Origin of the sequence: Methanoculleus chikugoensis (assembly GCF_900095385.1) — an archaeon.
GTDB lineage: Archaea > Halobacteriota > Methanomicrobia > Methanomicrobiales > Methanoculleaceae > Methanoculleus > Methanoculleus chikugoensis_A.
This window is the reverse complement of sequence record NZ_FMID01000046.1, coordinates 1-57671: the sequence shown is the minus strand read 5'-3', so window position 1 is coordinate 57671 and position 57671 is coordinate 1. Positions and strand designations below refer to the sequence as shown.

Annotated in this window: 48 protein-coding genes (1 of these 48 running past the window's edge); 29 read left to right on the top strand and 19 right to left on the bottom strand. The window is 63.4% G+C overall.

What is annotated here, in order from left to right:
• A protein-coding gene (locus tag L21_RS09670; RefSeq protein ID WP_074370275.1) for a 6-phosphofructokinase crosses the window boundary here: on the top strand, nt 1-644 show its 3' portion. It extends 391 nt beyond the left edge of the window; the window shows 644 of its 1035 coding nt (coding positions 392-1035); its start codon lies off the left edge, out of view; its stop codon occupies nt 642-644.
• A 20-nt stretch (nt 645-664) separates the two neighbouring features.
• Here the strand turns inward: L21_RS09670 and L21_RS09665 are convergent, their stop codons facing one another.
• Complete coding sequence (locus tag L21_RS09665; RefSeq protein ID WP_083608930.1) at nt 665-1714, bottom strand: DMT family transporter; 1050 nt, start codon at nt 1712-1714, stop codon at nt 665-667.
• A gap of 138 nt (nt 1715-1852) precedes the next feature.
• Nucleotides 1853-2629 carry an ABC transporter substrate-binding protein gene (locus tag L21_RS09660; RefSeq protein ID WP_074370273.1) on the bottom strand — a complete coding sequence of 259 codons (777 nt, stop codon included), beginning with the start codon at nt 2627-2629 and terminating at the stop codon, nt 1853-1855.
• A gap of 312 nt (nt 2630-2941) precedes the next feature.
• Between L21_RS09660 and L21_RS09655 the strand changes: the two genes are divergently transcribed.
• A complete protein-coding gene (locus L21_RS09655; RefSeq protein ID WP_256712947.1) occupies nt 2942-3187 on the top strand; it encodes a DUF2795 domain-containing protein in 246 nt (81 codons plus the stop codon).
• Between the two features lie 166 nt (nt 3188-3353).
• Nucleotides 3354-4058 carry a glycerophosphodiester phosphodiesterase gene (locus L21_RS09650; protein ID WP_074370271.1) on the top strand — a complete coding sequence of 235 codons (705 nt, stop codon included), beginning with the start codon at nt 3354-3356 and terminating at the stop codon, nt 4056-4058.
• Here the strand turns inward: L21_RS09650 and L21_RS09645 are convergent.
• Nucleotides 4030-4728: an alpha/beta hydrolase family protein gene (locus tag L21_RS09645; RefSeq protein ID WP_074370270.1), complete on the bottom strand. Its 699-nt coding sequence runs from the start codon at nt 4726-4728 to the stop codon at nt 4030-4032. The genes L21_RS09650 and L21_RS09645 overlap by 29 nt on opposite strands.
• Nucleotides 4729-4877: 149 nt before the next feature.
• Here L21_RS09645 and L21_RS09640 point away from each other — a divergent pair, with 149 nt between their 5' ends.
• On the top strand, nt 4878-5933 hold the full coding sequence (locus L21_RS09640) for a S1C family serine protease (protein WP_074370269.1): 1056 nt from the start codon (nt 4878-4880) through the stop codon (nt 5931-5933).
• Nucleotides 5934-5944: 11 nt separating this feature from the next.
• Here the strand turns inward: L21_RS09640 and L21_RS09635 are convergent, their stop codons facing one another.
• Nucleotides 5945-6532, bottom strand: a complete 588-nt coding sequence (locus L21_RS09635) for a nitroreductase family protein (protein ID WP_256712944.1) — start codon at nt 6530-6532, stop codon at nt 5945-5947.
• A gap of 210 nt (nt 6533-6742) precedes the next feature.
• Here L21_RS09635 and L21_RS09630 point away from each other — a divergent pair, with 210 nt between their 5' ends.
• On the top strand, nt 6743-8491 hold the full coding sequence (locus tag L21_RS09630) for a PAS domain-containing protein (protein ID WP_074370268.1): 1749 nt from the start codon (nt 6743-6745) through the stop codon (nt 8489-8491).
• A 590-nt stretch (nt 8492-9081) separates the two neighbouring features.
• Here L21_RS09630 and L21_RS09625 read toward each other — a convergent pair.
• From L21_RS09625 to L21_RS09615, 3 genes are all read right to left on the bottom strand, one after another.
• A complete protein-coding gene (locus tag L21_RS09625) occupies nt 9082-9441 on the bottom strand; it encodes a type II toxin-antitoxin system PemK/MazF family toxin (protein ID WP_074370267.1) in 360 nt (119 codons plus the stop codon).
• 95 nt (nt 9442-9536) lie between these two features.
• Complete coding sequence (locus tag L21_RS09620) at nt 9537-10379, bottom strand: PKD domain-containing protein (RefSeq protein ID WP_074370266.1); 843 nt, start codon at nt 10377-10379, stop codon at nt 9537-9539.
• A gap of 100 nt (nt 10380-10479) precedes the next feature.
• Nucleotides 10480-12558, bottom strand: coding sequence for a copper-translocating P-type ATPase (locus L21_RS09615; protein WP_256712941.1), 2079 nt, complete (start codon nt 12556-12558; stop codon nt 10480-10482).
• Nucleotides 12559-12884: 326 nt separating this feature from the next.
• Between L21_RS09615 and L21_RS09610 the strand changes: the two genes are divergently transcribed.
• Together L21_RS09610 and L21_RS09605 are read left to right on the top strand one after the other, a co-directional pair.
• Entirely contained in the window at nt 12885-15299 is a 2415-nt protein-coding gene (locus tag L21_RS09610) for a PAS domain S-box protein (RefSeq protein WP_074370264.1), read from the top strand.
• A gap of 62 nt (nt 15300-15361) precedes the next feature.
• On the top strand, nt 15362-16228 hold the full coding sequence (locus L21_RS09605) for a cupin domain-containing protein (protein ID WP_074370263.1): 867 nt from the start codon (nt 15362-15364) through the stop codon (nt 16226-16228).
• Nucleotides 16229-16267: 39 nt separating this feature from the next.
• Here L21_RS09605 and L21_RS09600 read toward each other — a convergent pair whose 3' ends face one another.
• On the bottom strand, nt 16268-18241 hold the full coding sequence (locus L21_RS09600; RefSeq protein WP_256712939.1) for a heavy metal translocating P-type ATPase: 1974 nt from the start codon (nt 18239-18241) through the stop codon (nt 16268-16270).
• A 215-nt stretch (nt 18242-18456) separates the two neighbouring features.
• On the opposite strand from L21_RS09600, the gene L21_RS09595 reads away from it, so the two are divergent.
• The 4 genes from L21_RS09595 (at nt 18457) to L21_RS09580 (ending at nt 24815) form a co-directional block, all read left to right on the top strand.
• Complete coding sequence (locus L21_RS09595) at nt 18457-21306, top strand: PAS domain S-box protein (RefSeq protein ID WP_074370261.1); 2850 nt, start codon at nt 18457-18459, stop codon at nt 21304-21306.
• A gap of 250 nt (nt 21307-21556) precedes the next feature.
• Nucleotides 21557-23473: an MASE3 domain-containing protein gene (locus tag L21_RS09590; protein ID WP_074370260.1), complete on the top strand. Its 1917-nt coding sequence runs from the start codon at nt 21557-21559 to the stop codon at nt 23471-23473.
• Nucleotides 23474-23581: 108 nt separating this feature from the next.
• Nucleotides 23582-24037 (top strand): hypothetical protein, encoded by a 456-nt coding sequence (locus L21_RS09585; protein ID WP_074370259.1) that lies wholly within the window; start codon nt 23582-23584, stop codon nt 24035-24037.
• 46 nt (nt 24038-24083) lie between these two features.
• Nucleotides 24084-24815, top strand: a complete 732-nt coding sequence (locus L21_RS09580; protein ID WP_074370258.1) for a hypothetical protein — start codon at nt 24084-24086, stop codon at nt 24813-24815.
• A gap of 7 nt (nt 24816-24822) precedes the next feature.
• Here the strand turns inward: L21_RS09580 and L21_RS09575 are convergent, their stop codons facing one another.
• Together L21_RS09575 and L21_RS09570 are read right to left on the bottom strand one after the other, a co-directional pair.
• Nucleotides 24823-25071, bottom strand: coding sequence for a DUF5671 domain-containing protein (locus tag L21_RS09575; RefSeq protein WP_074370257.1), 249 nt, complete (start codon nt 25069-25071; stop codon nt 24823-24825).
• Nucleotide 25072: 1 nt separating this feature from the next.
• Complete coding sequence (locus tag L21_RS09570) at nt 25073-26080, bottom strand: DUF7490 domain-containing protein (protein ID WP_074370256.1); 1008 nt, start codon at nt 26078-26080, stop codon at nt 25073-25075.
• A 484-nt stretch (nt 26081-26564) separates the two neighbouring features.
• Between L21_RS09570 and L21_RS09565 the strand changes: the two genes are divergently transcribed.
• From L21_RS09565 to L21_RS09555, 3 genes are read left to right on the top strand one after another with little or no spacing between them, the layout of a single operon-like run.
• A complete protein-coding gene (locus tag L21_RS09565) occupies nt 26565-27470 on the top strand; it encodes an ABC transporter ATP-binding protein (RefSeq protein WP_074370255.1) in 906 nt (301 codons plus the stop codon).
• Between the two features lie 4 nt (nt 27471-27474).
• Nucleotides 27475-28569 (top strand): ABC transporter permease, encoded by a 1095-nt coding sequence (locus tag L21_RS09560; protein ID WP_074370254.1) that lies wholly within the window; start codon nt 27475-27477, stop codon nt 28567-28569.
• 4 nt (nt 28570-28573) lie between these two features.
• Nucleotides 28574-30004 carry an NEW3 domain-containing protein gene (locus L21_RS09555; RefSeq protein ID WP_074370253.1) on the top strand — a complete coding sequence of 477 codons (1431 nt, stop codon included), beginning with the start codon at nt 28574-28576 and terminating at the stop codon, nt 30002-30004.
• Nucleotides 30005-30043: 39 nt separating this feature from the next.
• Here the strand turns inward: L21_RS09555 and L21_RS09550 are convergent, their stop codons facing one another.
• The gene (locus L21_RS09550) at nt 30044-32839 is read right to left on the bottom strand and encodes a PAS domain S-box protein (RefSeq protein WP_074370252.1); all 2796 of its coding nucleotides are present in this window, start codon (nt 32837-32839) and stop codon (nt 30044-30046) included.
• A gap of 196 nt (nt 32840-33035) precedes the next feature.
• Between L21_RS09550 and L21_RS09545 the strand changes: the two genes are divergently transcribed.
• Complete coding sequence (locus L21_RS09545; protein ID WP_074370251.1) at nt 33036-33728, top strand: PIN domain-containing protein; 693 nt, start codon at nt 33036-33038, stop codon at nt 33726-33728.
• A 12-nt stretch (nt 33729-33740) separates the two neighbouring features.
• Here the strand turns inward: L21_RS09545 and L21_RS09540 are convergent, their stop codons facing one another.
• Nucleotides 33741-34769, bottom strand: coding sequence for a GNAT family N-acetyltransferase (locus L21_RS09540; RefSeq protein ID WP_074370250.1), 1029 nt, complete (start codon nt 34767-34769; stop codon nt 33741-33743).
• Between the two features lie 248 nt (nt 34770-35017).
• Between L21_RS09540 and L21_RS09535 the strand changes: the two genes are divergently transcribed.
• Genes L21_RS09535 through L21_RS09515 form a run of 5 tightly spaced genes read left to right on the top strand, consistent with a single transcriptional unit; the run spans nt 35018 to nt 38300 of the window.
• A complete protein-coding gene (locus L21_RS09535) occupies nt 35018-35752 on the top strand; it encodes a HesA/MoeB/ThiF family protein (protein WP_074370249.1) in 735 nt (244 codons plus the stop codon).
• 14 nt (nt 35753-35766) lie between these two features.
• Nucleotides 35767-36045 carry a ubiquitin-like small modifier protein 1 gene (locus L21_RS09530; protein WP_074370248.1) on the top strand — a complete coding sequence of 93 codons (279 nt, stop codon included), beginning with the start codon at nt 35767-35769 and terminating at the stop codon, nt 36043-36045.
• 14 nt (nt 36046-36059) lie between these two features.
• Nucleotides 36060-36476: a molybdenum cofactor biosynthesis protein MoaE gene (locus L21_RS09525; RefSeq protein ID WP_074370327.1), complete on the top strand. Its 417-nt coding sequence runs from the start codon at nt 36060-36062 to the stop codon at nt 36474-36476.
• Nucleotides 36473-37687, top strand: a complete 1215-nt coding sequence (locus L21_RS09520; protein WP_074370247.1) for a YcaO-related McrA-glycine thioamidation protein — start codon at nt 36473-36475, stop codon at nt 37685-37687. Before L21_RS09525 ends, L21_RS09520 begins: the two co-directional genes overlap by 4 nt.
• Nucleotides 37650-38300 (top strand): TfuA-related McrA-glycine thioamidation protein, encoded by a 651-nt coding sequence (locus L21_RS09515; RefSeq protein ID WP_074370246.1) that lies wholly within the window; start codon nt 37650-37652, stop codon nt 38298-38300. Before L21_RS09520 ends, L21_RS09515 begins: the two co-directional genes overlap by 38 nt.
• A gap of 333 nt (nt 38301-38633) precedes the next feature.
• Here the strand turns inward: L21_RS09515 and L21_RS14160 are convergent, their stop codons facing one another.
• Complete coding sequence (locus tag L21_RS14160) at nt 38634-38774, bottom strand: hypothetical protein (protein ID WP_178377713.1); 141 nt, start codon at nt 38772-38774, stop codon at nt 38634-38636.
• Nucleotides 38775-38822: 48 nt separating this feature from the next.
• On the opposite strand from L21_RS14160, the gene L21_RS09510 reads away from it, so the two are divergent.
• Together L21_RS09510 and L21_RS09505 are read left to right on the top strand one after the other, a co-directional pair.
• Complete coding sequence (locus L21_RS09510) at nt 38823-39146, top strand: ArsR/SmtB family transcription factor (RefSeq protein ID WP_074370245.1); 324 nt, start codon at nt 38823-38825, stop codon at nt 39144-39146.
• Nucleotides 39133-39465, top strand: a complete 333-nt coding sequence (locus tag L21_RS09505) for a hypothetical protein (protein ID WP_074370244.1) — start codon at nt 39133-39135, stop codon at nt 39463-39465. Before L21_RS09510 ends, L21_RS09505 begins: the two co-directional genes overlap by 14 nt.
• 190 nt (nt 39466-39655) lie before the next feature.
• On the opposite strand, the gene L21_RS09500 is transcribed toward L21_RS09505, so the two are convergent.
• Entirely contained in the window at nt 39656-40507 is an 852-nt protein-coding gene (locus L21_RS09500; protein ID WP_074370243.1) for an alpha/beta hydrolase, read from the bottom strand.
• A gap of 139 nt (nt 40508-40646) precedes the next feature.
• On the opposite strand from L21_RS09500, the gene rbcL reads away from it, so the two are divergent.
• Nucleotides 40647-41939: a type III ribulose-bisphosphate carboxylase gene (rbcL, locus tag L21_RS09495; RefSeq protein WP_074370242.1), complete on the top strand. Its 1293-nt coding sequence runs from the start codon at nt 40647-40649 to the stop codon at nt 41937-41939.
• A gap of 744 nt (nt 41940-42683) precedes the next feature.
• Here the strand turns inward: rbcL and L21_RS09490 are convergent.
• Complete coding sequence (locus tag L21_RS09490) at nt 42684-43409, bottom strand: DUF5591 domain-containing protein (RefSeq protein ID WP_074370241.1); 726 nt, start codon at nt 43407-43409, stop codon at nt 42684-42686.
• Between the two features lie 328 nt (nt 43410-43737).
• Between L21_RS09490 and L21_RS09485 the strand changes: the two genes are divergently transcribed.
• From L21_RS09485 to uvrB, 4 genes are all read left to right on the top strand, one after another.
• Entirely contained in the window at nt 43738-44193 is a 456-nt protein-coding gene (locus tag L21_RS09485) for a ferritin-like domain-containing protein (RefSeq protein WP_074370240.1), read from the top strand.
• Between the two features lie 191 nt (nt 44194-44384).
• Nucleotides 44385-47189: an excinuclease ABC subunit UvrA gene (gene uvrA, locus L21_RS09480; protein ID WP_074370239.1), complete on the top strand. Its 2805-nt coding sequence runs from the start codon at nt 44385-44387 to the stop codon at nt 47187-47189.
• Nucleotides 47186-48736, top strand: a complete 1551-nt coding sequence (gene uvrC, locus L21_RS09475; protein ID WP_074370238.1) for an excinuclease ABC subunit UvrC — start codon at nt 47186-47188, stop codon at nt 48734-48736. The genes uvrA and uvrC overlap by 4 nt, the downstream gene beginning before the upstream one ends.
• Nucleotides 48733-50664 (top strand): excinuclease ABC subunit UvrB, encoded by a 1932-nt coding sequence (gene uvrB / locus L21_RS09470; RefSeq protein ID WP_074370237.1) that lies wholly within the window; start codon nt 48733-48735, stop codon nt 50662-50664. The genes uvrC and uvrB overlap by 4 nt, the downstream gene beginning before the upstream one ends.
• 464 nt (nt 50665-51128) lie before the next feature.
• Here uvrB and L21_RS09465 read toward each other — a convergent pair whose 3' ends face one another.
• The 3 genes from L21_RS09465 to L21_RS09455 form a co-directional block, all read right to left on the bottom strand.
• Nucleotides 51129-51350 (bottom strand): PspC domain-containing protein, encoded by a 222-nt coding sequence (locus tag L21_RS09465; RefSeq protein WP_074370236.1) that lies wholly within the window; start codon nt 51348-51350, stop codon nt 51129-51131.
• An 82-nt stretch (nt 51351-51432) separates the two neighbouring features.
• Nucleotides 51433-52692, bottom strand: a complete 1260-nt coding sequence (locus tag L21_RS09460; RefSeq protein ID WP_074370235.1) for a RecQ family ATP-dependent DNA helicase — start codon at nt 52690-52692, stop codon at nt 51433-51435.
• A 494-nt stretch (nt 52693-53186) separates the two neighbouring features.
• A complete protein-coding gene (locus tag L21_RS09455; RefSeq protein ID WP_256712923.1) occupies nt 53187-53978 on the bottom strand; it encodes an N-formylglutamate amidohydrolase in 792 nt (263 codons plus the stop codon).
• Between the two features lie 175 nt (nt 53979-54153).
• Between L21_RS09455 and L21_RS09450 the strand changes: the two genes are divergently transcribed.
• Entirely contained in the window at nt 54154-55449 is a 1296-nt protein-coding gene (locus L21_RS09450; RefSeq protein ID WP_074370234.1) for a sodium-dependent transporter, read from the top strand.
• A 12-nt stretch (nt 55450-55461) separates the two neighbouring features.
• Here the strand turns inward: L21_RS09450 and L21_RS09445 are convergent, their stop codons facing one another.
• Nucleotides 55462-55959, bottom strand: a complete 498-nt coding sequence (locus L21_RS09445) for a redoxin domain-containing protein (RefSeq protein ID WP_074370233.1) — start codon at nt 55957-55959, stop codon at nt 55462-55464.
• A 112-nt stretch (nt 55960-56071) separates the two neighbouring features.
• Here L21_RS09445 and L21_RS09440 point away from each other — a divergent pair, with 112 nt between their 5' ends.
• The gene (locus L21_RS09440) at nt 56072-57391 is read left to right on the top strand and encodes a hemolysin family protein (protein ID WP_074370232.1); all 1320 of its coding nucleotides are present in this window, start codon (nt 56072-56074) and stop codon (nt 57389-57391) included.
• Nucleotides 57392-57671 lie beyond the last annotated feature (280 nt).

Here is a 57671-nt window from a genome sequence, read left to right as displayed (position 1 = left end):
GCGGGACCGACTACACATTCGGGTTCGACACCGCGGTTTCCATCGTCACCGAGGCGATCGACCGCCTTCACACGACGGCGGAGTCGCACCACCGGATCATGGTGGTGGAGGTGATGGGGCGGCACGCCGGGTGGATCGCGACCGTGGCCGGAATCGCGGGCGGAGCCGACGAGATCCTCATCCCGGAGATCCCGTTCGACCTTGACGAGGTCACCCACCATCTCCGGGTGCGCTACGAGCGGGGGAAGAAGTTCAGCATCGTCGTGGTCGCCGAGGGCGCCCAGCCGAAGGGAATGGCGGAGGCGATCGCGCAGTCCGCCCGGAAGGACGAGTTCGGCCACGTGACGCTTGGCGGTGTCGGGAACTACCTGCGCGACGAACTCGAAAAACGGCTCGATATGGAGGTGCGGGTGACGGTGCTCGGGCACATCCAGCGCGGCGGGTCGCCGACGGCGCACGATCGGGTGCTCGCGACCCGGTTCGGGGTGGCGGCGGCGGATCTCATCAGGGATCAGGACTTCGGGAAGATGGTCGCGCTCCGGGGGAATGATATCGTCGCGGTTCCGCTCGAGGAGGCGGTGGCGAACCTCAAGACGGTGGATATGGATCTCTACAAGATCGCGAGCATCTTTTACGGGGGATAAACGGCCGCCCTCGGGAGACTCTAACGCCGGTGGAGGTGCCGGTGGTGGATGTCGGGCTGGTGCGGGTGCTCGTGGGCGAGTTCGGTATGGGCGTGCACGTGGGAGTGCTCCCCGGCCGCCGAGAGCGGCGGGTCGCCGGCCTCGTGGTCGTGATCGTGGTGGAGGTCGTCGTGGCGGTGGCGGTGCTCGTGGACGGTTGCCGGGTGCCGGTGGGGATGGGAGTGCTCCTCGGAGACCATCAGCCAGGCCCCGATGGCCATGACGGGCAGCGCGACGTAGAAGGCGCCCGCTGGAAGTTCGGCGAAGAGGAGGAGCGAGAAGAAGACGCCGAAAAACGGGGAGACGGCAAGGAGCGAACCTGCCCGGGCTGCGCCGATGCCCCGGAGGGCGAGGAGGAAGAGGATGCTCGTCAGCCCACCGTAGCAGAGGAATCCGACCGCCATCGCGGCGGCGGCCGGAGCCGCGGCCGGGAGGTGTTCTCCGGCGGCGGCCGCGACGAGGAGCGTGACGGTGCCGGCCCCGATCCCCTTTACGGAGATGACGAGGAGGGGGTCCTTTGCCGAGAGCCGCTGCCCCAGGTTGTTGTCGACCGCCCAGAAGAGGCAGGTGAGCAGGATGCCGAGCGCCGGGAGGGAGAGGCCGAGTCCGCCTGCCGGGTTCCCGGTGAGGAGGAGGCACGATGCGGTGATGCACCCGAGCGCAACCCAGACGCGGCGGCCCACCCACTCACCAAAGATCGTCGCGGCGATCAGCGTCGTCGCAACGGCCTCGAAGTTCAGGAGGAGGGCCGCCGTCGCCGCAGGCGTTCCCGGGAGGCTGAACACAAGGGTTACCGGCGCGAGAAGCCCTCCGAAGAGCGTCACGCCGATGAGCCAGGGGATATCGCTCTTCCCGGGCGGCGCCTCGATGTGACTCCGCCGTCTTCCCGTCGCCGTTCCGGCGAGGGAGAAGAGCAGGGCGCCGGAACCGCTTCCGAGCGAGACCAGTGCGGCGAGAGCGAGCGACCCGATATCGGCGAGGAGAAGTTTCGTGAACGGGGCGCTCCCCCCGATCAGGATCGCCGTCGCCAGCGCACAGAGAACGGGTGTCCGGTAATACGGCAGGGTGGATCCGTTCTCTATGGCGGCAGGTTTGCGCGGGTACAGGAGAGGTGCCTCCGGGAAGGTTAAACGTCGTGAAAAAGGGGGGACGAATCGTCCCCGGTTACTTCAGGTTGTGCTCTCTGTGAGGTTGTGCTTCTCTTTGAGCTCTTCCCAGTAGGGATCGGCCTGCAGTTCCGCGATCGCCTCGTTCATGAACTCGAGGAGCGCGGTGTCCTCCTTTCTGATGGCGACGCCGAACTGCTCCCTGGTCTCGACGGAGCCGATGGTCTTGACCGGCTTGCCCTTGATGATGTCCTGGATGGAGACGTCGTCGTACATGACCGCGTCGACCCTGCCCGCCTCGAGGTCGTTGACGGCAAGCTGCGTGTTGGCGTAGGTCTTCAGGTTATCGGCAGGCATCGTTCCGTTCTCGATCAGGTTATCCTCGATCCAGTGGGCGGCGGTGCATCCCTGCTGCGCTCCGAGAACCACCTTGCCGGCAAGGACGTCTTCAAGCGTCACATTCGAGTCCTCGCGGGCTACGACGTCCTGGTTGACGGTCCAGTAGGGGTTGCTGAAGTTGACCGCTTCCTGCCGCTCGGGGGTGATCGACATCCCTGCGTAGACCATATCGATCTTCCCTGCCTGGAGCGCGGGGATGATGCCGCTCCATTCCACCGGCATGAACGTCACCGTGATACCCTTCTTCTCGGCGATCCACTTCATGGAATCGACGTCGAATCCCTGGGCGTTGCCGTCCTTATCGACGTAACTGTAGGGAGGATACGCATCGTCGATGCCGACGATGTAGTCCGGCTCGGTCGTTCCGGTGCACCCTGCACCCGCGACTGCCAGCACTGCAACGATACCTATGAGCAGCGTGAGAATACCATGCTTTTTCATAAGAAATGGATTAGTTAGACGAGTAAAATTAACCTTTTGATTTGGCGCTGCTGGAGGGGGGCAGTTGGGCTGACAGCCAGCGAAATTTCTTGTTTAGGAGCAAATCTCCGCCGCTGCCACCCTTCCGCTCGAACCGGTGCAGTCTCCGGCGCTCTGCCGGCGTTCACCGCAGGGGAGTCCGGTCGCTTTCGGCCGGCACGGTGTCATCATCCCCGCCGTAGTACGGCCGATAGGTATTTATTGCATCTTACCTCCCTGGGGCCGCCTCCCGGCAAGGGAGCGCGTATATGGACGGTGAGCAGCATGAAAGGCATGAAAGAATCCGCCGTGGGCGGGATGTCGAAAGTCGCCGGGTCCCTGCAGGAACTCGATCCCCGGATCATCGAACAGATCACTTCGAGGATCAATTTCCCCGCATCGAAAGACAATCTTGTCTCCCAGGCGAAGGAGAGCGGAGCACCCCAGGGCCTCCTCGACACGTTGAACCAGTTTGAGGATAAGCAGTACAACAGCCAGGAAGAGATCAAATCAGAGTTTCAGAAGGTTCAGCAGAAGTAACCCATTTTTACAGTCGTACACGGGTGCCGGAGGCGGCATCCGACTCTGAAAGGAGCCATGCAAGCAACCGGACCGCACCGGGAAGTGCTTCAAGGGCATGGACGGCTCTGCCGGAAAGGGTCACGATCCGCCACCTATATCCGGTCCCGGGGTGCACGGCACCGCCATGCTCATCGTCGGACACCGGGGAGCGAGGGCTCTTGGGCCGGAGAACACCCTGAGCGCTCTCCGGAAGGGCATGGCGTGCGTGGATCTCGTCGAGGTCGACCTGCGCCTCACGCGGGACGGTATTTTAGTCGCAATCCACGACGCGACCGTCGACCGGACGACGAACGGGGCCGGGGCGGTCAGGGGATATACCATCGAAGACCTGGCTGGACTGGACGCCGGGGAGGGGGAGAGGATTCCTACCCTGGGGGAGGTTCTCGACCTTGTCCGCAACGTTACGGGGCTTGTCGTGGAGATCAAGGAGCCGGGGACGGAGGCGATCGTCGTCTCGGCGCTCAGGGAGATGATGCCGGAGCGGCTCTTTCTGGTCTCGTTTTATTCCGGGAGCGTTGCGACGGTAAAGAGGCTCCTGCCCGGAACTCCGGCGGGCCTCATCTACTCTGAGGAGATCGCCGATCCCGTCGGGCTCGCCCGCTCGGTGCAGGCCGATCTCCTCCTTCCAAGGTGGGATCGGGTCTCGCACGAGCTGGTGGCTGAGGCGCATGCGGCCGGGCTGCTCGTCGTCCCCTGGCTCTTAACCACGGAGGACGATATCCGTGAAGCGCTCCGGCTCGGCATCGACGGGTTCTCCAGCGACGATCCCTGCGCTGCGCGGCGATACCTTGATGCATCGGTCAGACGAGCGTCCCCGGAAGGTGCTTGAGGAGCCACGCCTTCACCTCGACGTAGAGGCTCGCGGCTGTCTCGTCGAGGGTGTGCCCCGCCCCTTCGTAGACGATCAGCCGCCTGGGTTCGCCGGCACGCCGGTAGACCTCCTCCGAGGAGGTATGGGAGAGGACCGGGTCAACGTCCCCGTGCACTAGGAGGATCGCCGCACGGCCGGCGAGGGCGGCGACCGGTTCCGTCCCGGCGGCCTGGGTGGCGATGGCGACGACGACCCTGACCGCCGGGACGTTCGCCGCCGCCTGGATTGCCACCGCTCCCCCGAGCGAGTGCCCGACCACCCCGGCGGCCGCGACACCCCGGCTCTCGAGGTAGCGCAGCCCGAGGACGGTGTCGAAGACCGATTCCACGAGGTCGGTCGGGTGCCGGTACTGCACCAGGAGCGCACTGATCCGGTCGTTCGGAAGATCCTGTGCCAGCCGCGGGTAGAGTCCCCGTGCCGGGGTGTCGAACCCGCCGCCGGTACCGCCCACCATGACGACGCCGCTTCTGGCTCCCTGCGCTTCGTAGTAGCGGCAGACGGTCGTTCCCCGATCGGTCGCGATCTCCACGATCTCATAGGTCTCGCCGGCCTGCGGGATTCGCCTGACATCCGTAGGGTGCACGTCGACTCTCGCACCCTCCACTTCGATTACAGCCGTTCCGAGCATGGGGGGCAATAGAGATTGGGCCTATTTGGCTTTTCCGGCAGGAAGGTCCGCGCGCCCGGGTAAAAACCGATCCCGCGCAACCGGGGTAGCGTTGCTCCGTAGACCCGTGCGGAAAGTACATTACTATTGGTTTCTAATTATAAACTACGATGGATAAAATTGGGCACAGACTCTTCCAGCATACTGAAGATTCTTCTCAAAAATCTGCTCAGGAAAGGCACGCTGCAAGCCCCAATTCCGGGGAGTCCGATGCCGACCTCCTCGACGCTTACTCCCGCGCCGTCGTCCGGGTCGTCGAGTCCGTGGGCCCCGCGGTCGTGAGCGTGGTCGTGGGGAAGAACTCTCCCGGGTGGCGCGGCGAGCAGGTGGGAGCAGGATCGGGCGTGGCCGTATCGCCGGAGGGCTACATCCTGACCAACAACCACGTGGTGCAGGGGGCGGGGAGGATCGAGGTCCGCACGGCGGACGGCACCGCTCTCCCTGCACGCCTAATAGGGGCCGATCCGGCAACCGACCTCGCCGTGCTCCGCGCCGGGACGGCGGATCTCCCCTACGCGTCGTTCGGCGACTCCGGGGCGCTCGCGGTTGGACAGCTCGCGATAGCCATCGGCAATCCGCTCGGCTTCGATTCGACCGTCTCGACGGGAGTCCTGAGCGCTCTCGGGAGGGCGTTCCGGAGCCGGGACGGCCGCCTGATTGAGAACATCATCCAGCACACTGCTCCCCTGAACCCCGGGAACTCCGGCGGCCCGTTGGTGGACTCCCGCGGCCGGGTCATCGGGATCAACACGGCCATCATCCCGATGGCTCAGGGCATCTGCTTCTCGATCCCCTCGAGCACCGCCTCGTGGGTTCTCCCGCAGCTGGTCGCCGACGGCAGGGTGCGGCGCGGCTACCTCGGTATCGCCGGACAGTCGCAACCGCTCCCGCAGCACCTCGCTCTGGCGCTCGGCCTCGCCGCGAACCAGGCGGTCGAGGTCGTCTCGGTGAACCGGACGAGCCCCGCCGGCCGGGCCGGGCTCAGGCCGGGCGACCTGATAGTCGCGATCAACGAGACCTGCGTAACCTGCGTCGACGACCTGCACCGGTTCCTCGCCGCCTGGCCTATCGCGGAACCCGCAACCCTCGCGATAGTCCGGAACCAGCGGCGGATCACGCTCCCGATCGTCCCCGCGGAAGCGGTCGCGTGCACCGCCTCCGGGTGAAGGGGGTACGGTCAGGTGACCCAGTCTATCCGGGGCTCCCGGCGCGCCGCTTTCGGTGACAGGGGGCCGGGATACCCGAAGATCAGCGGCGCCACGATCTGGTGATCGTCCGGAACCTTCAGCGCCGTAAGAAGGTCGGGATTCTCCTGGACGAGAGCCGCCGAACCGATCCAGCAACTGCCGATACCGAGCGCCCAGGCGGCAAGCATCATGTTCTCCGCGCAGAGCGCGCAGTCGAGGAAACTCGATATGGCATTTTGGGCGCCGAGAACCAGGACCAGCACCGGGGCGTTGTAGAAGATGTTGAACCCGGGGTTCTTGAGCGCCGCGAGAAACTCCTCCATCCCTGCTCCCGCCTCTTCTCCGATCCTCTCGATGAGGATCGGTTTGCAGTAATCGGACACCCGTTGCATCAGAGCACGGTCTTTGACGATCACGAACCGCCAGGGTTGAAGCCCGAGGGCGGTCGGGGCCTGGGTGCCCGCAGCGATGATCGCTCTCAGGGCCGCGTCCGGGACGTCCCGGTCGGTGTAGTTCCTGACGCTCCGGCGCTCCCGGATCACGGAGAAGGTCTCGATGGACTCGGCATCCGTCATCATGAACTCCGACTATGGCCTGCCGGCGATATTTATACCTTGGCAGGCCACCTCTCCGGGCCTCCTGTCTGATTCCTCGGCAACCCGGAGATGTCGCTAAATTGACCGGGAGGTCGGAAAAAACCCGGGTTTCACTAGATGACAAGATAGCAATCTTTTTAATGTCCCCGGAGCACAACCACTACAGCGACCATATTTTGATGCCGGTGAGGTATGACGGACTCGCACCAGGATCGGGCACCTCTCCATCGCGCGGTGCTCAATGCTCTCGAAGATGGACTTCTTGTGATAGGCGACGACCGGAAGGTCAGGTGGTACAACCCCGCCCTCGCACGAACCCTCGGCATCCGGCAGACGAACGCCATCGGGATGGAGTTCGGTTCTCTCCTCGACACGTACTTCCTGCCGATCATCGAAGACGAGGACTCCGTGCGGCTGCTTCACCGCGTCCTTGAAAACGGCGCGGACCTGCCTCCTCTTCTCTGCCGTACCCGGACCCACGACGGCACCCGGCGCTGGATCTCGATATCAAGCAAACAGGCTTTCGCCGTGACCGGGCAGCGGCTCATCAAGATCCGGGACGCCACTGCGGATCTGAATGCGCATCACTTCAGGGCCGCGCTCGAAGGGTCCCCGGTGGTCGTCTTCGTGCAGGATGAAGAACTCCGCTACACCTGGTCGTACAACCAGCAGCTGGGGTCCACGGACGCGTCCATCATCGGCATGCGCGAAGAGGATGCTTTTCCCGAGGATGCCGAGCACCTTACCGCGCTCAAGCGGCGGGTTCTTGAGACGGGAAAGACCGTGCGGGATGCGGTGACGTTCACCATTGCCGGCAAGCGACGTGTCCGCGACCTGACGCTCAAGCCGTTTCGGGATGCTGACGGGACGATTGTCGGCGTTACCGGGACGGCCTTCGACGTGACCGAGCAGAACCGGGTGGAGGAGGCGCTCCGGGAGAAGACGCACGAACTGAAGAAACGGATGGACGAACTCCGGTGCCTCTACACCATCGCGCACCTCGTCGAGACGCCCGGGATGACGCTCGATAAACTCCTGCAGGCGGTTGCCGATACCCTCCCCATGGGATGGCAGTACCCGGGCAGTACCGGGGTGCGGATCACCGTCGACGGCCGGGAGTACTATCGGGGCGATCCGGTGGATTCCCCCTGGAAACAGAAGAGCCCGATCGCCGTTCACGGCGAACTGGTCGGTGAAGTCGAGGTGCGGTACCTCGCGGAGGTCCCGGAGGGCGGCAAAGGGCCGTTTCTGCCGGAAGAGCAGATGCTGCTCGACTCCATCACGAAGCGGCTCGGCCGGATCATCGAACGGCTGCAGGTGGAAGCGGCGCTCGAGGAGAGCGAGGAGAAGTTCCGGGGGATTGCTCAGCGGAGTTTCGACCTCATCGTCACGTCATACCGGGACGACGGGCTGAACTACATATCGCCGGCGATGGAGCGGATACTCGGGTATTCCCCCGAAGAGATGGTGGGAACTGATTGGGAGGACTACATTCTCCCGACGAGCCTTCTGGTCTGGAAAGAGGGACGGCGGAGAGTTCTCCGGGGCGAGCAGGTCGAAGGGCTCCAGATCGAGGTTCGGCGGAAGAACGGGGAGACCGCCATACTGGAACTGAACGAGTCGCCGATCGTCGAGAAGAAGGCGATCGTGGGGTTCCAGGTGATCGGCAGGGATATCTCCGAGCGGATCCTGCACGAGCGGCTCCGGGAGCAGGCGTTCGATATGACCGAGCGGAATATCGCTCAGTTCGCCGTCCTTGCCGATCACGTCCGCCACCCGCTCCAGGTGATCATGGGGGTTGCGGATCTCCTCGACGACGAAGCGGTCGCGGAGAAACTCCGGGAGCAGGTCCGGCGGATCAATGTGCAGATCGGCGAGCTCGACCGGGAATGGATGGAGTCGCGGAAGATCCGGGAGTTTTTGAAACGGTACGAACTCTGAAGGGTTGCTGCGGCCTCAGGGTTGTTTTATAGGATCGTAATGGGCATTTCACCGTATCAGGTGGATCCCGGTGCAGATCGCCGCCTCACGCGAAGAGCGCGAAGCCGCGAAGTCCGGGGAATTATTTCGCCCTCCTCCGCACCTTGACAGTGCTCATGCTCCGGGCGTTCCGACCATCGCTCTTCCCGGCTTCGCGTGAGTTGGTGGGATGCTACGTGAAATAGGTCGTGGTTTGGGGCGTCTCAAGTCCCATGCACGGATTTCAAGTGGATATCGCCATTGGGGGAGGGGTTTCAGGGGGGGGCGAGCCCCCCTCCCCTGTCCCCACCCCCACGGCGATACTCTCACGGTCCACTGCATCGGGATATTTCCTCGCTCCACTCGCTTTGTTTGTCGCATAATGAAGGTTTTCAGCCTTCTCGAACTCCTGCCTCGAAACTCTTCGAGTTCTCAAACTCCTGTTCTGCGAACCATCACGTAACGAATCGTAGCACGTTCCGACAGTCGCAACTCACATCAAGTGCGTTCAGGGTGAAAATCCGTGTCCAGGAGCGCAAATGAACAGGACGGCATTCCCGGGAAAAACCCATTCACCGCCGCCGCCCCCGCCCTCTCTTCTCCTGCACCCCCGGCATGGCCTCCCTGATGGCGCCGAGGGTTTCGGGCAGGAGCGTGCCCTTCTTTCCGACGACGTCCGCCGTCCGGATGGTGGCGGCGTGGGCGGCGAGAGCGTAACTCTCGGTGAAGAGGTCGAGCCCGCCCCGGGCGAAGTCGTCGAGCGAGAGGGGGATCGAGACTCCGTCGGTGGACGGGCTGCTCGATACCGGGCAGATCAGCAGGCTCCCGGTCTCTCCTGAAGAAACGACAACCACCGGGCGCACCTTCCGCGCGCCCCCTCCCCCGATGCACATGGCGGCTAAGACGACGTCGCCGCTGGCGTACCGCCCCATGTATGTACCGGTCGACGTCAAAACCGATAAGAGAATTGATCCGGGCCTTTATAGTAACAGGAGGAATGGGGGGCGTTTTCGCCCCACATGCGCCGTTACGGCGCCCGTCCGTTTGCTTTTCCGTTGGACTTCTGCTGCTCTTCGCGGAACTCCTTCTGGTTCTTCGCCTTCTCCTTCACCAGCGCGGCCCGGGCACGCCCGTCACCGTTGCCGAACTTCGCCTCCTTCCCGTTGCCCGGGTTGATCACGGAGACGGCCCCGGTACCGGCGACCGATACGCTACCGTTCTCCGTCACGGCGCCGCCGGTCACCGTCAGGTTGCCGTCGCCGGCGGCGAGGTCGAGGTCCTGGTGCCGGTACTTCAGGATGAGCGTGCCGCCGTCTTTCATACAGAAGTTGACCTTCTCCGGCGTTGCGTTCCCGATCCTGAACTCAGTGGGGTCTGATACCGTCGTGTTCGCGCTGTCGGCTCCGGCAAACCCGAACCATTCCGCGATGCTGACAAAGACGGTCATGACACCGTTGCTCTTCTGGTTCAGGGTCTTCGGGACGACTTTCACCTCCGCCGTCTGCGGGTTCACGGTCACGTTCAGGGTGTCGCGGGCGACGGTACCCGTGGCGTTGTCTTCGACCATTACCGTGACCACATAGGTGCCCGCGGCGAGGTAGGTGTGGGTTGCCCGGACGGTGCCGTTCTGCTTGTCGTCCTGCACAACCTCTGCTTCGGTCGTTTCCGTGCTCCAGTCGACGGAGGCCGAGAGGTTCATCGCGTCGAAGATCTCCGTGTCGCTGCAGGCAGCGAGGATGGTCACCGGCTCCCCGGCGAGGACGGTGCGGTCGCTCCCGGCATCGACCGTGAGGGCGGCCTGCACGGCAGGAACCACCACGGCAAGGGCGATGAAGAGGGAGAATACTTGGATTGCGGTATCTCGTTTCATGATTGGCTACCTCCGGTAGATACTGGCCCTGCTCCCCTATTTGACCGCATTGAGCTTCCTGGTTCAATCAACCACCCGGGAAGTGGTGCAGTGGCCGCCCCTACACCCGGAGCAGCCGGGCATTGATCGCGACGATCACCGTGCTTGCGCTCATCAGCACCGCCCCTGCCGCCGGCGTGAGAAGGATCCCGGCGCCGATCAGGACACCTGCTGCGAGCGGGATGGCGACGGTGTTGTAGCCCGTTGCCCAGAGAAGGTTCTCGAGCATCTTCCGGTAGGTCTTCTTCGCAAGGTCGATGACCGCCGCCGCGTCCCGCGGATCGCTTCTCACGAGCACGATATCGGCGCTCTCCACGGCCACGTCGGTTCCGGCCCCGATGGCGATGCCCACATCGGCCTCGACAAGCGCGGGTGCGTCGTTGATCCCGTCCCCCACCATCGCCACCCGGTAGCGCCGCTGCACCTCCCGGATCTTCTCCGCCTTCTCATGGGGGAGGACTCCCGCGAAGAACTCGTCAAGATCAAGTTCCCCCGCCACCCACGCGGCGACGTCGCGGTTGTCCCCGGTCAGCATCATGCACCGGACGCCCATCTCTTTGAGCCGGCGGATCGCCTCCCCCGACTCCGGTCTGATGATGTCGGCGAGCGCGAGCGCTCCCATGAGCCGGTTATCCTCGAGCAGGAAGACGACGGTCTTGCCCTGTCGCTGGAGCGCCTCAACCTGTCCGTCCCCGGTACCGATGCCCTGCTCCGCGAGGTAACCCGGACCGACCACCCGGACGGTTCGGCCGCCGACCTTCCCCTCGACGCCGACCCCCGGGATCGCCCGGAACCCTTCTACCGGGAGCAGAGCAAGTCGCCGTTCCTCCGCGCTCCGGACGATGCCCCGGGCTATCGGGTGCTCGGAGTGCGCTTCGACCGACGCCGTCGTCCCGATCACGTCCTCCTCCTCCGCACCGCCGAAGGCGAGGACGTCCGTGACCCCGAACCGTCCCTCCGTCAGGGTGCCGGTCTTGTCGAAGACGACCGCCGTGAGATCCTTTGCCCGCTCGAACGCGCTCCGGTCCCGGATCAGGAACCCCGACTTGGCGGCAAGCGCCGTCGAGACCGCGATCACGAGCGGGACGGCGAGGCCGAGCGCGTGTGGACAGGCGATGACCATCACGGTCGCGGCCCGCTCCACCGCAAACCCGGCCCCCTCTCCGAGGGCGAGCCATGCCGCGAACGTCACCGCGCCGACCGAGAGGGCGATCGCCACCAGGAGGAACGCCGCCCGGTCGGCGAGATCCTGCGTCCGCGACCTGCTCTCCTGCGCCTTTCGCACGAGGTCGATCACCTGTGCGAGGTAGGTCTCCGCACCCGTCTTTTCGACCTCGACGACGACCGAACCCTCGCCGATGACCGCCCCGCCGATGACCGCATCACCCGGGCGCTTCTCCACCGGGCGCGACTCCCCGGTGAGCATCGCCTCGTTGACGCTCGTCGCCCCCTCGATCACCGTGCCGTCCACCGGCACCTTCTCTCCGGGCCGGACGAGAACCCGGTCGCCCGGTTCGAGCCGGTCGACAGGCACGTCGTCCGTTCCCCCGTCCCGGAGAAGGTGCGCCTCCGAGGGCATGACCCGGACGAGTTCCTCGAGCGCCCGCGACGCCCCGAGAACCGAGCGCATCTCCACCCAGTGCCCGAGGAGCATGATGTCGATCAGGGTGGCGAGTTCCCAGAAGAATCCCTCCTCGCCGACGATGCCGAGGACGACCGCCGAACTGTATACATAGGCGACGGTGATCGCGACGGCGATGAGCGTCATCATCCCGGGCATCCGTGCCCGCAGTTCGCTTACGATGCCGGTGAGAAACGGCCACCCGCCGTAGAGGTAGACTGCGGTCGCAAGAGCGAGGAGGAGATAGTCCGAGCCCGGGAACCGGATGGCGATCCCGAGAAGTTCCTGAACCGGCTCCGAGAGGAGAAGGATTGGAATCGTCAGTATCGTCGAGACGATGAACCGTCGCCGGAAGTCATCGAGGGCGTGGCGGTGCGTGCCATGGCCGGGCCGGTGGGTCTCCGGCGGCTTCTGCCCGGCGGCTTTTGTTCGATGCGTCTCGTACCGTCGTCCGCCCTCATCGTGGTCGTGGCCCACCTCATACCCTCCCCGTCCGCTTCTCCTCGGCGGTCCCGTCATGTGTGCCGGCTCCGCGCGCGCACCCGTTCATGCGGGTGATGCCGTTCTTGCAGGATGTAATTATATCGGTCGCGCACAGGCCTGAGAGCATCGGGACATGTGGTTGCCTTCTTCTGGGTGCCGGATATCCGCCGGTGAAAATGAACAGATTTATACCTTCTGGGAAACAGCATAATGCCTGTGCTCGGATGAACTTGCCCGCAGGACCGATAGGATCGTCAGAATTCTTCTGAATTTTTGCCGGATCCGTTAGGAGTGTGCGGGAACATTTTATCAGCCCATGGGGATGAAACTCCTCCGAGAGTAAAGGAAGGTGATCCCGGCCGATGTATGAATGCACACCTGCACATGACGATATCCTCGAGCTCTCCGGCATCCTGGATGCGTTCGACGAGGGGCTGCTTATTATCGGCCCGGACAACCAGGTGGCCTGCATCAACAAGCACCTGCGGCACCTGCTCGGCATCACGCGTGACGTGCCCGACGGAACCGACCCGGATCGCTTCGCTCACCAGGCCCTGATACCCCGCATCTGCGGGGAGTCGGGCAGATCCGAGGTCGCTGCGTTTCTCTCCGGCCGCGCTTCGGCTGCCGAGCTCGTGTGTGTAATGCGGTTGCCCGACGGCGGCGAAGGACGGTTCCGCTGCTCGTGCCGGGCCGTTCATGAAGGCCCGCTTCGCGGCAGCCGACTCGTCCGCCTCTCTCCCGACACCTCCGGCCCCGGGACCGTCCCGGTCTCCGAAGCCCGTGCCTTCCGGGTCGACGGCCCTGGAAGGGGTATGGATACCGCAAAGAGGAGGCGGATCGAGGCGATACTGCGGGAGAGCGAAGACCGGTACCGGTTCCTCGTCGAGAACCTCAACGAGGGCATCGCACTGATCGACAGAGAGGGCATCGTGGTCTTTGCCAACCAGAAGATGGCCGACATCATCGGCTATTCGATCGCCGGGGTCATTGGAGCGCCGGTCTATGCGTTCGTCGATGAGAACGATGCCGGAGAGGTGAGGGAACACCTGCAGAGCCTTGGCCGGAACATGCGCGAGGTCTTCGAGTTTGAACTGGTTCGAAAAGGCGGCGGCCGTATCCATACACTGATAGCGACCACTCCCATCATCGACACCGGCGGCACCTGCCGCGGATTCCTTGCCGGCGTCCAGGACATCACCCCCTTGAAGCGGATGGAGGCAAAACTCCGCGAGAGCGAGGAGAAATACCGATCTCTCGTCGAACTCTCCGCCGAGGCGACCCTGATCCACCGCGACGGGAGGATCATCTTCATCAACCCCGCCGGCCTGAAATTGTTCGGGGCTTCACGCCCGAAAGAGGTGATCGGGATGGCGATCCTCGATATCGTCCACCCGGATACCCGGGATCTTATCGAGGCCTTCGCCGTGCGGGATCTCCAGGGCGTGGAGACGCCGCTTGTCGAACTCCTGGTCGTCAGGCTCGACGGGACGACGGTTCCCATCGAGGGAAGGGGGGCACGGACGATCTTTGAGGGGCAGCCTGCGGTTCAGGTCGTCATGCGGGACATCGGCCACCGGAAACAGGCGGAGGAGCAGCTGCAGGCGAGGAATCGGCATCTCCTTCTGCTTAACCGGATCATCGGGACATCCGCTTCGACCCATCTGCCGGGAGAACTGCTGGAGACGGCGCTCAGCCAGACACTCGATCTCCTCGGCTACGACGGCGGCGCAGTCTACCGCCTCGATTCCGGGCGGAAAGAGGCCGCTCTCCAGTGCCGGCGAAACATGCCGGATGCATGCCTGGAACTGGCAGAGACCGTTTTTGGAAGATCGTTTGCCGATTCCATAGCTCCCGGCCTTCCGTGTTACCTTGAACAGGACCGGGGCCCGAACGCCCCGGGATCCCGCCTTCTCCGGGAACTCGGGTTTGCCGCACTCGCCTGCATCCCGCTCGTCGTCGAGTCGGACGTCGTCGGGGCGCTCCTCATCGGAACCAGGGAGCGGGGATTCTTCTCTCACGACGAGCGTGCGCTCCTCGAAGCCGTCGGCCGCGAGATTGGGGCCGGCATCGTGCGGGGAATGCTCTACCGGAGGCTCGAAGCGGCAAACCGGGAGGCGAACCTCTACCTCGACATCCTCACTCACGATATCCGGAACGCGGATAACGTCGCAAACATCTACGCCGACCTCCTCATCGATGAGCTCGAGGGGGAGCCGGCCCGGCACGCCCGGAAACTGAAGGACGGGATCAGGAAGAGCATCGAGATCACCGCAAACGTCGCCACCCTCAGAAAGATCCAGGAGGGCCGGGACGGCCTTGCGCGGCAGAACCTCTACGACGTGATCCGGGGAGAGATCGCCCACTTCCCCGACCTCTGCATCCGGTATTCCGGGCAGCCCATGGAGGTCTTCGCCGACGACCTCCTCCCCGAGATCTTCACGAACCTTATCGGCAACGCCGCAAAGCACGGCGGGCCGGGTGTCGAGGTCACGGTGGCGGTCGATGATCTGGACGAAGAGACCGTCGTCGTCACCGTTGCCGACACCGGTCCCGGGGTTTCGGACGATCTGAAGGAGGCGATCTTCTTCCGGTTCGAGCGGGAGGGCGGCAGGCGGGGGAGCCAGGGGCTCGGCCTCTCGATCTGCCGGATGCTTGTCGCGCGCTACGGCGGCAGGATCTGGGTCGAAGACCGGGTCAGGGGGCATCCGGAGCAGGGTGCGGCGTTCCGGTTCACCCTCAGGAAAGCCGGACGCGGGGAAGGTGCCTCCGCCTGAGCGCTCCCGTGCATGCCGCTACGGACGATCGGGTTTATTCCTCCCATCGCAAACATTTCACCATGTATCGAATCGCTCCTCTTCTCGTTGTCTGTATCCTCCTCTCCGCCGGATGCCTTGCCGCAGACGACGAGCCTCCGGCTGAATCGGGTGTCAGCCTGATCGCCCCGGTTGACCCGATACCCATATTCGACGGCCAGGCAACCTACGCCGGGATCGTCGGTGCGGAGACGCCGCAGATCCGGGCAAACTACAGCATGGGATATGTCGCCATCGCACCGGGCAACGCGACGCCGCCGCACCGCCTGATCGGGACGGCGGAACTCGTCTACGTGCTCGATGGTGCTGCGGAGATCCGCTGCGATAACGAGACGGTGACCGCCCGCGAGGGAGAGACCGTGCTCCTGCCGGAAGGGGTGCTGCAGTCGATAGCCTCGGCCGGGGATGCCGATCTCCGCTACATCACCGTGAGCCAGCCGGCCTACACGCCCGAGATCGAGATCTCGGGGGACGGGCTTGATGCGGTCGACGTGAAGACGGACAGTGCGCCGTTCGTCGTCGCCGATCCCCGGGGAGGGATCGAGTGGAGCCTCGAATCCGGCGTGGCGGTCTACACCCTCATAAACCCGGTGCTGATGAACGAGACGGCGATCCCGGTCGGCTACAGCCTTGCATGCGTCGAACTCCTCCCGGGCGGATATCTTGGCTATGACGGGATTCTCGGTTCGTCCGATCTCCTCTATGTCATCGAGGGGGAGATCGAGGTCGCCACGCCCGACGGAGAGACGATACGGGTTCCTGCCGGGAGTGCCGCCTATGTCCTGCCCGACCAGGTGAAAGAGACCCGGAACGCCGCTGACTCGACGACGAGGCTTCTCTCGTTCATCGACCCGGCGTGGACGCCGGAGAAGACTGTTCTCTTTGAATAGATCCACTTCCTTTTTTCCCGGCACCCGTCCTCCGCAGTTTCATGGAGGATTGCCGGTATCCGGCCGGCCTATCCTGAGGGCGTTTGCGATGACCGCAAGCGAGAGCCCCATGTCCCCGAACGCCACCGCCATCCAGAGGGTGACCAGCCCGAAGACCGCGAGTCCGGCGATGCCGAGTTTCACCACGAGCGCCGCTATGACGTTTTGCCGGACGACCGAGACCGTCTTCTCAGAGAGGGCGACAAGGTAGGCGACCCTCGAAATGTCGTCCTCCATCACGACGATATCGGCCGCCTCGATCGCGACGTCTGAGCCTATCGCCCCCATCGCGACCCCGACGTTCGCCCGTGCAAGCGCCGGCGCGTCGTTCACGCCGTCGCCGACCATCACCACGAGCCCGTAACGGTCCATCAGCCGCTCGACCATCGTCACCTTGTCCTCGGGGAGAAGCCCGGCATGGCACTCGTCGATCCCGATGCGGCGGGCCACCGCCTCACCGACACGCTCGTTGTCCCCGGTGAGCATCACCGTCCTGATGCCCCGCGCCTGAAGAGCGGCAACCGTATTTTCCGCATCCTTCTTCACCACGTCCGAGAGAGCGATCAGCCCGATCACCCCTGAGGCGGTGCCGGCGAGGACGACGGTCTTCCCTTCGCTCTCCAGCCGGTCGTACGCCGCCCGCCATGCCCGGTCGTCGCTGTCGGCGAAGAGCGCAACGTTCCCGAGGGTGTAGGCCGCACCGCCGATCTGTCCCTGGACCCCTCTCCCGGCGATCGAGACGAACTCCTCGACGTCCCGCAGGACAGCGCCCTCCTCCTCTGCCCGCCGCCGGATCGCCTCCGCGATCGGGTGGCCGGAGCGCGACTCGAGCGACGCGGCAACGGCGAGAACCTCCGCCTCCGGGACCCCGAACCCTACCACGTCGTCCACCTCGAGCCTCCCGGTCGTGAGCGTCCCGGTCTTGTCGAAGACGACCACCTGGGCAAGCCCCACGGCCTCGAGCGAGTCCCTGCCCTTGATCAGGACGCCGTTATGCGCCGCGGTCGTGATCCCCGAGACCATCGAGACCGGGGTGGAGATCGCGAGCGCACAGGGGCAGGCGATGACGAGCAGGATCAGCGCCCGGTAGAACGCTTCGAGGAACGGGACGCTGAAGGCGAGCGGCGGCACGACGACGAGGAGGCCGGCAAGGAGGATGACCGCCGGCGTGTAGTAGCGGGAGAACCGCTCGATGAACGCTTCGGTGGGAGAGGTGTGGGCCTGGGCCTCCGCGACCAGGGCGGCGACCCGGGCTATCGTGCTCTCTTTTTCCGGTTTCGTCACCCGGACTTCGAGGTATCCGTCGAGATTCCGTGTCCCGGCGTAGACGCCGTCCCCGACCTCCTTTGCCACCGGGACGCTCTCCCCGGTGATCGCCGCCTGGTCGACCGACGAGGTGCCGGCAACGACGATGCCGTCGAGCGGAACGGTGTCGCCCGGTCTTACGATCGCGATCTCCCCGACGGTGACGATCGTCTCGCCGCCGTCCCGCCTGACCCGGGCGGTCTGCGGCGCGAGGTCGAGGAGCGAGGTTATCGAGCGTTCGGCCCTGCCGGCCGCGTACTCCTCCAGGAACTCGGCGACGGCGTAGAGATAGAGCACGGTCGCCCCCTCGGCGGGGTTTCCGGTCAGGAACGCTCCTGCCGCCGCGATGGATATGAGCACGGCGATGCTGAACCGGAGCCGGATGAGGGCGAAGAATCCGGCTTTCAGGACATCGTAGCCGGATATGACCGCGGCGGCGAGCAGCAGGGCCGTCCCGGCGAAGGGGTACGGGGTGAAGTACTCGACGAGCACCCCCGCGAGGAGGAGGACGCCCGAGACCCCGAAGACCGCGATCTCCCGGCGGCCGACGACCTGCCCGTGAGAGGCCCCGACCCGGCAGCGGGGGCAGGACGAACCTTCCTCATGCTCCGTCACGGCCCGCCTCCGGCCGGAGCCGTTCGGGCGCAGGTCTCCGTCATGATCGTACAACCTTAACTGCTTCTCACTTAAAGGGTGTCCGGGCGCATATCCGGATCTGTCGCCGGCGCGATTGCTCGAATGGGGGGTCGCCCTTTCACCGAGCAGAACCATTATGACGAGTTCGACCTAACTGATCGGAACGATCGCCCCCAGCACAGCATGCCCGGGTGACGGCCTGCCGTCAATCTCCGTCACCCTGCCCGACTCCCCTTCAGTGTTAAACCATGCCGTCACCAGACTTCACCGCGACCGCTCCGGACAACCATGACCTGCCTGCCGATGAGGCAATCCCCTGCAGAATCTGGATCAGCGGGCCCGACGGCGTGGCGCCTGCTCTCCGGAAGACGACGCTCGAAGAGCGCTCTGATCCCGCGTGGGCGGGAAACCTCCATCCGGAGGACGCCGGGAGGATGCTCGCCCAGTGGGAACGCTGCAACGACACCGGTCTTTTGTGGAGGTGCAACTACCGGATCCGGGATGTCGACGGCGGATATCGCACCATCGCGAGCAGAGGCATCCCGGTCAGGGACGCCGCGGGCAGGATCGTCCTCTGGGCGGGGGTCGACCTCGACGTCACCGGCCGGGACGAACCCTGCTGGCAGACGAGGGAACTCTGCACCCTCTCCGCGGTCGCCCGGGTGATCGAGGGCGGCGCCGATGTCGATGAGGTCTTCCGGGAGACGGCCGCCCTTCTGCCCCGCGGGTTCCGCCACCCGGAACTGGTGTCGGTGCGGATAGAGCCCGGAACCGCCGTTCCGGGACCCGGAAGGATTGTTGCCGGGATTGATACGGAAGGACATTCAGCCCGGCAGCTTGTGGTCGAGTGCCGGAGGGTTCCGGAGAGAGACGATCCGTTCCTGCCGCAGGAGCACGCCCTCGTCCGTGCCGTCGCCGCGATGCTCGGTGTGGCCGTCGCGCCGGTACACGCCGGGGCTGCTACATCCGGGCACCAGTACCGCCTCCTCTTCGATCAGATGCCGGGCGCCGGCCTCCTTCTTGAGATACTCCGCGATGCTTCAGAGAACCCTGCCGGCCTCCGGGTCGTCCGGATCAACCGCAAAGCCGCCGAAAGCCTCGGGCGTCCGCCGGAGGAGGTCGTCGGAGTAGACCTCCCGAAGGCTATTCCGGCGATCGGCACCGCTGCACTCGACCTCTTCTACCAGGTTGCCGCAACCGGGAGGACGGTGCACCGCGAGGTCTCGAGTCCGGAAATCGGCTCCTTCTACGAACTGAAGGTGTACCGGCCGCAGCACGACCGGCTCGTCGTCATTGCAGGAGACGTCACGGAACGGCGCAGGGCTGAAGAGATGCTGCGGGAGCAGCGGATCGCCCTGGACAACCGGGTGAGGGAACTTGCAACGCTTTACGCCGTGAGCAGCGTCATCGAGCGGCCGGGAAACTCGGTCGAAGAGGTTCTCCGGGACGTTGCCGCTCTCCTCCCGGTCGGCTGGCTCCATCCGGAAGATGCCGCCGCCCGGATCGTGGTCGACGGCCGGGAGTACCGGTCGGCCGGCTTTGTCGAGAGCCCCCGGCGGCAGGAGAGCCCGATCGTCGTCCGGGGGAGGATCGTCGGGAGTGTGGAGGTCTGCTACCGCCACCCGCGGCCTGAAGACGACGGTGCGCCGTTTCTCGTCGATGAACGCCGCCTGATCGATGCCGTTGCCGGGCGGCTCGGCCGGGTCATTGAGCGGATGCGGGCGAATGAGGCTCTCGCGAAGAGCGAAGAGAAGTACCGCCTTCTCTTTGAGCAGATGTTCGAGAGTTACACCCTCTATGAGGTTATCAGGGATGACGAAGGGAACCCTGTCGATTACCGTATCAGCGAGCTGAACGAGAAAGCGGCCGAGGTATTCGACCGCAGCCGGGAAGAACTGGTCGGGCAGCGACTCTTCGACATCTTCCCGGCGATCCGCGAGGGTGCCCGTGCTCTCTATGGGGAAGTCGCAGAGACCGGTCTTCCGGTGCAGCGGCGGTTGCAGGAGCCGAGAACCGGGCGATGGTATGATCTGCAGATCTACCGGCCGCGGGCCGGGATGCTGGCCGTCACGGGGCAGGAGATCACCGAACAGAAGAAAGCGGAACTTGCCCTGCGGGAGAGCGAAGAGCGGTTCCGGGGGATCTTCGAGCAGGCGGGAACCGGGATCGCGCTCGTCGACCCGGACGGACGGATCATGGAGGCGAACCCGGCGTTCGTGCGTATGTTCGGCTACGACGAGGATGAACTCTATGCTATGCGGTCATACGACCTGATCTACCCGCCCGACCGGGAGGAGGCCGGTTCTCTCCACCAGGAGACTGCTTTGATGAAGGGTCTCCGCCGGGAGAGGCGCTACCTGACGAAGGACGGCAGGATCGTCTGGGGACGGCTGACCATGTCGCTGCTTCACGACTCCGGGGAGGGAGGCCTGGTGATCGCGATGCTGGAGGATATCACCGACTGGCGGGAGATGCAGAACGCTCTCGCGGAGAGCGAGGAGCGGTTCCGCGAGATTGCGCAACGGAGCTTCGATATGATCTACACCTGTCACCGTGACCGGGGGATCACCTACATCTCCCCGGCGGTGACCCGCCTCCTCGGCTATACTCCCGATGAACTCATCGGCCACAGGTGTCACGACTATGTCGTCCCCTCGTCCCTCCCCGTCTGGGAGGAGGGACGAAAGAAGATCGCCCGGGGCGAACCGGTCGAGGGGATCGAGGTCGAGTTCCGCCGCAAAGACGGGTCGGTGGCGTTCCTCGAACTGAACGAGTCTCCGATCGTGGAAGACGGTCACGTTGTAGGGGTGCAGATTGTCGGCAGGGACGTCTCGGACCGGGTGCGCTACGAGGATATGCGGCTGCAGGCGTTCTACCAGATCGAGCAGAATATCGAGCAGTTTGCGGTTCTCGCGGACCATATCCGGCTGCCCCTGCAGGTGATCCTCGGTATGGCCGATCTGGCCGACGATGAGGTGATGTCGGCAAAGATCCGGGAGCAGGTTGAGCGGATCAACGCGATCGTCAGGCAACTTGACGAGGGATGGGTCGAGTCCCGTGACATCCGGGAGTTCCTCCGGAGGAACGAACTGGTGTAGCATCCTCTTCGGGGTCTGCCTCGATCCGCATGGGAGCACATCTCCTGATTCTCAGAATATAATCCTTGTTTTCTCTGAATTGCGTCATATCTGGGTTTTCCCCATCCAATACTTTAATGGCCCATTGGATGTATTAGTGAGATGAAACATGGGCGGATGGTCCGGGCCCGGCGTCGCACCACCACGGCAGGGTTCGGGCGGGACGTCCGGAAGCCGGCCCGCTGTTCCCTGCCCGCACCGGAAAGGAGCCATGCAGACCAACTCTATGCAGACAGATTCTTCGGCGCGTACAACCCGGAGCGGAGCAGAGAGCCGGTGGGGCCGCATAGAACAGGGGGCCGCGGAATCCGGCATCTGGCGATCGTTCATCGTCCTTACGGTGCTTCTGGCCGGTCTTGCGGCAACAGGCCTGTACAGTTTCCTCCTCTTCCACACGATCGCCGAATTCGTCGCCATCGCGATTGCGACGGGCGTCTTCATCGTGGCATGGAACGCCCGGACGATGCGGGAGAACGGCTACCTGCTGGTCGCCGGCACCGGGATGCTCTTCGTGGCCGGCATCGCACTGGTCCACACCCTCGCGTATGACGGCATGGGGATATTCGTCGGCTACGACGCAAACCTCCCGACGCAACTCTGGATCGCCTCGCGCTACCTCCTCGCCGGGACGCTGCTTGCCGCGCCTCTCCTGCTCCGGAGAAACCCCGGCTCCCGGGAGGTTTTTGCCGCGTTTTTCGGGGTCACCGTGCTCCTGCTCCTCTCGATCTTCGTCGTCCCGGTCTTTCCCGACTGCTACATCGTGGGTTCGGGGCTGACGCCGTTCAAGATCTGGAGCGAGTATATTATAGCGGCGCTGCTCGCCCTCGGGGCGGTCGCCGTCTACCGGGTGCGGGACGCCTTCTCGCCCCGGGTGGCGGCCCACCTGCTCGCGGCCGTCCTCGTGCTGATCGCCTCGGAACTTGCCTTTACGCTTTATATCAGCGTCTACGGGCCCTCAAACATGATCGGCCACCTCCTGATGGTGCTCTCGTTCGGGCTTATCTACGTCGCGTTCGTCGAGACGGGGATCCGGCAGCCCTATGCGCTGGTCTTTACCGGCCTGAAATCGAGTGAAGAGCGGCTCAGGCGGGAGAAGAACCGGCTCGCGCAGTACCTGGACATCGCCGGAGCCCTCTTCGTCGTCCTCGATGGAGACGGGCGGGTCGCCCTCATCAACCGCCGGGCGTCCGAGGTTCTCGGCTGCCCGGCGGATGCGGCCGTGGGCGAGGCCTGGGCCGAGCGGTTCATCCCGCCGGCGGAGCGGGAGCGTTTCCGTGCGCTTTTTGCGGAGTTGAGAGAGGGCGAGACCGGGGGGAATGAGCGCGTGAAGATGCCGGTCGTCGCTACAGACGGCGGAGAACGGATCATCGCGTGGCACAACACCGTGCTCCGTGACGAGAATGGTGCCGTCTGCGGGATCCTGAGTTCCGGAGAAGATATCACCGAACAGCAGCACGCCGAGGAGGCGCTTGTTCAGGCAAACGCGAAGTTGAACCTTCTCGCCGGGATCACCCGCCACGACATTCTCAACCAGATCACCGTCGCACGTGCTTATATCGAGTTTGCCGGGGAGGACAGCGAGAATCCCGGGGTTCAGACCTGTCTGGAGCGTGCTCATGCCGCCGTGGACGAGATTCAGAAGCAGATTGAGTTCAGCCGGGACTACCACGACATGGGGGTGAAGGCGCCGGTCTGGCAGAAGCCGCAGGACCTTGTCGCGGAGAGCGTCTCCTATCTCGCCCTCCCGACAGGGATCGACGTCCGCGCCGACCTCTCGGGCCTTGAGATCTATGCGGACCCGATGGTGAAGAAGGTCTTTTACAATCTCATCGACAACGCCGTCCGCCACGGCGGAAGCGTGACGGAGGTCCGGTTCTCGTGCACGAGGGCCGGGCCGGACCTGCTGATCCTCTGCGAGGATGACGGCACCGGCATCCCGGACGGCGAGAAGGAGGCAATATTCCGCGAGACCTATAAGCGCCGGTACGGCCACGGGCTCTTCCTGGTCGCGGGGATCCTCGGGATCACCGGGATGACGATCCGGGAGACCGGTAGATCCGGGACGGGTGCCAGGTTCGAGATCATCGTGCCGAACGGAGCATACCGGTTCGAGGGCGAGAGGGAATAGGAGCCCCGGATCTTCCCCTTGGCCGCGAAATCCTCATATGCCCCGGCGGCCAAGTCTCCTCCACCGAAAACGGCAGCCGTGCTCCGGGGGCTCGGGTGGTGGTGAAGGATGGAAGGGAACGGACGACCGGGTAAAACGGCGGAAGATCTTGAATGGGGGAGCGGTCCGTTCTTCGGGGCACTTGTCGTCCTTGCTATCCTGTGCGTCATCGCGCTCGGGTTCCTTCACTGGAACAACCTGATCGACGAGACGCACCTTGCTGCGTTTCCCCGGGAAGGGTCTGTGGACGCCGCTTCCGTGACGCATCTCACCGAAGGCGATTTCCGGGACCACCCGGCGCTCGGCGCGCTGATCCTCGATGGGAAGCGTGTTCTGGTCTCGAAAGGCCCCCTGTTCGATGCGCTCCTCTGGCTCGATCCCCGTTCTTCGTATAGCCCGTTCGGAAAAGAACATGAAAAGTGCAGCTCGCTCCGCATAACGACAGAGGAGATGCGGCGGATTCTCGCGAAGTATGCCCTCTGCGAATGGAACGGAACCGTCTACGGCGTGGCGCAGAGTGCGTGACGGCAGGCACAGAAACGATATATAGTGCCCTCTCCCCTCTTCTTTCATGTATCACTCAGCCGGAGGTGCGACGAGAACTGTCTGCCTCGCGTGCATCCTCCTCCTTGCCGCGGTTATCCCGGCGTCGGCGGCCGGCGATATGAACACCGGGCGTTATGTCGTCCACTGGTTCAACGGCGACGGCGCGGAGGTCTCCTTCGACGGCGAGTATAAGGGAACGATCGTCGATACCGAGTTTGTCGTGGCGGTGGATCCGGCGGCCCCGCCCGCACGGAAGTATACCGTCCGTGATGGAGACCGCCTGATGTATACCGGGTTCATCGAGCGAGCCCCGGCCGCCGGAGAGACGATCGACCTCTTCCCGCAGCGCTATCAGGTCGAGCAGCCCGCCCCGGACGCGGAGGTGAACGAGACCGGCTGGTACCTGATCTACGGTCCCGACGGCGAGGAGATCTCCATCGACGGTGCATTCGCGGGCGTCGTCGAGGGCGGGACCCTCCGGGTCGCGGTGAACACCACACTCCCGCCTCCGGAAGAGTTCGTCTTCAGCGATAAGGAGAGAGGGACGATGTCGCGGCACCAGTTCCCGTCGTTGCCGCCGCCGGGAGGGACGGTTCACGTCTACACCCGGGTGCAGCCCTCACCCCACTTCTCCGTCTCGGCGACGCCGCCCACCACCTCTCCGGCGGAGACGGTGCCCACCCCGCTCCCCGGATTCAGTGCGGCGGGGGCGATTGCGGGACTGCTGGTTGCCGCGAGATCCCTCGAAAAGAGGTGAATCCTCTTCAGTGCTCTTTTCTGAGCAGAATCCAGTGGTAGCCCCAGACGACGAGCCCCACCACGACCTGCGCCACGCTCCCGGGAAGTTCGGGATGGTACTGCGGCACCGGGTAGGGCTGGGGGGCCGGGTAGACGAAGACCTCGATCCCGATCGCGATGAGGCTCACGGCACCCAGGATCGCGACGATGAGCGCGATGAACGAGACGGCGTAGAGGTAAACCCTCCACGCGGTGAGGCCCTCCTCCGGTGCCATCCTACCTCCTCCTTCGCGCAAGCACCGCGATTCCGGCACCGAAGAGCCCGGCGGCGGCAAGTGCGGCCTCAAACCCGGGTGTGTACGTCGGCGTCGGCGCACCGCTGCTCTGCACCCTGAACTGCCCTACCTGCGCGGAGGACGGCTTCGTGGGGGTCGGGGCCGGGGTCGGAAACGGGAGAGCGACCGGCGACGTGCTCTTCGCGGGGCTGAAGACCGAACCGTCGGCGAGGATCACCTGCGGTTGTGGGGCCAGGGTGATCCGGCCGGTGCTGGTCGCGAAGGCCGCGCCGTCCTCGACGAGCCGGATGCGGATCTCGTAATCGTAACCGTTCGGCACCGTGATGCTCACCTTCTTCGTGGCCGAGTCTCCCGGAACCGTCCCGAGCGGCCGGGACTCGCGGACGGCCGTGATCCCCGTCTGGAGGTTGACTGCCCGGATCTCCATCACGAGGTTCCCGGAAGAACCGCCGCTATTTGCGATCCCGGTGATGATGTCGAGCGTGATCGGGTCGGCGTCGATATCCGGAGTCATGACGTCGATCGCGGAGACGGTGAGGAGCGAGTAGGCCAGTCGCTGCGTGGCGACCGTCCTGTCGGGGAGGAAGACGTTCACCGAACCGGACTCCCGCATACGCCCGTCCTGCCATATCGTCACCCAGATGTCGTAACCCCGGCCGTTCTCGAGCGTGAGCGTGACCTCCTCCTTCGCCGTCTTCCCCGAGACCAGGGTGCCGATGGAACGAACCGTCTCTCCGACGACGATATCCGTCCCGGCCTCTTTTGCAACGACCTGGAGGTCGACGCCGTCCACATCCGCGTAGACCGCATCGAGGTAGGGGACCGCCGTGACCCGGGTGACGTTCGACGGCGGCTGACCGTCCGGGATGCTGACGTCGACGCTCCGGATCGTTACGTAGCCCGCTGGAGGCTGGGACGACGTGCACCCAGCCGCGAGCACCAGGAAGAGAAGCACGGCGACCGCTGCCGTACCGAATAGCCTTCTCATATCAATCAGAAGAACCTTCAGGCCGGCGGGAGAAAAGGTTTTTGCATAGCGACCTTCTTCAGGAGGTCTTAAGGATGAAGGACGGTCGAGCAGTTCTGGATACCCGTTATCGAAGTCCCCCGGCCTGCCGGTGCCCGAATGCCTGCCATGGGTAGGTTCGATTTTTTTCGTGGTTTACCATCGCCTTATCTCCCAACCCTCCCTATACTCTGTCGTCGAACACCGAAACGGGGTATGAGCATGGCCCTTATCCTCGGAGGACGTCGCTGCAGGACTTATGATTGGTGCCGCGCGAGGGCCGATACGCAGTCCAGTGCCCGATTCACGACGCATCTTAGGGCTCTGTCGGAATAATCGTGACGCCTTAGAGACCGGAATCGCGATCATCACCTGAAGTGTAGACGATTGTCACAGAAAACGTTAATAAGAGGGTGTCATAGTCTGCAGTAGAACGCTGCCGGACAGGCCCTGGTGGGAGTGTAAAATGATACGAACGGAGAGCCTCACGAAGGTATACAATGGAAATCCGGCCGTCGACGGCCTGGATCTGGAAGTCGGGGAAGGCGAGATATTCGGCTTCCTCGGCCCGAACGGAGCGGGGAAGAGCACGACGATCCTGATGCTCACCGGCATGATCGAGCCCACCGGCGGCCGGTGCTTCGTCGACGGGATCGAGGTTGCAAAAGACCCGCTGAACGTAAAGAAGATCATCGGTTACCTCCCCGAAGACGTCGGGTTCTACGGGAACATGACCGGCGAGCAGAACCTGGACTACTTCGCCCGGTTCTACGGGATGGATGCGAAAACAAGAAAGGAGCGGATCGCCGAACTGCTCGAACTCGTCCACCTCGACGGCGTCGCCCAGAAGGCCGGAGAGTACTCCCGCGGTATGAAGCAGCGGCTCGGGCTAGCTCAGGCACTGATCAACGATCCGAAGGTGCTCTTCCTCGACGAACCGACGGCGAACCTCGATCCCGAGGGTGTCCGGGAGTACCGGGAACTCGTCACGCACCTCGCCGGCGAAGGGAAGACGATCTTCGTCTCCTCCCACATCCTCTCCGAGGTCAGGGAGGTCTGCCGGACCGTGGGGCTGCTCGCGAAAGGAAGACTTGTCGCGCAGGGGACGCTCGAAGAAGTCGCCCGGGCGCTGGCACCCTCAGACGGCGACGCCGTCCGTATCGTCATCGAGACCCGGGAGCACCTGCCGGCGATCGACGACCCCGCGATCATCTCCGTCGAAGGGAACGCCAACCGTGCGGTCGTCCGGGCAAAGGCCGATATCCGGGACCGGCTTTCCGCGGCCCTCTTCGAACAGGGGGTGCATGTCCGGGAGATGCGCCTTGAGGAGCCCGAGATCGAGGACGTCTTCATGGCGGCCTACCGGAGGTGAGACGATGGCACTCGATCGATTGCTCAACGTAGCACGAAAAGAGTTCTCCGACCACATCACCAGCAGGCGCTTTGTCATCATTCTCGGCCTGCTCCTCGTGATATCGACGATCAGCATCTACGACGGCATCGAGAACTATAACAACAGCCTGGAGGCGTATACCGAGCAACTCCGGCAGATGGAGGAGTTTGACGACCCGTACAGAAACTGGATGCCCCAGAAACCCTCGATCATGTACGTCTTCATCTCCATGATGAGTTACATGACGATGCTCGGCGGCATCCTTGCCATCGCCATCGGGTTCGACCTGGTCTCAAAAGAGAAAGAGACCCGGTCGCTGAAGTCGCTCCTCTCCCACCCGGTCTACCGCGACGAGATCATCAACGGCAAGGCGCTCGGGGGCATCGGTGCGCTCGGGTTCGCCATGGCGCTCGCTCTTGCCATTGCCATCGCCATGCTCCTCCTCTTCTCGGTCGTCCCGACGGCGGAGGAGTTTGCCGCCATCCTGGTCTTCGGGGCGGTCTCGCTCGGGTTCCTGCTCGCCTACTTCGCCGTCGCGCTCACGATGTCGACGGTCGCGAAGGAGAGCGGGAACGCGCTGATCTACACCCTCGTCATATTCTTCGCCGTCTCCTCGCTCCTTCCCATGTTCGGGGCGATGGCCGCGAACGCTTTCGCGGGCGACCCGCCCGAGCCCCCTGAAATGGGTCCCATGCCCAAAGGAGTCGTGCGGACCTCGAGCAGCGGGGGGTATTCTACCACCACCGTTGCGCAGAGCGTGGTCTACGGCGGAACCGAAGACCCGGAGTGGAAGGCATACGAAGAGGAGATGAAGACCTATATCGAGAAACGGAGGCTCATCAGCGATATCTCGAACCTCCTCTCGCCGCAGATGAACTACTACACCGTCGCGATAGCGGTGACGAACCCACAGCTTTCCTCGATGATCGCGTCGCCTTACGACACGGCACCCGAGGAGAAGCCCGGCCTTGCCGGTGCTCTCGGCCGGGTCTGGATGAACATCGCCGCGCTCATCGTCTTCCCGTCGGCCTTCTTCGCAGCGACCTACGTGAAGTTCATGCGGATGGATATCAGGTGAGACGATGACCGGCAGAAGAACATCTATATGTATCCTTCTCGTGCTCCTCCTCGCCGCGTCGGCCGTCCCGGCAGTTTCGGCCGCACAGGGCGGGACGCTCTCGACGGAGATCCGGTGCGACTTCCCCGGCGAGGTGATCGAGGCGGGCGATACTGCCGTATTCGACCTTGCGGTCACGAACCGCGGCGATACCGGGACATGCCTCCTCAACTACTGGACGTTCCGCGGCACCGACAACTGGAAGATCCGGTTCGAGGCCGACGATCGCGAGGTCTACCGGATGCTGATCCCGGCCGGCGAGACGAAGACCGTCCGCCTGGTGGCCGAGACATCCGGCCATGCCGCGGTGGGGGAGTACCCCATCCGCGTGGGCATCGGCGAAGGCACGGTCTGGGTCTACGTTAAGATCACGAAGACGCACAGCGGTGAAGTGGGAACGCTTGAAGCCACCGTGGTGGACAAGGAAGGTAACGTGGTGAAAGGTGCCGACGTCGGTCTCTACGACCGTGATACCAGGATCGAAGGGATGCTTGCGACTGCTGAAGGCAAGGTCTCCATCGGCGCCCCGATGGGCACCTACACAGTAAAGGTCACCCGGCCCGGATACCGGGAATGGGAGAAGAAGAATGTCGAGATCCGGATCGGCCAGACGGTCGACCTCGGGATCGTGCCGCTCGAGAAAGAGAACTTCTTTGCCGAGGTTCGGGTGAAGTCCCCATCCAGGATCGTGGCGATCGGCTCGAACCCGCAGTATGAGATGACCCTGAAGAACACCGGCAGGAACGACGATACCTACACTCTCTCCGTCGAGGGCCTCCCCGAGCAGTGGTACGCCCGGTTCAAGGAGAGCAGCGGCGCCACCGAAGAGGTCTCGGAGATCTACGTCCCGTCAGGCGAGGAGAAGACCCTGTACCTTGATCTCATCCCGCCCTACTCGGTGGACGTCGGCGAGTACAACTTCACGGCGGTGATCGGATCCTCGGCCCGGCAGTACGAGGAAGACCTGACGCTCCGGCTCCGGGGGTCGTACGATCTGCGGACCTATGCGAAGAGTTACCGCCACGAGATCAACCGCGGCGACACCCTCACGTTCGATATGACGGTAACGAACGCCGGTGTCGGGGGAGCGTTGACCAACATCGGGATCAACATGAGCGCACCGGAAGGGTGGCGGGTGACCGTCGACCCGGCATCGGTCGCGAGCCTTGAGGCCGGCGAACGGGCGACGGTGCAGGTGACGGTGATCCCGCCCGCCGATATCGTCGCCGGTGAATACAAGGTCGTCGCGCTGGCAAAATGCGACCAGGACGAAGAAGAGGACGAGTACCGGATCGTGGTGAAGGAACAGTCCTACGTCGCGGTGCTCGGCATCCTGGTGATGGCCGGGATCGGTGCGGGGCTCTGGTATATGTTCAGGAAGTACGGGCGGCGGTAGGAAGAAGACCTGCCGCTCGTCTCTTTTTTTGGCAGGCCGTCATCCATACCGGACGTGCTCCTCCGGGACCGCCATCTCGAACCGCGCCCCTCTTCCGGGCTCGCCCGTCTCCCGGATGGCGATCCCCGTGATCGAGAGAACTTCTTTCACCAGGAAGAGCCCGAGCCCCGTGTGGCTCCCGAAACCCCGTTCGAATATCCGCTCCTTGTGCTCTCCGGGGACACCGACCCCGTTATCCTCCCAGACTATCCGGGCTCCGCCGCCGTCCGGCACGACCGTGACGCGGATCTCGGTCACCGTCTTGCCGTGCCGCACGGCATTCTCCAGGAGATTGAAGAAGACGGAAGAGAGGAGCGGGTCGGCATAGACGGAGAGCCCGTTGAGCTCGGTAGAGATCCGGATCCCGATCGGCCGTAGGGCTTTTGAGGCGCCCGTGACCAGGGGCTCGACGGGGAACCACCGGGGAGCCCGGATGCCGAGATCCTGGTAATCCCGCGTGAACCCGATCTGCGACCGTATTATCTCGATCGCGGCCTGCTGCTTCTCGAAGGCGGCGACGACGGCCGGATCGAGCGGCTGGTCCCGGAGGAGGGCGATATGCCCGAGCACCACCGTGACCTGGTTCAGGATATCATGCCGCACGATGCTGTTCATCAGGGTCAGTTTCTTGTTGGCCTGGATGAGCGCCGCCTCGGTCTGCTTCCAGGCGTCTATGTCATGGATTGCGTAGTCGATTGCAACCGGGCGTCCGTCGTTCCCGTAAACGGGGATCGTGCAGGCTTCAACCCAGATGTAGCGCCCGTCCTTCCGGCGTATCCGGAAGACGTACGGCTGGCTGGCGCATGCGTCCCGTTCCTGGAGCAGGGCGAAGAATGTCTTCCGGTCGTCGGGGTGGATCAACTGCCTGATGAAATCCGGCTCACTCAGGATCTCCTCCCGGGTGTACCCGGTCAGACTCTCGCACGAGGGGCTGATGTACTCGATTGCCTGCGGCTTCGTCGTAGCACGGATGTAGCAGTCGTGCGACCGCTCCACGAGGCTCCTGAACCGCTCCTCGCTCTCGCGCAGTCTCTCCTGGGCGCGAATCCGGGAGAAGAGATCGGCAAAGAGGTTGCCGACAATCTCAAGCAGCGTATGGTCTTCATCCGACCAGGCCCGCGCCTTGCGGGTGGTCTCAAACCCGACGACCCCGAGGATCTCGTCGGCGTTCGCGATCGGCACCAGGATGATCGACATAACTCCGTACCCCCGGAGAAAGTCGCGCTCCGCCGCTGCCTCCTGTGGGAGATCGGCAATATCGGAGATGCAGATCGACGTCCGTGCCCTGATCTGCTCCATCCCCCAGGAGATCACGCCGGCGGGCAGGTTCTGCAACACGTCTATCTGCGGCTCTACCCCCTCCGCACACCACTCGTGAGTGTTCTCTGCGCTGGTGAGGTCGGGGGAGAAGCGGAAGATGTAACTCCGGTCGACATCGAGGAACAACCCGAGCACCCGGAGCGTCTCTTCGAGAGTGCCGTCGAGGTCTGCCGGATCGAGGCCGATGAACTTCGTGGAGATCGAACTTACCACCTGTTCGAGGTCTACCCGGTGCTGGATCTGCGCTTCCATCCGTTTCGACTCGGTGATGTCCCGCAGAGACTCGATTGCCCCGGAGAGCCGCCCCTGCGCATCGTAGAGCGGCGATGCTTTCGCCCAGAGACAGACCTCCTCCCCTGTGGGGGGAGAAGTGATATGGACTTCCCGTGCGATGCTCTCGCCGCCCACCCGGGAGAGGACGGTCTCCGCCACCAGCGGGGACCGGAGTCCGGGCACCGCCTTGCAGACGGCTTCCAGCCCCGCTCCGATGATCCGGCTCTTTGTGACCCCGGTCACCTCTTCGATTGCCCGGTTCCAGATAGTGACCTTCCCCGCGCGGTCGAGCACAAACGTCGGGTCGGGAAGAAAGTTTATGATGCCCCGGAGGTTTGCCTGGTAATCCTCCATCTCGCGGCACTGCGCTTCGAGCGCCTCCTGCCCCGCTCTCGCCTCCTCGAACGCCGCGGTCACCTCCTCGTGCGCCGCGTTCAGGTCTTCCTCGAACCGTTTCCGGTCGGTGACATCGATCATCGACGCAACAAAGCGGTCCGTCCCCGGGATGGAACCGATCGTCAGGTGCATATCCTTCCGTCTGCCCTGTCGGTCGACCAGCCGGAACTCATAGGTGCCCGGCATCGAGTCGGGTTCAGTCCGCCGCTGCCGGTGGTAACTCGTCAGCCGCTCCAGGTCTTCGGGAGCGACGAAGGTTGTCCAGGAGATCTTTCCTTCCACTTCTTCCCGGGAATAGCCGGAAAGGCGGGCGGCCTCGCTGTTTATGAGGGAGATCGTCATGTCCCCCTCGATGATGATGGTGGCGGAGCCGGTATGCTCGAAGACGCTCCGGTACAGGTCCCCGGCCCGCTGTACCTCCTCCTCGGCTTCTTTTCTCCGGACTGCCTGGAGGATCATGTTCTGGAGTTCGGCAAACTGTGCGGAGGGGTTGCCGCCTTTCTGGAGGTAGAAGTCCGCCCCGTTGTTGAGCGCCTCGATGATGACCTCCTCGCGGCCGCGGCCGGAGAAGATGATGAACGGTATTGAAAAGCCCCTGCTGCGGACCTCCTTTAAGAGTGTGATACCGTCCATCTCCGGCATCTCGTAGTCGGCAACGATAGCGTCGTAGGGGGCTTCCGAGAGCATATCGAGAGCCTGTAGCGGTGACGACGTCGTCTCGACCTGCATGTCTCCGGACTGCTCCAGGTAGATCCGGTTCAGTTCGAGAAGCGTCGGTTCGTCATCGACTACAAGAATTCGATACATGCACCACCTTATTGTTGAGGGTAGTCGATATATATCTTAAGCATTTTGATTCGGCAACGGCATTGATATTCCTGGAAAATAATGGAAATTTTGTAGGTTTCGGGCCGGCGCCATCAGCCGGGGAGGTCTTTGCATTCGTCGAGGACACCAACTCCGGAAATCCTTATCTCGGCGTGTGGCATCATCCGGCGATGGTATGACTGCCGTATGTATTGATACGAACCTCTTCCTCGAACTCTACGGGTCCGACGAGTCTCCGGAAGAGATCATTGCGGATATCGCTGCGCTGGCGGTGCACCTTGCCTTTCCCGACATCATCATCGACGAGTTTCTCCGCAACCGGTCGCGCATTCTCGACCGCATCGTGGACGATATGCGGCGACGGGAGTCCGGCGAGCTTCGCCTGCCGTCTGTCATCCGTAGCTATCCGAATGTTGCTTCGTTGCAGCGCGCCGCCGAGGAGTACAACATGGCTATCGGCGCCCTCTGCGACGATATCGAGAGCATGATTATAGACCCTGCCGCCGATCCGGTTGCCCGGGCGTTCAACGCCCTCTTTGGCGATCCTGCCGTGCGGATCTTTCACCGGACCGATGAACTCGTCACGCGGGCTCACCGCCGCAAACTTCTCGGCAACCCCCCAAAGAGCACCGGGACAGATACCATCGGCGACGAACTCATCTGGGAGACGCTGCTCGCCAACCTCGAGGAAGACCTGATCTTCATCAGCCGGGACCGGACCTACCGCAACCACGCTGCTTACCTCGTACGGGAGTACCGGGAGAGGACCGGCAGCACTCTCACAATCACCGACAGGGTATCCGACGCCCTGGCGCTCGTCGGGAGGCCGCCGTCGCCAGCGCTGATCGGGCTCGAAGGCGGGGAATAGCACGCCGGATCGTCACTCGATATACGAGAGAACCTTTCGCTTCACCGGACCCTTGCTTGCGATGGTGCTGTAGGCCCACCGTGCAACCCTGCCGAGGAGATCCTCCCGGCTCAGTTCCAGAAAGAGGGTGAGGGAGGGGTTGAACTTGGACTTGAAGAGGTTCAGGTTCTCGTTGTTCGCCCCGACATTCTCCATCTGCCGGTATCCCTCATCCTTTGCCTTCTGGAGGAGCAGCCACTGCAGGAATTCGTTGCCGGGCATCGCGGTCATCTTCGGTGCTCCCATCCAGAGGGTGAAGGCCTTGTATTCCTGGGTCGCCTGCACGCCCGTTACGGCGCCTTCGTCGTCGTAGAGGTAGTAGAGCCCGAGTTCGTCGGGGTATGCCCGGAAGAGTTCCTCGAAGTAGGCGCAGCTGATCATCGGTATGTTCATCTCGGGGTCGCTGAACCGCTCCGCGACCGTTGAGTAGAAGATCGAGATGTCGGTGCTCTTCTCGAGGCGGTAGCCGTTCTTCTCGACCTTTCGCAGTTTTGTCCGGAGGTTGGAGGAGAAACTGTTCCAGATCTCGTCGAGCGGCGGATCGAGGGCGATCAGGTAGGTGAAATGAAGCCGGGTCTGGTACCCCTCCCTGAGAAACCGTCGAACATCGATGAAACCCGGAACCTGGGTTATGGAGAGGTAGTTCGGGGCCAGGGCCGCAAACTCGCTCTCGAGATCGTCACCGACCAGTTTGAGCATCGATTCCTTCTTGCTCTGCTTGGCGGTGTCGTAACGGCGTCCCATGACGAACCCGAGGTACGGTACCACCGACTGGAGCGGGGGTGGGGAGAGGAGAATGTTGATCCCGTGCGTCTGCTTCCGGAAGAGCGGCATGACGGCGATCAGCTCGTTGCCCTTGAAGACTCCGTAGGGGAGGAACCGAAAGCCGGTATGCTTCTGTGTTATCTTCATGAAGTCCCATTTGTGGAAGAGGCGGCCGGAGGCGCTTTCGTCTACGAATGTGTCCCATGTTTCCCTATCGTCGATAAGCCCTGTTGTCATGCTCTCCCTCCCTGCTCCGGTTCGCCTGCAGGGTCGTGCGGATTATCCATCCTCAACGATATATACGTTTCCCGGCAGGGGGTGACCTGTGGCGGTGCCGGATTTCCCGCTGTGCTCGCCGGAGAGATCCCGACCGGGGAGATTTCACGGGATCAAAACGTTCAAATTGCCGTGGGCACCACATAAATTGCGTATTCATCTACGGAAGCGAATGTTTGCCTCTCCACAGCGAGGATGAGTGATAGAGGATGTTCACGGATCGGGGACTGGAACGCTATCAGCGGCAGATTGCGCTCTTTGGCGTTGAGGCGCAGGAACAGCTTGCACGAGCCCGTGTCGTCATCGTCGGTGCCGGCGGGCTCGGGTGTCCGGTTGCTCTCTATCTTGCCGCCGCCGGTATCGGCGAGATCCGGCTGGTCGACGGGGACATTGTGGACCGGACCAACCTGAACCGGCAGGTGCTCCACGGAGATCGTGACGTCGGGCGAGCAAAGGTCGAGTCGGCGGCCGGGAAACTCCGGGCGCAGAACCCGGAGATCAGGGTTGTCGCCACCTGCACGACCGTCGACGACGAGAACGCCGCTCTGCTCGTGAGCGGGGCCGATCTTATCGTCGATGCCGCCGATAACTTCGCGGTGCGCTACACCCTCAACCGGGTGGCGCTTCAAGCCGGCGTGCCTCTCGTCCACGGGGCTGTCAGGGGGTTCGACGGGCAGGCGACAACGATCATCCCCGGCCGGACGGCCTGCCTCGAGTGCATCTTCCCGGTAGCCCCGCCCGTCGAGGCCGTCACCCCTGTGGTCGGCACTACGCCCGGGATCATCGGGCTTATCCAGGCAAACGAGGCGATCAAGTATATCACCGGCACCGGTGATCTCCTCACGGGCCGGCTTCTCGTCTGGGATGGGCATGCCGCCACGATGACGACGCTGCCGGTCGAGCGGCAGGAAGACTGCAGCGCGTGCGGGATCGGTCGGTGTTGAGGCGAGGAGAAGAGATGCAGGTTCGGGTCAGGGCGTTTGCCCGGTTGCGGGAGGCAATTGGGGGCGATCTCATGCTGGAGGTCCCTCCAGGGGCGACGATGAGCATGCTGCTTGCGGCGGTCGGGGAGACCTCGGAGCAGGCAGAGGAAGCGCTCTTTGAGGAGAGCGGCGAACTCCGGGGATATGTGATACTGATGCACAATGGTAAGCGCGTGCGGCGTGCGGAGGCCATGACGCTCACGCTTGCCGACGGGGACGAGGTCGCCCTCTTCCCGCCGGTAGCGGGGGGATGACGGAGGAGGCCGGAATGATCAGCGTAACGCAAGACGATTTTGATGTGAACGAGGTGATTGGCCGGGTAAGGAGGCCCGATATGGGGGCTCTCGTCACCTTTCTCGGCGTCGTCAGGGGCGACGGCGGAATCGACGTGATGGAACTTGAGGCCTACGAGGAGGTCGCGGTGAGGGAACTGGAGGCGATCCGGGATGAAGCATTTGCAAACTATCCCATAACAGCCGTCGAGATCATCCACCGGACCGGACGGCTCCGGGTCGGCGAGAACATCCTCCTCATCGTCGTCGGGGCCGGCCACCGGAAGGAGGCTTTCGATGCCTGCGAGTACATCCTTGAGCGGATCAAGCGGAGCGTGCCGATCTGGAAGAAGGAGATCGGGGAGGACGGCGAACGCTGGGTGCCGGGCGAGTCCCACGGGGGCGATGCATGATCCGGCTGCAGTCGTGCCGGAAGGCTTACTCGAAGGAGACCCAGCGCACGGTTCCGCCCGAGGAGACACTTGCCCGGGCGCGGGCGAAGCTCCCGGCGGCGGGGATCACCCGGATCGCCGACATCACGAACCTCGACCGGATCGGCATCCCGGTCTTCTCGAGCATCCGGCCGACCGCCGGGGCCGGAGCGATATCGGTCTACAACGGGAAAGGCGCCACTCCTATCGAGGCGGAGGTCTCCGCCGTGATGGAGGGGATCGAGCGCTACTCGGGCGAGATGGATGGTCGGGAGACGGTCGTCGGGCGGTACAGCGAGGTCTCGGCCCGGAAGATGGCTATCGACCCGGCGGACCTGATCCTGCCCGATCGGGTTCCGCCCGATATAGCCGTCCCCTGGGTCCGGGGATACGACATTGTGCAGGAGGCGGAGGTGCTCGTTCCCGCCCACGCGGTCTACCACCCCCTCCCGATGACCTATGGACGTCTCTTCCGGACCAACACCAACGGGCTTGCTTCCGGAAACACCCTCGAGGAGGCGACCTTCCACGCCCTGATGGAGGTGGTCGAGCGCGACGCCTGGTCGCTTGTGGAGGTGACCCGGAACACCGGCCCCCGGATTGAGGGGATCGACGACGGGCTCGCCGCCGGCCTGCTCGGGAAGTTCGCGGCTGCCGGTGTCGAGGTGACACTCAAGGATATCACGAGCGACATCGGGATCCCCACGGTGGCCGCGGTGGCCGACGACGTCGTGCTCAAGGACCCCACACTCCTCACGATCGGGATGGGGTCGCATACGAGCGCCCATATCGCGGTCCTCCGGGCGCTCACGGAGGTTGCGCAGAGCAGGCTGACCCAGATCCACGGCGCGAGGGAGGATACCGATACGGCGGACATAAGAAAGAGGATCGGCTACGACCGGACGAAGCGGCTGAACCGGCACTGGTTCGCGGAGAACGAGACGGTCCGGTTCCCGGAGATGCCGTCGTTCGACAGCGACGACTTCCTCACCGACATCAACCACGTCGTCGACCGGCTCGGTGCTGTCGGGCTCTCCCGGGTGATCGTGGTCGACCTCACGCGGCCGGAGATCGGCATCCCGGTCGTCCGGGTGATCGTGCCGGGGCTGGAGATGTACGCGATGGACCAGGACCGGATGGGCAGGAGGTGCCGTGATGCACGAAGTCGTCGTCTTCCTCGGTCCCAGCTGTGACCGCGAGACTGCCCGGGCAATCCTCGACGCCGATTACCGTCCTCCGGCAAAGCGGGGCGACATAACCCGGGCTGCCGAAGACGGAGCCCGGATCATCGGGCTCATCGACGGCGTCTTCTTCCAGGACTGCGCCGTCGCCCACCGGGAGGTCCTCGCCGCGCTCCGGGCCGGGGTGCGGGTCGTCGGCGCCTCCAGCATGGGGGCGCTCCGGGCCGCGGAACTCGACAGCCTCGGGATGGAAGGGGTCGGGGAGATCTACCGGGCTTACCGGGAGGGGAGACTCGTCGCCGACGACGAGGTGGCGCTCCTCTTCGACCCTGAGACGTTTATTCCGCTCTCCGAGCCGCTTGTGAACATCCGGGCAACCATCCAGCAGGCGCTTGAGTACAACGTGATCGGCGCCGATGCAGCCCGGGGCCTTCTCGAGGCCGCCCGGGGGCTCTACTTCCCCGACCGGACCTACGATGCGGTCGTCGAGGCGGCTGAAGGAAAGGCGGACCCGGAGGACCTCGCCCGTTTTCTCGCGTTTGCCGGGGAGCACGCCGTCGACCGGAAACGTGAGGACGCTCTGCTCGCGCTCGAATATATCGGGGATATCCGCGGGAAGCATTGAACCGCGCGGTTCAATTTTCCAGCTTTGGTCGTCGTAACAATATATCACCGGCCGGGCCAATTTCTGTTTGTCGGTGCGGAATCATTCCCACCGCAGGGGCAGCACGTTGATCGGGCCGGAGAAGATCCGCCGGCCAAAACCACACAGGCGTGTACTGTGATTGCCCTGAATAGACCGGGTCCGGGCGGTGCCCACGCAGATGCCATCAACCGCACAAGGCCGGATCCGATGCCGGCGGGGAGAACGCGTTATGTGGCTCTCCTACACCCACCTATCCTGATCCACCGGACGGTTCCGGGGCGGCATATGCCTCCCGGAAGTTCTCCCCGGTCGCTACCCGTTCCATGCATCCGCTGCACGAAGGGCCGCCTTCGCGCGATCCGCCGGCGAGCCCCCGGCGGCGAAAGATAGGCCTGCAAAGTCGCCGTGCAGCACCTTCAGGGCGCACTTCTCCCGGTCGTTCTCCTTTCCCATGCGGGGCTTCGTATGGGAAGATTGATGTGTGTAAAAAATAATTAACACATGTTGACATTGTCTTTCAGCACTCTCCCCGAACTGGCGCGGCTGCTCTCCCTGCTCGGGAACGAGCAGCGGCTTGCCGTACTCGGGGCGATCACGGTCGAAGAGAAGTATGCTCGCGAGATAGCCGAAGAACTCGGCATATCGCGCCCACTGGCCGCCATTTATCTCCGGCAGCTCGAGAAACTCGGTCTCGCGGAGGGGGCCAGCCTGACGTCGGACGAGCCGCCGTACCTCCGGAGGTACTACCGGGCGGTGCCGTTTGAGGTGGTGCTGAACCTGGATGTCATTACGTCGCTAAAGAGGTCGAAGGATGAAACAGGATAGGTGGAAACTCTACCTGAAGGTGTCATGGGGCGCTGTCATTGCATTGCTCGCGTTCAGCCTTCTCGTCGGTTGGATGGGCGGTTCGGATTCGTGGAACAGCATGCTCGCCGGATCGGTCTGGATCATCATAAATTTCGGTATCCTGACGCTGCTCATCATCATTGCCGTAAGGATCAAGGAGTGGATCGAGGGGCAGGTGGCGAATGTCGCCGAACAGAAGGGTGCCGGCGCGGAACTGCAGATGCTGCGGCAGTCAGTGGAGCGGATCGAGGCGAAGGTGGACAGAATCGAGAAGGTTCTTGACGGGATCTCCGAGTGAACGTTAAAAAATGATTGGATGGGTGTATGACGGACGTGCAGCAGCGCGTCTAAGGGCATGACAGACGAGGCGCAGGCAGGGTCCCATCGCGCATGATGCCTGGCCACGTATTAGTAAGAATCCTCTACATAATAATGTTTACCATTTATGACAAATGAGAGTATTTGTAGCAACAGGGTCTCCTGCCCTGCTACCGGGAACCGCCCGGCTCCCGCCGCTCCAGCGAGAGGTGCTTGATAAGCCACGCGATACGGTCGCGGCGGGCGGTTTCGTTCAGGTAATGGCCCGCGTCGTACCACTTTATCGACTTTGGATCGCCCGCCTGCTCGAAGAACTCCCGGGCCTGCTCCTCCGTGAAGAACTCGTCGCGAAGAGCGGCCTGGAAGAAGAGCGGGGTGGGTGCGGCACGGCCGACCCAGACGGCAGGGTCGAGTTCCGCGAGCGTCCGGCGGTAGTGTTCGAGCCGTTCGCCCCGCAGGTCGGGCAGGTTCACCGCGGCGACGTCGACAAACCTCCCGGTGCCCGCCATCAGGACCGCGGCCTTCACCCTCCGATCGACGCCGGCGAGCACCGCCCCGAAAAGCGCCCCGACACTGTGGCCCACGAACCCGATCCGGTCCGGATCGACGGTTGGCTGCGCTACGAGGAGATCTATCCCCCGGCGAAGGTCGATCACCGTCCGGGTATACTCCCTCACGGCCTCCTTGGGATCCGTGACTGCCTGACCCCAGGCTGCTGCCGTATCGGCGGCCCAGGGAGCGTCGACGAGCAGGGAGACCGCGCCCATCCCGGCAAGGGCCACGGCCTCGGCGAGGAACGTGGCGCGGGAACCAAGTCCCGGGTGGAGGAAGAGAATGGCAGCGGAGCGTTTCGACCGGTCAACTTCTGCCGGGGCCACCAGGTAGGCCCGAATCCCCCGATCCGGGGCAGTCCGGTAGGTCAGGTCGCTGACCGAGACGTCGGTGCCGGCAATCTCGATCGCGGGCGGTCTCTCTGCATCGTAATCGAAAAGCGGGCGCAAATTATCGGCGGTTCGTTCCATAAGACTCCTTCTGATTTCCTCTCGACCCGCCGGCAGATAAATCCGGCGCCTGCGGGGAGAAAGTGATTCCGGCATTCTATACCCTGCTCAGAATGGAAGGTTTTTCACCCCGGAACCCCATCCTTTCAGAGGTGATTTCATGGCGATTGACTGGTACGAAGAGTTTGTTGATTTAAACCACACTCCCGGCCCGGACGAACTCGTAACTCTCTACTACTTCGAGCCTGCGGAGGGGATCAGCAGGGAGGAGGCGGTCGGGAGAATCGCTTCCGAGAGTTCGACCGGGACCTGGACGACGCTCTTTACCCTGCCGCCCCGGATGCGGGATCTCCAGGCGAAGGCGTTCGAGATCGAGGGGAACTACGTGAAGATCGCATACCCGCTCGCCCTCTGGGAGGAGGGGAACGCGGCCCAGCTCCTGAGCGGGATCGCCGGGAACATCTTCGGGATGAAGGCGCTCGACCGTCTCCGGTTGATCGACGCCTCGCTCCCTGCCGAATACCTCCGGCACTTCAAGGGGCCGCACTTCGGGATGGAGGGGATCCGGGATATGATGAAGGTCCGGGGGCGGCCGCTCACGGGCGCGGTCCCGAAGCCGAAGGTGGGTTTCACCGCAGAAGAGCACGCAGAGGTCGGCTACGAGACCTGGATGGGCGGGTTCGACTTCGTCAAGGACGACGAGAACCTGACGTCCCAGCCGTTCAACCGGTTCGAGGACCGCGTCCGGGCGATGGCGAAGATGCGGGATAAGGCCGAACAGGAGACCGGCGACGTGAAGTCCGCGTTCATCAACATCACGGCCGAGACGGAGGTCATGAAGCAGCGGGCGAAGATGCTTGCCGATTACGGCTGGAACTACGCGATGATCGATGTCGTGGTAGCAGGGACGGCGGCCGTCGCGACCCTCCGGGACTACTGCTCCGACCTCGGGCTTGCCATCCACGCCCACCGGGCGATGCACGCGGCCTTCGATCGGGACGAGAAGCACGGGGTCACGATGCAGTTCCTGGCGAAGATGATGCGCCTTGTCGGTGTTTCGCAGATCCATACCGGGACCGCCGTCGGGAAACTGGTCGGCACCCGGGCGGAAGCAACGGTGCTTGCGGACGTGCTCCGGGAGAAGCATACGAACGCCGTCGACCACATGGCCCTCGACCAGGACTGGGGCAGTATCAGGAGCGCCTTCCCCGTCTCTTCAGGCGGGCTCCACCCCGGGCTCGTGCCGGACGTGCTCGATATCTACGGCACCGAACTTGTCCTCCTCGTCAGCGGCGGCATCCACGGTCACCCGAAGGGCACCCGGGCGGGCGCGGAGGCCACCATGCAGGCGATCGAGGCCTGGAAGGACGGTGAGACGCTTGGGGAGAAGGCCAAGAAGGCCACGGCGCTCCGGGAAGCGCTCGAGAAGTGGGGGTACTATAAGCCGAAGTGAGGGGGTTTGACAAGAAGTCCCCCGGCCATTTCCATGGGACTCATCCCGTCCCTTATCAGACGGGGAGGGGGAGACCCCCTCCCGACCCCTCCCCCCGTGGCGATATCCACCACGGTCCACCGCCCGGGGACAACTCGGGAGAAGAACCGGATTAGGTTATCCTGCAACCCATTCCAGCCACTGTTTTTGCCTGTGTAACCTGGAGCAGTACTGTATTGAGGTTCGTTGCTCTGAAGTTTGGGTTGTAACTCGTACCCTCTGCCAGTCGAGATCGCATGCACGGATTCCGTGGGGTTATCGCCACGCACTGCCCCCGCCCCCTGGGGCGGGGGAGGAGGCCGGAGGCCGGGTGGGGTGGGGGTTACATGGATATTTATGGGGTAGAGACAGGGGAGGGGGCGTCCCCCCTCCCCACCTAACGGTGGTCGCGCTCCGGGCGTTCCGCCCATCGCACTCCCCGCGAGCCGCCTCCCCAATGGCGATACCCCCACGGAAGCCGTGCCCGAAACCGCGGATGGACAGGATCTGTCTCCCTTAACCACGACATTTACGTGAAACAGTCTTTGTTTTGCAGATCAGCCTTGCCACAACCACGTAGCCCCATCAACCGATTTCCCCTGGTATCGCCACGCACTGCCCCCGCCCCCTGGGGTGGGGGGCGATCAGGCGCAATTCAAAGTTCGCAAGCAATCAGAAACTTTCGGTGTCCTGCCCCTCCGAAAAAGTGCTCCTTTCCGGGTCTTCTCAAGCCCTCACCGGCCCGCGCCGCTCCGGGCAGCCTTCCAGAGCCGTCGTGTCCCCGGCGCGTATCTCCCCCGCGAGCTTCTCAAGCCCCTCGCGGAACTCATCGACATAGCCCTGCATCGAGAGGCTGCCCTCCGGGAAGGGGCAGTCGATATCGTAGAGCCGCTCGATCATCGGATCGGAGGGGAGGAGGTCGACGGCGATCCCGGTCGCTTCCGCCGCTTCCACCATGGCCTTCCGGAACGGCCCGATGCAGTAGGCGAGCCGGTGCCGGTAGGTATCCCGTGTCTTCTCAAGGTAGCCCTTGAGCCGGTAGACCTCGATCCGGTGGAAGTCCCGCCGGATTCGCTCGTCCGTGGTCTTGCCGAGCATGTAGTGGTAGTTCCGGTAGGGGTACATGCACTCGAGCTCCGCGGGAACGGTCCCGCAGGTGCCGAAGATGACGATATGGTAGTCCTCCGGGGCAAGGACGCCGTCGATGACCCGCCGGAAGAGTTTGTGGCTCGGGCTCTGGCTGTAAGGTTTCCGCACGGCGCAGGGGAGGAAGAGGGCGATCTCTTTTGGCGCAACGACGTAGTCGTCGATGATGAACCGGTAGGCGTCTTCGAACTCGTTGCGGTAGAACGGCGGGTCGAATATCTCGATCGGGTTCCCGTGCCTGTCCTGCACGACCTCGACGACCCGCCGGGGGGCGCCCCCTCCCCGCACTATCCGATCCTTCCGCATGAAAACATGTTCCCCATCGTGAATAGAGCGTTGGACCGGGAATTGCAAAAACCTCTCCCCTTCGAGGGCCGGTATCGGAATTCGCCCGGGCGAAAAAACCGTGAATCGCTGCCCGGGAGCGCACCGGCAGAACAGGTGGAGACCGGTATCATGAAGGTTTTCCGGATGCCCTGTTTGTCCACGGGAGCGAGGTACAGCCGGAAGCCGGGTTAAAGGGGAAAGTATAAATGTCCGCCCTCCCAACTAACTTTAGTTCGTTTTATTACGAACCAAATATGCGACCGGTCCCAGGGGCCGGAACTCTCAACAAAGACAGGGGATAAGAGTCATGGATTCCGAAGACTTCCAGAAGATTATCACAAACGCCATCGACAACGAAGTAGAGTCGTATACCTTCTACAAGTCGGTCGCTGATAGGGTGAAGGATGCAAACCTGAAAACGATCTTCCTCGACCTTGCTGAGGAAGAGAAGGGCCACCGGGAGTACCTTCAGGGCCTGCTGCTCCGCGACGCAAAGCAGATGCACTTTGTTGCGGCCAGAGATTACAAGGTCACCGACTCCATCGATGAGCCTGTGCTCTCGGTCGATATGAAGCCGCTCGACGGTCTGGTCCTCGCCATCAAGAAAGAACTTCAGGCTGCCCAGATGTACACGCAGCTTGCCGCCGCCTCCGCGGATGCAGAACAGAAGATGGTCTTCGTCCAGCTCGCGAACATGGAGAAGGGACACAAAGCCCGGCTCGAAGATATCTACACGAATATGGCATACCCCGAGGCGTGGTAATTCCTACCGCCTCACAACACCCTTTTGCGAATCTCTTTGCCGGGCGGGTCCGCTCCCCGTTGCGGCCGAACGAGGCCTGTTCTCTCTCACCGGGATGGTCCCGATCCCGGGCGAAACACCAAGGTAGTATTTAAAAATTTTGGATCGCAAACGGCTATGAGCTCAGAAGATCAATTTATCAGGACAGGAAAATGAAGAAGATCACCATCAAGGGGGCGCGGGAGCACAACCTCAACAATATCACCGTCGAACTTCCGCGCGACCGGCTCATCGTCCTCACCGGCGTCTCCGGGTCGGGGAAATCCACGCTTGCCTTCGATACCATCTACGCCGAGGGGCAGCGGCGCTACGTGGAGTCGCTCTCCGCTTATGCACGGCAGTTCCTCGGGCTGATGCAGAAACCGGACGTCGACAGCATCGACGGGCTCTCGCCCGCCATCTCCATCGAGCAGAAGACGACGTCGAAGAACCCCCGGAGCACCGTCGGCACGGTCACCGAGATCTACGACTACCTGCGGCTCCTCTTCGCCCGGATAGGGACGCCGTTCTGCCCGGAGCACCATATCCCCATCGAGGCGCAGTCACCGGAGAAGATCGCCGACCATATCGTCTCCACGATGGCAGGGACAGTCACCATTCTCGCCCCGGTCATCCGGCAGAAGAAGGGAACCTACCAGCAGGTCTTCAAAGACCTCAACCGGGAGGGCTACGCCCGGGTCCGGGTCAATGGGGAGATCCACCGGACGGACGAGGAGATCACCCTCGAGCGCTACCGCAAGCACGACATCGACGTGGTCATCGACCGCCTCTCCGTCGACGAGCGCTCAAGACTCGTCGAGGCGATCGAGAACGCCCTTGCAAAGTCCGAAGGGCTCGTCATCGTCGTCGACGAGGACGGCAACGAGGAGACCTGCTCGGCGCTCATGGCCTGCCCGATCTGCGGGATTGCATTCGAGGAACTCCAGCCCCGGATGTTCTCCTTCAACAGCCCGTTCGGCGCGTGCGAGGAGTGCAACGGGCTCGGGTTCAGGATGGAGTTCGATCCGGACCTGATCATCCCGGACAAGAGCAAATCGATCGCCGAAGGCGCCGTCATGCTCTACCGGAACTTCCTCGACGGCTACCGGAGCCAGTACCTCGGCGCCGTCGCGAAACACTTCGGGTTCTCGGTCCTGACGCCGATCAAGGATCTCACCGAGCAGCAGTACAACGCCCTGATGTTCGGTTCATCGGAGCATCTCCGCCTCTCGATGAGGACGAGGAACGGGGACTCGTGGTCGCACTCCGGGACGTGGGAAGGGCTCGCCCCCCAGGCCGAGCGGCTCTACCACCAGACCCGGTCGGAGTACCGCCGCCACGAACTCGAGAAGTTCATGCGGATCCTCCCCTGTCCGAAGTGCGAGGGCAGGAGACTCAAAGAGAAGGTGCTCGCCGTGAAGGTTGCCGGGAAGTCCATCGTCGAGGTCACCGACCTCTCGGTCACGGGAGCGCGCTCGTTCTTCCGGACGCTGGGCCTCACCGAGAGCGAGCGCGAGATCGCAAAACAGATCTTAAAAGAGATCATCGCCCGGCTCGAGTTCCTGGAGCAGGTCGGCGTCGGCTACCTGACCCTCTCGCGGAGCGCAGGCAGCCTCTCGGGCGGGGAAGCGCAGCGGATACGCCTCGCGACGCAGATCGGGTCGAACCTCACGGGGGTGCTCTATGTCCTCGACGAGCCCTCCATCGGGCTGCACCAGCGGGACAACCGGAAACTCCTCGAGACCCTGCAGCACCTCCGCGACCTCGGGAACACCCTCGTCGTGGTGGAGCACGACGAGGATACCATCCGGAGCGCCGACTGGGTCGTGGATATGGGGCCCGGAGCCGGGCTCCACGGCGGCGACATCGTCGCGGAAGGGCCGCCGGACGCCATCGCGGCAAACCCGGCATCGATCACCGGCCGCTACCTCTCCGGCGATCTCAGGATCGAGGTTCCTGCTTCTCGTCGGAGGAGCGACCGGTTCATCAGGCTCTCGGGCTGCCGGGAGAACAACCTCAAGGGCATCGATGCGAAGATCCCTATCGGCGTCCTGACGGTCGTCACCGGCGTCTCAGGGTCGGGGAAGTCCACGCTCATCTACGATACGCTTTACCGGGCGCTGATGCAGAAACTCCACGCATCCAGGGAACTTCCGGGGGAGCACGACAGCCTCGTCTTCGACGACGACCTGGACAAGGTGATCGTCATCGACCAGAGTCCCATCGGGCGGACGCCGCGCTCGAACCCGGCGACCTACACCAAGGTCTTCGACGAGATCCGGAAGGTCTTTGCCGAGACGAAGGAGGCGAAGGTCCGGGGCTACAAGCCCGGCCGGTTCTCGTTCAACGTCAAGGGCGGGCGGTGCGAGGCCTGCCAGGGTGAAGGTCTCATCAAGATCGAGATGAACTTCCTCCCCGACGTCTATGTCGAGTGCGAGGAGTGCAAGGGGGCGCGCTACAACCGCGAGACCCTCGAGGTGAAGTACCGGGGCAAGTCCATCGCCGACGTCCTCGACATGAGCGTCGAGGAGGCGCTGGCCCTCTTCGAGAACGTCCCCTCGATCAGGAACAAACTCGATACCCTTGCACGGGTCGGGCTCGGTTACATCAAACTCGGCCAGAGTTCCACCACCCTCTCGGGCGGCGAGGCGCAGCGGATCAAACTGACCCGCGAACTTGCAAAGCGGGCCACGGGGAAGACGATCTACCTCCTCGACGAACCGACGACCGGGCTCCACTTCCACGACGTGAAGAACCTGATCGCCGTCCTCGACGACCTTGTGGCGCGGGGGAACACGATGGTGGTGATCGAGCACAACCTGGACGTCATCAAGTCCGCCGACCACATCATCGATCTCGGTCCCGAGGGCGGGGATGCCGGCGGCGAGGTCGTCGCGACGGGGACCCCTGAGGAGGTCGCTCTGGTTGAAGGGAGTCACACGGGTGCGTTCTTAAAGGAGTTCCTCAAGAAACCATGATCGACCCCCAGAGTCTTCCAACCGAGCCCGGGTGCTACCTTTTTTCGGATGATGAGGGCACCATCATCTACGTCGGGAAGGCGAAGAACCTGAAGCGGCGCGTATCGAGCTACTTCTCCCGGCACGACCTCGACCCGAAGACGCGATGCCTCGTCGCCGCGATCGCCTCAATCGACTTCATCGTCACCGACACCGAGGTCGAGGCGTTCATCCTCGAGAACACCCTGATCAAGAAGCACCAGCCGAAGTACAACATCGACTTAAAGGACGCGAAGCGGTACGCCTACATTCACGTCACCGACGAGGCCTATCCACGGATTCACACCGCCCGCCAGCCCGACGAGAACGGCCGCTACTACGGGCCGTTCGTCTCCGCCCGGGAGCGCGAGGACTTGCTCCGCCTGTTGAAATCGCTCTTCGGGCTCCGGTCGTGCCGGCGTCTCCCCCGGCGTCCGTGCCTCCGTGCACACATCGGCTCGTGCAGCGCCCCCTGCACGGGAAGGATCGGCGAGGACGACTACCGGGAGCGGGCGAGAAGGGCGGAGGCCGTCCTGAAAGGCGATATCGCCGGGCTCATCCGGACGCTCCGCGAGGAGATGGCAGCCTCGGCAGAGCGGCAGGAGTATGAGCGGGCGATGGAACTCCGCGACCAGATCGCGGCACTCGAGGGGCTGCGCGAACGCCAGCACGTCGACCGGCAGAAGACCTACAATGAAGACATCGTCAACTATATCGTGAGCGAAGGAACCGTCTTTCTGATGCTCTTCAACGTCGACCGGGGAACGCTCTCGGGGAAGCGCGAGTACACCTTCGACGAGACGGAGGGGTTCCTGGAGGAGTTCCTCGCCCGCTACTACGCCGACCACGAACCGCCGCAGGAGGTGATCCTGCCCGTTCCGGTCGACGACGCCGTCGCCGGCTACCTCTCTCACCTCCGGGGCGGCAAGGTCCGGGTGGTCGTGCCGCAGCGGGGCGAGAAGAAGAACCTGCTCGACCTGGTGCGGAAGAACGTGGAGATCGCGTTCTTCGGCGACCGGATAAAACTGGACGAACTCAAACGCCGGTTGCACCTCCCGAACCTCCCGGTCGCGATCGAGTGCTTCGATATCTCCCATCTCTCCGGGACGGCGATGGTGGGCTCGATGGTCCGGTTCCTCTGGGGGAAGCCCGACAAACGGAACTACCGGCGGTTCCGGATACGGACGGTCGAGGGCATCGACGACTTCGCGGCCATCGCCGAGGTGGTCAGGCGCCGCTACTCGCGGCTGCAGAAGGAGGGGGGCGAACTCCCCGACCTGGTCCTCATCGACGGCGGGAAGGGGCAGCTGGCGGCGGCAACCGCGGTGCTGAGAGACCTCGGGATCAAAGTCCCGATCGCGGCGATCGCGGAGCGCGAGGAGGAGGTCTTCGTGCCGGGCTTCTCCCACCCTCTGCCGCTTGAGCGGCACGAGAAGGCGTCGCTCTTCCTCCAGGAGATCCGCGACGAGGCACACCGGTTTGCGATCACGTATCACAGAACCCTGCGGAAGAAGGCGGTCTTACCATGACGGCATTTCAACTGAAGGCGGAGTTCAAGCCGACCGGATCGCAGCCCGACGCGATCCGGAAACTCACCGACGGGCTCGCCCGGGGCGAGCGGTTCCAGACCCTCCTCGGGGTCACGGGGTCGGGGAAGACGTTCACGATAGCAAATGTCGTCGAGGCGGTCCAGAAACCCACCCTCGTCATCGCGCACAACAAGACGCTCGCGGCCCAGCTCTACAACGAGTTCAAGTCGTTCTTCCCCGATAACCGGGTGGAGTACTTCGTCTCCTACTACGACTACTACCAGCCCGAGTCCTACATCGCGAAGCGCGACCTTTACATCGAGAAGGATGCCCAGATAAACCCCAAGATCGAACAGATGCGCCTCGCGGCCACCGCGTCGGTCCTCTCCCGTCCCGACACCATCATCGTCGCCTCGGTCTCCTGCATCTACGGCCTCGGGAACCCCGCGAACTTCCAGGGGATGGGGTTCGAGGTGAAGGTCGGGGACCGGATGCGGCGGGACGATATTATTCGGAGGCTTATCGATATCCAGTTCGAGCGAAACGAGATGGAGCTCATGCCGGGCCGGTTCCGCGTGAAGGGCGACACCATCGATATCATCCCCGGCTACTTCAACAACATCATCCGTGTCGAACTCTTCGGGAACGAGATCGACCGGATCAGCGAGATCGACAAGAACTCGGGAGAGCGGCTCGAGGCGATGGACTACTTCTTCGTCTACCCTGCCCGCCACTTCGTCGCCCCCGACGAGGTGAAGGAGCGGGCGATCGTCTCGATAGAGGAGGAACTCGAGGAGTGGCTCCCGACCCTCGGTATGATCGAGGCGCACCGCCTCCGGCAGCGGACGCTCTACGACATCGATATGATCCGCGAGACCGGGACCTGCAAGGGGATCGAGAACTACTCCCGCCACTTCGACGGGCGAAAGGCCGGGGAGAAGCCCTACTGCCTGCTGGACTACTTCCCCGAGGACTTCCTGATGGTGATCGACGAGAGCCACCAGACCCTGCCCCAGGTCAGGGGGATGTACAACGGCGATTACTCGCGGAAGAAGTCGCTCGTGGAGTACGGGTTCCGGCTGCCGTCGGCGTTCGACAACCGGCCGCTGAAGTTCGACGAGTTCTCGGCGGGCTACATGAGAAGCGCTATCTTCGTCTCGGCGACCCCCGGCGACTACGAACTGAAGCGTTCGAGCGTCGCGGAGCAGATCATACGGCCGACGGGGCTCGTCGATCCTGCGGTCGAGATCCGGCCGATCGAGGGGCAGATCCCGAACGTGATGGCGGAGATCCGGGCCACGATCGATCGCGGCGACCGTATACTGCTGACGACCCTCACGAAACGGCTCGCCGAGGAGCTCTCGGAGTATCTCGCCGACCAGGGGATCAAGACGCGCTACCTCCACTCGGAGATCGAGACCATCGAGCGGACGGAGATCATCCGGCAGCTCCGGCTCGGGAAGTACGACGTTCTCGTGGGGATCAACCTCCTGCGGGAGGGGCTCGACATCCCCGAGGTCGGGTTCGTCGGTATCCTCGACGCCGACAAGGAGGGGTTCCTCCGCGATGCGAGGAGCCTCGTCCAGACGATCGGGCGGGCGGCCCGGAACGTCAACGCGAAGGTGGTGCTCTACGCCGACACGATGACCGACTCGATCAAGAAGGCGATGGCCGAGACGGAGCGGCGGCGGGCGATGCAGCTTGCGTACAACGCAGAGCATGGCATCACGCCGCAGACGATCAGAAAGCCGATCCGCGAGAAAGAGGTGGATATCACCGATATCAAGCACGTCCCGAAGTCCGAGATCCCGAACCTGATCATCGAACTCGAGGCCGATATGCGGGAGGCGGCAGAACGCCTGGAGTTCGAGCGGGCGATTGCGCTACGGGATATGATTAAGAGGCTGCAGGAGGGGAAGGGACGGTAGGAAGGCTAAGGCTCCAGATTGCCGCGAAGCATGGGCCAGGGAGGCGCTGCGACGGGGTAAGTGGCGCCCTCAGTAATCTCCTCTGGCAGATTGAACGGTCAAAACGATGAAAGAGCCCGGTACAGTGGACCGTGAGAGTATCGCCACTGGGGGAGAGGCTGACGGGGGAGGGGGCTGGCCCCCTCCCCCGTCTCTACCTCGTAAAAGGATATCTGTAACCCCCACCCCACCCGGCCTTCGGCCTCCTCCCCCGCCCACGAGGGGCGGGGGCAGTTCGTGGCGATAGCCGGTAGAAAGCCGTATACGGGCGAGCGATCAAAGGAAGCCTGATTAAGACTCCCGTTATGAGACGAGCAGTATGTCAGGCCTGGTTTTCCTGTTTAAAACATTCTCCGGCACCCACGACCGCCTCTCCTCCGCAAAGAAAAAGCGGGTGCAGCCTCCCGGCCGCACCCTGCCCTCTCTTAAGCTTCGCCGAACGTCCCCACCGGGCGCGCCTGCCCCTCCTCGGGCAGGAGAATCCAGAGCAGGATGTAGATGATGATCCCGGGGAAGAATCCTGTGGGCACGGTGAAGATGATCCAGATCACCCGGATGACGTTCGGGTCGATCTCAAGATACTCTCCTATGCCGCCGCATATCCCGGCGATCCACCGGTCGGTCGTCGAACGGGTCAACCTCTTCATGAGTAATCTCCTCGAAGCCCATTCTATTGTCCCGGTAATAGATGTTTCCTCTGAAAGGAGTGGGACGGGATGTTGCGGTGTTTCATCCCGGTGCCTTGCGGACGGTGCTGCGTTTCCGCCGCCCGGAGCGTGGACGAGCCTTTCCGGCCGGAGCACAGGTATCGCACCCATTGCAGGGCTCCTCGAAGCGCTCCCCGAAGTACTCGAGGAACCGCTCCCTCCGGCACCCCGTTATGGTGCAGTAGTCGACCATGCTCTGGAGTTTCGAGCGTGCGACCTCGCGCTGGAACTCGGACGCCAGATCGCGGTCGATGAACGTTCTGAGGCGCCGTGCATCGTCGTCGCTGTAGTAGAGGATGCAATCGCTCTCCTTCCCGTCCCTTCCGGCCCGGCCGCTCTCCTGGTAGTAGGCCTCAAGCGTCTTCGGCATATCGTAGTGGACGACGGATCGCACATCCGGTTTGTCGATCCCCATGCCGAACGCGCTCGTCGCGCAGACGACCGGAACCTTCCCGCCGATGAACTTATCCTGCGTCTCCGCCCGCGCTCTCGCCGTCATGCCGGCGTGGTAGGGGAGTGCCGGGATGCCGTCGGTGCGGAGCCGTGCCGCGAGCGTCTCGGCCCCCTCCCGGGTCGCGACGTAGATGATCCCGGCATCCCCTCTCCGACCCTGGAAGTAGGCCCGGAGCCGTTCGTACGCGTCCTTCTCTTTTCTGACGACGGCGTAGCGGAGGTTCTCGCGGTTGAAACTCCCGACGTAGACCGACGGGTTCGCAAGATTGAGCTGCCGCGCGATGTCGTCGCGGACGTCCGGGGTCGCGGTCGCCGTCAGGGCAACCATCGGCACCCCGGCGAACCGCTCCTTGAGGACCGCGAGCGACCGGTACTCCGGGCGGAACTGGTGCCCCCACATCGATATGCAGTGCGCCTCGTCGACCGCGATCAGCGTGACCGGAAGGGACGCCATGAGGTCGAGGAAGTCGTCGCCGACCGCCTTCTCCGGCGAGACGTAGAGGATCTGGATCAGGCTCTCGTTGAGTTCCGAGAGGATTCGCCGTGTCGCGGCGTAGGAGCAGGAGGAGTTCAGCGCCTCCGCGCCGATCCCGCGTGCCTGCAGGTCGTCGACCTGGTCCTTCATCAGCGCGATGAGCGGCGATATCACCAGCGTGACACCCTCGCCGATGAGTGCCGGAACCTGGTAGCAGAGCGATTTGCCACCTCCGGTCGCGAGCACCGCGAGGACGTCGCGCCCCCCAAGAAGATCGCGGATGATCTCTTCCTGATAGGGGTTGAATGCAGAATGCCCGAAGTAGCGCTGGAGTATCAGGTGCAGGCGATCCATCGGTATATAAGTGGGGGTTCTACCGGCATAGTATCTTCGGCCGGAAAATTCCGGTGGAATACGGCTTGATCTGATAAGAATCCTCAGATAGGCTCTGTTGAACTCCTTCTGGATCGTGGAAATTGTAATAAAGGTGCGTGTGCCTATCCAGGCTTCAAGCACCTGAAAAGTCTGAGTACCGGCAATAACACGACTGCAATGAGGAAAGAACCCATACAGTGGACCGTGGGAGTATCACCTTGGGGGGTGGGGACAGGGGAGGGGGGCATGCCCCCCTCCCCGTCAGCCCCTCCCCCTGCGGCGATATTCCCTTGAAATCCGTGCCACTGTGGCTGCTGGATATTGCCGGGTATGGAAAGCGTGAGCACCGAAGGTGCAAACCGCACGAACCTTGTAACGATCAACCTATGGATTCATTGCAACCGTGGCACGACACGTTCTATAGAGCAAAGTTTTCTAGAAACGTTTCTCCAAAATGGACTTCCACAGAGTTTTCACCCCGAAACCTCGTCCCAGAACCCGGTGAGGGCCGAGAAGATCCTCCGCCGGAGTTCAACGAGCCGTGCCTCATCGGCTTCGCGGCCTTCGGTCTCGTAGAGGCCGCGGTTGATCTCGACCTGAACCCAGGGGATCCGCCGCCGCCGGTAGTGCGCCACCGATATGAACCCGCCCCGGAAGGGATCGTTCATCGCAACCCGGCCCTCGCCGTCGAACTCCGCCTGGAACGACCGGGTGAGCGCCTGGAGCCACTCCGGGGGGCAGGTCACGAGACCGCCCGCCCCTTTCGGTCTCCCGTTCCGATCGCCCCGGTTGCTCAGGCAGAAGAGCGGGCGGGGGCGTCCGGCGTCCATCCTGACCGGCGGGGATCTCGGCAGCATGCTGTGGCAGTCGAAAGCGATCTCGATCGCCCGGGTATCGAGCGCCTCGGCCAGTTGTTTGTGAAAGGGGTGGTAGTAGTTCTGCAGGAGGGTTCCTATCAGTTCCCTGCCGGGCGTCTGCCCTCTCTTGAAGACCGGGGTTCCGTCTTGCGTGATGACCTTGACCACGCCGTCCTGCGTCCGCGGCGGGTAGTCGTAGGGCGCCCGGTTGGTATCGACGAAGATCCTCGAGACGTCGAAGTCGACCATCGCCTCCACCCTATCGTCGAACCCGTAGATGCGGCGGGTGTGGGGATCGCTATTGAAGACAATCTCCTTTCGCGTGAGGTTGACGAGACCGCGGAGTTCGGGCGGGATGGCGGTGCCGCCGTGAGGGATCGAGACGAGGAACGGATACCTTCCGTTCACGCTCTTTCCCCCCTGCCGGGATATTTCCGGGATCCGGTGCTCATGCTGCTCCTGACCGCACTCGTATGGGAGCACCCGCTACAAAAGTGCAGTGGTCGGGGGTATCCGGCGGAGATGAATATAAAGGCGGAGCGCCTTCTTACCCCTGGGAAACCGCCCTCAACCGGTGAGTGATATGGAACGGGAACAATGGTCGTCAACCCTGGGGTTCATCCTTGCAAGCGTCGGCTCGGCTGTGGGTATAGGGAACATCTGGCGGTTCCCCTACATCGTGGGCGCTAACGGGGGCGGCGCGTTCCTGGTCCCGTACCTGATCGCCGTCTTCCTCTTCGGCCTCCCCCTGATGGTGCTGGAACTCGCCATCGGTCGCTCGACGGGGACGTCGGTCATCTCCGCCTTCCGCTCGATACGGCAACGGTTCACCGCCGCAGGCCTTGTCATCGTCGCCGTCGCCAGCCTGGTCCTCGGCTACTACCTCGTGATCACGGGCTGGGTGCTCGCATACGCGCTCTCCTTCGCCTTCAACCGGCCGATAGAGTTCGATGCGTTTACAGGTTCTTACCTCCCGCTCGTCTTCTTCCTCCTCTCGGGGCTCGCGGTCTATGTGACGGTGCGGTCCGGGGTCAGGGAGGGGATCGAGAGGCTCTCCCGGTACCTCATCCCGGCACTCTTCGCGATCCTCCTCTTTCTCGTGGTATTTTCGCTCACCGAGCCCGGAGCGGTCGAGGGGATCGGGTTCTACCTCTCCCCCGACTTCTCCAGGCTGACCGACCCGGGCGTCTGGATCGCGGCCTTTGGGCAGGCCTTCTTCTCGCTCTCCGTGGGCATGGGCGTCCTGCTCACCTTCGGGAGTTACCTCGGGAAAGAGGCCCTCTTCCGGAACGCCGGCATCATCGCCGTTGCCGATATGCTGATTGCGATCCTTGCCGGGCTCGTGATCTTTCCCCTGGTCTTCACCGCGGGCCTTGACCCCGCGGCCGGGGTGAACCTCGCATTCATCACCCTGCCCACGGTCTTTACACAGATCCAGTACGGCATGCTGCTCGGAGCGCTCTTCTTCCTGATGCTCTTTGCTGCGGCGCTCACCTCGGCGGTCTCCATGCTCGAGGTTCCGACGGCGGCGCTGATGGACTCCTACGGCTACCCGCGGAAGCGTGCCACGCTCCTTGTCTTCGCTGTAATCATGCTCCTCGGGCTTCCGTCCGCTCTCAGTTACACCGCCCTGAACCTCGAGGTCCTCGGGACACCGTTCCTCGACCTGGCTGACTACGCATTCGGGACGATCGGCCTCATCGTCGCCGGGCTGATCGTGAGCGTCGTCGGGGGATGGTTCATGAACCGAACCCGGATCTGTGCGGAGATCGGCGGATGTGGGTGGCAGCAGAGAGCCTATATGGCGCTCATCCGCTACGGCGTTCCGGCAATCCTGCTGATCACGCTTATCGGGAGTTTCTTCCGGGTTGCGGGATGACAAGACGCCGGGCTATATCTCCGGCGCCCGCTCCACCGCTCGCCTTCTCTTCTCCGGCACGCGGAGAGCGTCGAGGACGTCCTGCATATCGGGCACCGTCGTCGCCGGGTATTCCGCAACGAATATGATGCTTCCTGCCTCGTCGACGACGACGTTCGCCCGCCGGGAGTAGCCTTTTTGGCTATCGAAGACGCCGTACATCTGTGCCACGGCACCGTGCGGCCAGAAATCCGCAAGGAGCCGGGTCTTCTTGATACCGAGGCTCCCCGCCCACGCCCGTTTGCAGGGGACGGAGTCCACGCTGATGCCGAGGGCGACGGCACCGAGGGCGTCGAAGGCCTCCCGGTTCGCTTCGAGCGCCTTCATCTGTTCGGCGCAGATGCGGGTCCATGCCAGCGGATGGAACGAGAGGAGAACCCGTTTCCCCCGGAACGCCGATAATCGGATCGTGTTCCCGTTCTGGTCCGGTATCGAGAAATACCCGGCCTGCTCGCCGACTTCGACCACCATGTATCACCGGATGGGACTCTGTCCCGGCGACGATAAATTTTTCCCACGAACGGTCCTCTCTCTGCCGGGGAAGTCCCGCAGGTTTAAGGTTCCTGCTGGCAAGAATAGTACAATGCCACCTGCCACCGATATCGCGATCATCGTTCTCCTGATCCTCGCGAACGGCTTCTTTTCGATGGCGGAGTTTGCGCTCATCTCTGCACGAACGGCACGCCTGCAGAAGAGAGCAGCGGAAGGCGACGCCGGGGCCGCCGCCGCCATCGAACTTGCCGACGATCCGACGCAGTTCCTCTCCACCATCCAGATCGGCATCACCCTCGTCGGGATCCTGGCCGGAGCGTTCGGAGGGGCGACGCTCGCGGGGCCTCTTGCGGAAGAATTTGCTAAATTTCCCTTGATCGCGCCATACAGCGGCCCGCTCGCGGTCGCAACCGTCGTCGCCGTTATCACCTACCTGACGCTTGTGATCGGCGAACTGGTGCCGAAACGGGTGGCCATGACTAACGCCGACCGGATTGCATCGCTGGTCTCGCGCCCGATACGGTTCCTCTCGCTGGTTGCCGCACCGCTCGTCCGGCTGCTGAGCGCCTCGACCGAGGGGGTTCTGATGCTGCTCAGGGTTCGGCAACCTTCGGGGCCCGAGGTGACGGAGGAGGATGTCAGGGTTCTTATCGGGCAGGCCACCCGGGCGGGCGTCTTCGAGGAGGCGGAGCAGGATATGGTGGAGAGCGTCTTCCGCCTCGGCGACCGGCGTGTCAGCGTGCTGATGACTCCCCGGCCCGATATCGTGGCCGTGGACGTCGAAGATCCCGTCGAAGAGAACTGGCAGAAGATGGTGGATTCCCGGCATGTCTATTTCCCGGTCTACCGCGACCACCTCGACAACCTGCTCGGCACCGTCTCGGTCCGCAGCCTCTGGGCGCGGATGATCGCGGGCGAACCTCCCGACCTCTCGAAAGCAATCGAGCCCGCCTTCTTCGTGCCCGAGAGTGTCCCGGCACTCTCGGTGCTCGACGAGTTCAAGACCTCCGGGGCACGAATCGCCCTCGTCACCGATGAGTATGGGAGTATTCAGGGGCTGGTCACCATCCATGATATCATGGAGTCGATCGTCGGGGATATCCCGTCGGCAGAGTATCCTCCGGAGGGCACGGCGATTCGCCGTGAAGATGGGTCGTGGCTGCTCGACGGGATGCTCCCGGTCGATGAGTTTCACGATCTCTTTGACGTGACGGCTACCCTGCCCGGGGAGGGGCGCGGCTATTACCAGACGCTCGGCGGGTTCGTGATGATGTATCTTGAGCGGACGCCGAATACCGGAGATCGGTTCACCTGGAACAGTCTCCGGTTTGAGGTGCTCGATATGGACGGCCACCGGGTCGATAAGGTGCTCGTGACCCCGGTGGGGGCCGGAAAAGGGAAGAAGGAGTGACCGGGTCTGGTGAGACCTGTTTTAGTCCGGGATGTCTTAACGGAGGCACGTACGGCTGTCTGAAACTTGAGTAATCGAGAGAGCAATATACGACTGTCAGAACGATAGGAGTTAGAGAAACTGAAGGCCCTCGCTGTGTGGCAACAAAGCAGTCAAAACGAGAATATGTCATGGTGCAGTGAACCGTGGGGATATCGCCGTTTGGGGAGGGGCTGACGGGGAGGGGGCGAGCCCCCTCCCCTGTCTCCAAGCCTAAAACTGACGTGCCATAGAGATTTTT

Excerpts from the sequence above, each read along its gene's own strand:
- L21_RS09660 (WP_074370273.1), bottom strand. The coding sequence starts at position 2,629 with ATGAAAAAGCATGGTATTCTCACGCTGCTCATAGGTATCGTTGCAGTG.
- L21_RS09655 (WP_256712947.1), top strand. The coding sequence starts at position 2,942 with ATGAAAGAATCCGCCGTGGGCGGGATGTCGAAAGTCGCCGGGTCCCTG.
- L21_RS09650 (WP_074370271.1), top strand. The coding sequence starts at position 3,354 with ATGCTCATCGTCGGACACCGGGGAGCGAGGGCTCTTGGGCCGGAGAAC.
- L21_RS09645 (WP_074370270.1), bottom strand. The coding sequence starts at position 4,728 with ATGCTCGGAACGGCTGTAATCGAAGTGGAGGGTGCGAGAGTCGACGTG.
- L21_RS09640 (WP_074370269.1), top strand. The coding sequence starts at position 4,878 with ATGGATAAAATTGGGCACAGACTCTTCCAGCATACTGAAGATTCTTCT.
- L21_RS09635 (WP_256712944.1), bottom strand. The coding sequence starts at position 6,532 with ATGATGACGGATGCCGAGTCCATCGAGACCTTCTCCGTGATCCGGGAG.
- L21_RS09630 (WP_074370268.1), top strand. The coding sequence starts at position 6,743 with ATGACGGACTCGCACCAGGATCGGGCACCTCTCCATCGCGCGGTGCTC.
- L21_RS09625 (WP_074370267.1), bottom strand. The coding sequence starts at position 9,441 with ATGGGGCGGTACGCCAGCGGCGACGTCGTCTTAGCCGCCATGTGCATC.
- L21_RS09620 (WP_074370266.1), bottom strand. The coding sequence starts at position 10,379 with ATGAAACGAGATACCGCAATCCAAGTATTCTCCCTCTTCATCGCCCTT.
- L21_RS09615 (WP_256712941.1), bottom strand. The coding sequence starts at position 12,558 with ATGACGGGACCGCCGAGGAGAAGCGGACGGGGAGGGTATGAGGTGGGC.
- L21_RS09610 (WP_074370264.1), top strand. The coding sequence starts at position 12,885 with ATGTATGAATGCACACCTGCACATGACGATATCCTCGAGCTCTCCGGC.
- L21_RS09605 (WP_074370263.1), top strand. The coding sequence starts at position 15,362 with ATGTATCGAATCGCTCCTCTTCTCGTTGTCTGTATCCTCCTCTCCGCC.
- L21_RS09595 (WP_074370261.1), top strand. The coding sequence starts at position 18,457 with ATGCCGTCACCAGACTTCACCGCGACCGCTCCGGACAACCATGACCTG.
- L21_RS09590 (WP_074370260.1), top strand. The coding sequence starts at position 21,557 with ATGCAGACCAACTCTATGCAGACAGATTCTTCGGCGCGTACAACCCGG.
- L21_RS09585 (WP_074370259.1), top strand. The coding sequence starts at position 23,582 with ATGGAAGGGAACGGACGACCGGGTAAAACGGCGGAAGATCTTGAATGG.
- L21_RS09580 (WP_074370258.1), top strand. The coding sequence starts at position 24,084 with ATGTATCACTCAGCCGGAGGTGCGACGAGAACTGTCTGCCTCGCGTGC.
- L21_RS09575 (WP_074370257.1), bottom strand. The coding sequence starts at position 25,071 with ATGGCACCGGAGGAGGGCCTCACCGCGTGGAGGGTTTACCTCTACGCC.
- L21_RS09570 (WP_074370256.1), bottom strand. The coding sequence starts at position 26,080 with ATGAGAAGGCTATTCGGTACGGCAGCGGTCGCCGTGCTTCTCTTCCTG.
- L21_RS09565 (WP_074370255.1), top strand. The coding sequence starts at position 26,565 with ATGATACGAACGGAGAGCCTCACGAAGGTATACAATGGAAATCCGGCC.
- L21_RS09560 (WP_074370254.1), top strand. The coding sequence starts at position 27,475 with ATGGCACTCGATCGATTGCTCAACGTAGCACGAAAAGAGTTCTCCGAC.
- L21_RS09555 (WP_074370253.1), top strand. The coding sequence starts at position 28,574 with ATGACCGGCAGAAGAACATCTATATGTATCCTTCTCGTGCTCCTCCTC.
- L21_RS09550 (WP_074370252.1), bottom strand. The coding sequence starts at position 32,839 with ATGTATCGAATTCTTGTAGTCGATGACGAACCGACGCTTCTCGAACTG.
- L21_RS09545 (WP_074370251.1), top strand. The coding sequence starts at position 33,036 with ATGACTGCCGTATGTATTGATACGAACCTCTTCCTCGAACTCTACGGG.
- L21_RS09540 (WP_074370250.1), bottom strand. The coding sequence starts at position 34,769 with ATGACAACAGGGCTTATCGACGATAGGGAAACATGGGACACATTCGTA.
- L21_RS09535 (WP_074370249.1), top strand. The coding sequence starts at position 35,018 with ATGTTCACGGATCGGGGACTGGAACGCTATCAGCGGCAGATTGCGCTC.
- L21_RS09530 (WP_074370248.1), top strand. The coding sequence starts at position 35,767 with ATGCAGGTTCGGGTCAGGGCGTTTGCCCGGTTGCGGGAGGCAATTGGG.
- L21_RS09525 (WP_074370327.1), top strand. The coding sequence starts at position 36,060 with ATGATCAGCGTAACGCAAGACGATTTTGATGTGAACGAGGTGATTGGC.
- L21_RS09520 (WP_074370247.1), top strand. The coding sequence starts at position 36,473 with ATGATCCGGCTGCAGTCGTGCCGGAAGGCTTACTCGAAGGAGACCCAG.
- L21_RS09515 (WP_074370246.1), top strand. The coding sequence starts at position 37,650 with ATGCACGAAGTCGTCGTCTTCCTCGGTCCCAGCTGTGACCGCGAGACT.
- L21_RS14160 (WP_178377713.1), bottom strand. The coding sequence starts at position 38,774 with ATGGGAAAGGAGAACGACCGGGAGAAGTGCGCCCTGAAGGTGCTGCAC.
- L21_RS09510 (WP_074370245.1), top strand. The coding sequence starts at position 38,823 with ATGTTGACATTGTCTTTCAGCACTCTCCCCGAACTGGCGCGGCTGCTC.
- L21_RS09505 (WP_074370244.1), top strand. The coding sequence starts at position 39,133 with ATGAAACAGGATAGGTGGAAACTCTACCTGAAGGTGTCATGGGGCGCT.
- L21_RS09500 (WP_074370243.1), bottom strand. The coding sequence starts at position 40,507 with ATGGAACGAACCGCCGATAATTTGCGCCCGCTTTTCGATTACGATGCA.
- rbcL (WP_074370242.1), top strand. The coding sequence starts at position 40,647 with ATGGCGATTGACTGGTACGAAGAGTTTGTTGATTTAAACCACACTCCC.
- L21_RS09490 (WP_074370241.1), bottom strand. The coding sequence starts at position 43,409 with ATGCGGAAGGATCGGATAGTGCGGGGAGGGGGCGCCCCCCGGCGGGTC.
- L21_RS09485 (WP_074370240.1), top strand. The coding sequence starts at position 43,738 with ATGGATTCCGAAGACTTCCAGAAGATTATCACAAACGCCATCGACAAC.
- uvrA (WP_074370239.1), top strand. The coding sequence starts at position 44,385 with ATGAAGAAGATCACCATCAAGGGGGCGCGGGAGCACAACCTCAACAAT.
- uvrC (WP_074370238.1), top strand. The coding sequence starts at position 47,186 with ATGATCGACCCCCAGAGTCTTCCAACCGAGCCCGGGTGCTACCTTTTT.
- uvrB (WP_074370237.1), top strand. The coding sequence starts at position 48,733 with ATGACGGCATTTCAACTGAAGGCGGAGTTCAAGCCGACCGGATCGCAG.
- L21_RS09465 (WP_074370236.1), bottom strand. The coding sequence starts at position 51,350 with ATGAAGAGGTTGACCCGTTCGACGACCGACCGGTGGATCGCCGGGATA.
- L21_RS09460 (WP_074370235.1), bottom strand. The coding sequence starts at position 52,692 with ATGGATCGCCTGCACCTGATACTCCAGCGCTACTTCGGGCATTCTGCA.
- L21_RS09450 (WP_074370234.1), top strand. The coding sequence starts at position 54,154 with ATGGAACGGGAACAATGGTCGTCAACCCTGGGGTTCATCCTTGCAAGC.
- L21_RS09445 (WP_074370233.1), bottom strand. The coding sequence starts at position 55,959 with ATGGTGGTCGAAGTCGGCGAGCAGGCCGGGTATTTCTCGATACCGGAC.
- L21_RS09440 (WP_074370232.1), top strand. The coding sequence starts at position 56,072 with ATGCCACCTGCCACCGATATCGCGATCATCGTTCTCCTGATCCTCGCG.